This is a genomic window from Mesorhizobium sp. 131-3-5 (assembly GCF_016756575.1).
Lineage (GTDB): Bacteria > Pseudomonadota > Alphaproteobacteria > Rhizobiales > Rhizobiaceae > Mesorhizobium > Mesorhizobium jarvisii.
Genome location: NZ_AP023254.1, coordinates 5,880,427 through 5,938,097 on the forward strand (window position 1 = coordinate 5,880,427; position 57,671 = coordinate 5,938,097).

Here is a 57,671-nt window from a genome sequence, read left to right on the forward strand (position 1 = left end):
CAGCCATCTCTATCCTGATCCGGACTGGACGGAATTACGCAAGGCGATTGCGCAGGCCTATGGTGCCGAGCCGGATTTGACCTTGTGCGGTGCCGGTTCGATGGATCTGATAAGCTGCACCATCGCAGCCTTTTCGGGACCGGGTAGCCAGGTTCTGGGCACCTCTTACGCTTATAATTTCGTGGCCTCCGCCGTTGCGCGCGTCGATGCGATCTATCTTAAGGCCCCTGAACGGGATTTCGCCGTTTCGGTTGACAACATTCTCACGACCCTCACGCCGGCAACGCGGATCGTCTTCGTCTGCAATCCCGGAAATCCGACCGGCACTGTAATCCCGAACGCCGAACTGCTGCGCTTGCGCGCCGGCTTGCCAAGGGATGTACTGCTGGTTGTCGACCAAGCCTATGGCGAGTTCGACGATCAGGATCCAAAACCTGTCTTTGCGCTTGTCGCGCGTGGCGATACCGTCGTGTTGCGCACGCTTTCCAAGGCCTATGGCCTGGCTGGCGCGCGCGTCGGATGGGGATTGTTTCCGCCTGCGGTCGCGGCGCAAGTGCGCAAAATGCAGAATTCGAACCAGGTCACGACGTCAAGCCTCGCCATGGCCGTGGCGGCCATGGCGGATCAGGCCTATATGCGCGAAACGGTGGCCCGGACGGCTGGAATTCGCGATCAGTTTGCGCACGATCTGCGGTCCGCCGGCTACCATGTTCCCGAAAGCCGAACGAACTTCGTGCTGATTGGCTTCTCCAGCGCAGCCGCCGCGGAGGCAGCAGAGAAGACATTGCGCGGCGCCGGGATCATCGTCCGCAGCTTGGGCGGTTACGGCCTCAGGGACTGTCTGCGCGCGACGGTCGGTCCGCAAGAGATGATGGACCGGGCCCTGCACATACTCATCGACATGCGCGGTGAATAGATCCAGCGACTGCATGTCTTGCGACTGCATCCTGAGGAGATTTGAGAATGCCGTATTTGCCCGTCCGTGATTTCATCGGCTATGGCGACAAGCCTCCGGCCGCTGAGTGGCCGGGCGGCGCCAAGCTGGCACTCAACATCGTCGTCAACTATGAGGAAGGCGCCGAATACAGCATCGGCGAAGGCGACGGTGTCTCCGAGGCGATCCTGTCGGACCTTGCCGTGTCTCCGGCGGTGCCGGGCCTGCGCAACCGCAACATGGAATCGCTATACGAATACGGCTCACGCGTCGGCGTCTGGCGATTGGCCTCGCTGTTTCGGGAAAAGAACATCATTCCGACCTTCTACGTTGTCGGACGAGCGCTGCAACTCAATCCGGCGGCCGGCAAGGCAATCGCGACCCTTGGCAGCGACATCGTCTGCCATGGCTGGCGCTGGATCGATTACGCGCCGCTGAGCGAAGCCGAGGAGCGCAATCACATCGCGCTGACGGTGGACACCGTCCAGCGCCTGACCGGCATTCGCCCGCTCGGCTGGTACACCGGCCGGCCCAGTCTCAACACGCGGCGGCTGGTGGTGGAGCACGGCGGTTTCCTGTTCGACTGCGACGACTACAATGACGACCTGCCCTATTTTGTCGACGTCGATGCCAAGCGGCATCTGGTCGTGCCGCACAGCTTCGACAACAATGACAGCCGGTTCTCGCGCGGCTCCGGCCTGGAGACAGGCAGCCAGTTCTTCGAATATGTCAGCGATGGGGTGGACTGGCTGCTGGCCGAAGCCGGGCGCACGCCACGCATGATGACCGTCTCGCTGCACTGCAGGCTGGCGGCCCGGCCCGGCCGGATGATCGGGCTCGCCCGCTTCCTCGACAAAGTCAGGGCCAATCCCGACATCTGGATCTGCCGCCGCTCCGACCTTGCCCAACATTGGCTGGATCGATTCGGTGGCTGACACGATGTCCGGCTGCATTGTTTTGACGCAATTCCGGACGGAAAACCGCTTCACAATTTTCCTGGAATTGCTCTGGCCGCCGGCAACACGCTACTTGTTCGGAACCTCGTAGACCTTGCCGTGCCAGGGCGCTGCATCGATCTGGTCGAGCGCCATCACGTAGAGCACCTTCTCATCCGGTCCGAAGGCGAAGTTCGGCATGGATGGTGACGGCACCGAAAGCATGCGAAGCAGCTTCGCGTCCTTGTCGACAACGATGATCTTGCCTGGCGCGTCGAGCGAGCGCGGGCTCTGACCGATATACATCTCGCCGGCCTTGTCCATCTTGATACCGTCAGGCCAGATATGTGGCTGGTTCGGGAACAGATCGTCGAGGCGCAGGAAGACACGGCGGTGCAACAGGCTGTGGTCGGGCTGGACGTCGAACTCGATGATCCTGTTGTCCTCGGTCTCGACCAGGTACAGGGTTTTCCCGTCGCTCGACATGACCAGACCATTGGCATTGTGCAGGTCGCCGGCGACCTTCCTCACGCTGCCGTCCTTGCCGATATAGTAGGCCGAGGCGTCGATCAGCGGTCCGCCCTTGCCGGACCCAGTGAAGTAGATGCCGCCATCCTTGTCGGGCGCAAAGTCATTCGGTCCGCTGAACGGATTGCCGTCCGTGTCCTTGTCGTAGGCCGGCAGCGTCTTGCCGTCGGCGGAGATGCGGCCGATCGAGTTGCTGTCGTAGCAGGTGACAAGAAACTCGCCGGTGCTCGTCGGCAGTACCGCCGAAGGGCCACAACCGTCCATCTTCCAGAATATTTCGTTCTTCTTGCCGTCCCACACGGTCACAGTGCCGCGGCCATATTCGACGTAGAAGAGCTTGTCCTGATACCAGATCGGACCTTCGGCGAACCATGCGTCTTCATTGATGACCTTGACGTCTCCCGCATGCGCGGAGGATGTGAGGGCCAGGGCAAACATGGTGCCCAGCAGATGCCGTTTGATCATGCGATTCCCCTTTGTTGGCAGGCGGTCGAAATCTTCCTCGTTCAGCTTCGCCGGCGTTTCCGGCCGGCTAACGGTTTCCGCTGTTGGTTCACCGGGCGAACGGATAGCCGAGGCTCTACGAGCGCAGCCGCTTGCCTTCGGGGTCGAATGGCGGATGCGGCAGCAGGATCGCCTCATGCGGCCTTCCCAGTATAGCGACCGAGACCTTGTCGCCGGCCCTGGCGGAGCCTGCCTTGACATAGCCGAGCGCCAGCGACTGCTCGACGAAATAACCGTAGGCGCCTGAGGAGACCTGGCCAATCGGCGTGCCGTCGGCGAGGAAGATCGGCTCGCCTCCGGTCGCGTCGGCATCTCGGGCGTCGATCGACAGCATGATCAGTTCGTCGCGTGCCGGCTTTTCGGCAATGGCGGCATAGGCATCGCGATTGAGGAACGCGCCCTTGTCCATTTTGACAAGGCGATCGAACTTGACCTCCTGCGGCCAATATTCGGGCGAGTATTCGCGGCTCCAGCTGCCATAACCTTTTTCGACGCGCAGCGACATCAGCGCGCGCGATCCGACCGGTCCGGCCCCGACTTCGTTGCCGGCCTTGAGCAGCGCGTCGTAAAGCTCGACCTGGTCGGCGGCCTTGCAATGCAGTTCCCAGCCAAGGTCGCCGGTGAAGGAGACCCTGAGCGCCACCACATCGATGCCGGCGACGGTGATCCGGCGCGACTCCATGAAGGGGAATGCCTCGTTCGACAGATCCTCATTGGTCAAGCGCTGCAGCAGGTCACGCGAACTCGGTCCCGCCACGTTGAAGCCGCAAAGGTCCTCGGTGCGCGAGCGGAAGGTCGTGCCCTGCGGCAACGGGACGGCCTTGAAGAACCTTTGATGGAAGCGCTCGGCCATGCCGGAACCGATGACCATGAATTCGTCTTCCGCGAGCCTGGTCACGGTGAAGTCGCCGGCAATGCCGCCGCGCTTGCCGATCAGCGGTGTGAGGCAGGAACGGCCTAACCTTGTCGGCATGCGGTTGGCGAACAGCGCATTGAGCCAGGACTCGGAGCCGGGACCCTTGACCTCGTATTTGGCGAAATTGGAGATGTCGATGATGCCAGCGCGTTCGCGCAGCATGCGCGCCTCGCGACCCACCGGTCCCCACCAGTTCTGCCGGGTGAAGCCAATCGTCTCCTCGCGCGGCTCGCCCTCGGCGGCGAACCACAGCGGGTGCTCCCAGCCGAAATTGAGGCCGAAAACAGCGTTCATCGTTTTTTGCCTGTCGTAGGCAGGCCGGGTTCGCACGGGCCGTCCGGCGGTGCGTTCCTCGTTGGGGAAATGGATCTTGAAGCGATGGCTATACTGATCCTCGACGCGGGCCTTGGTGAAGGACTTCCCGGCCCACTGACCGAAGCGCGCCATGTCCCAGGCGAACATGTCGAGCGAAGGCTCACCCTCGATCATCCACTCGGCTGCCAGCTTGCCCATGCCGCCCGACTGCGAGAAGCCGGGAATGATGCCGTTGCAGCAGAAATAATTGTTGAGTTCGGGCACCGGTCCGAACAGGACAGCGCTGTCCGGCGACCAAATCATGGGTCCGTTGATCACCTTTTTGACGCCGGCAGTGCCGACCGCCGGGACGCGCGCGATCGCGCGCAGCATGTTCTCTTCGATACGGTCGAGATCGTCGGGAAACAGTTCGTGGCCGAAATCCAGTGGCGTTCCGTCCTCGGCCCAGAACTTCATCTTGCGCTCGTAGGCGCCGATGAGCAGTCCCAGCCCTTCCTGGCGCAGATAGTACTCGCCGTCGCGATCGGCGACCGAAGGCAAGCGGCGGCCCATGGCGGCGATTTCCGGGATGGTCTCGGTGACGAAATACTGGTGCTCTGTCGGGATCAGCGGCAGCTGCAGGCCAGCCATCGCGGCGACCTCCCTGCCCCACAGGCCGGCGGCATTGACCACCCATTGCGTGTGGATGTCGCCCTTCGGCGTGCGTACGATCCAGCTGCCGTCGGGTTGCGCCTCGGTGGCGGTGACCGGCGTGAAGCGATGGATCTCGGCGCCGCGCTGGCGCGCGCCGGCGGCGTATGCAGCGGTGACGCCGGACGGATCGACATTGCCGCCTTCCGGCTCGTACATGATGCAGCGTATGCCGTCGAAATCCACCAGCGGGTGCAGGCGCTCCGCCTCGTCACGCGCGACTTCGTAGAAATTCATCTTGTAGCGCCGCGCCTTGGCTTCCTGCAGCCTTAGCTGGTGCTCGCGCGCTTCGGTCTGGGCGAGATAGAGCGAGCCCGGCTGGAAGATGCCGCAGCCCTGGCCGGTCTCGGCTTCCAGTTCCTTGTAGAGCGCCATGGTGTAGTGCTGGAGGCGGCTGATGTTGGTGGAATCATGCAGGCCGTGAATGTTGGCCGCCGCATGCCAGGTCGAGCCGGAGGTCAGTTCGCTGCGCTCCAGAAGGACGACATCCGTCCAGCCGAACTTGGCAAGGTGATAGAGGATCGAGCAGCCGATCAGACCACCGCCGATGACGACGGCTTGTGCATGAGTACGCATGTTTCTTCCCTTTGTTCGGCGACTTTATCTTGGCGTTTGATTTAGCTGATGGGTCAATCGCAGTCGCCCGGCGAGGTCAGGGGCGCAACATGCGCCCCTGAGATATTTGCTGTGACGGCCCGGCCTAGGCCTTGTCGAGCCAGACCTTATCCAGCTGCAGTTCGAATGTCTGATGCATGCCGAGATTTTTCACATAGGTCGCATGGTGCCGGTAGAGCGAACGCCAGAACGCCTGGATGAGGATGCCGGAATCCTGCAGAATTAACTCGACGTCCTTCATCAGTTCCTTGCGCTTGTCGACATCCGCCACGGCGAGCGCCGCATTGAGCTTCTTGTCGAATTCCGGATTGGCGTAGCCCGACTCGTTCCAGGCCTCACCGCTGCGATAGGCGATCGCCAGCACCTGGACGCCGAGCGGCCGCATGCCCCAGTCGGTGGTCGACCACGGGTATTTCGTCCAGTCGTTCCAGAAGGAGGCTCCCGGAATGACGGTGCGCTTGACCTTGAAACCGGCCTCGCGCATCTGCGCGGCGACGACGTCGGCAGGGTCTTTGACATAGTCCGAATCGTAGGAGATGAGCTCGAATTCATGATCCATCTGACCGGCCTCGGTCATCAGCGCCTTGGCCTTGGCAATGTCGCGCGGCACTTTGGGCAATTCATAATATTCCGGATGGATCGGGCAGACATGGTGGTTTTCCGCGACCTGTCCGAGGCCGCTGTAGCCGAGCTTCAGCACGGTTTCGTTGTCGACCGCGAGCTGGATGGCGTTGCGCACGCGTTTGTCGTCATAGGGCTTGTTGGTCACGTTGGTGCGCAGCACGATGGTGCCGGCGGTGACGACCGCCTCCTTGACCAGGCCCATGCTGTCGTAGAGATCGACGGTGCCGCCGACGGTCTGGTAGTTGCAGTCGACCGGCCTCGAAGGCGCTAGCGATGGCGGGGTTGGAGGCGTCCGATCCGTAGTCGGTCCAATCGACGCCGTCGAGATAAGGTTCGCCGCCGAACCAGGTGAAGTCCTTGCGCCGCCGCACCGAGGCCGACTCGCCGACCTTGTACGAGATCAGCTCATAGGGACCGGTGCCGGGCGTCTTGAGCATGTCCGCGCCGTTCTTGTCGAAGTCGCGATGGACGATGACAGCCGGATAGTCGGAAAAGCCTGGAATGATGGTGACGTCGGACTGATGGCATTTCAGTTTCACCGTGTGGTCGTCGACCTTGGTGATGGCGCCCGCGGCGGCTTTCTTGGTGGCGGGATCGATCAGGGAGCCCATGCGGCCGGCCATCGAATTGCCTTCGGCCGCCTTGTCGCACCAGCGCTCGATGTTGTGGACGATGTCGTCGGCGTTGAAGTCGTCGCCGTTCGACCACTTCACGCCCTTGCGCAGATGCAGCGTGTATTCCGTGGCGTCGTCGCTCACCTCCCAGCTCTCGACCAGATGGCCCTCGAAGGTGAAGTCGGTGGTGTAGCGGATCATGTAGTCGTTGCACTGGCGCATGACGTTGGCGATCTCTGACCAGTCCCAGGAGCGCGGATCCTTCATGTCCTTGATGATCATCTGCATCTTGAGGATGCCGCCCTTCTTGCCGGGCACGATCGCCGCGGCCTTGGCCGGGGCGATGCCGGCCATCGAATAGGCGAATGCCGTGGAAGCGCCCATCGCGCTTGCCATGGCCAGGAATTCGCGGCGATCCATCCTGCCGCTTTTGACTTCGGCTGCGTAGCTTTCGATGACCGCCGGGACGCGATCACCGTTGCTCTTGAACATTGTCATCGTTGTTCTCCGGTTCAGGGCTTTCCGCCCGTTACATTCCCCTTGCGACAGCCATGTTAGGGGCGATGCAAAAATCCCGGAAGGGCTCAAGCCCCGAAGAACCGCCAAAACCCGGTTCTAAAGGCCTAAAAAAACGATGCCATTGGCGTGTCAATTTTTTGAGCGCGAGCTTGCCGGCCGCTCGCGGATGGCTTTCAGGCGCCGTCTTCGCGGGCTCGCGAGAGGATCCATTCGCGCACGATGCGCGCGATGTTGCCTTTCGAGAGCTGGCTCTCGGTGAGGTAGTAATTCCAGGGGCTCGGCGGCCGAACCGGAAAGGGTTCGACGAGCAGCCCGCGACGCAGATAGGCGTGGGCAAGCGACCGCTGGGTGGCCACCAGTCCGGCTCCCATGGCGGCGAGTTCGAGCGCGATGTTGGAGGCGTTCGTCGACAGGCCCTTGTCGTGGTCGTCCATGTCGAGGCCAAGCGCCGTGGTGACCACCTGCCAGTATTCCTGGCGGCCGTGCACGAAAATCCAGTCCACCTTGAGAATGTCGCGCGGCGTCTTCAGCGCGTCTTCGCCATCCAGCAGCGCCGGAGCGCACAGCAGCAACAGCTCGTCGTTCCAAAGCGGTATGCCCGCGGGCGGGCGGTCGTCGAAACGCCGCGTTGAAATCGTGATGTCGGCGATCTGTTCACTCATATCCTCCCAGATCGTACCGTGCAGCACGATCTCGATCTCGGGATGCTTCTTGCGAAACGCGGCCATGCAACCCGCCAGCCAGTTCTCCGCCAGGCTCATCGGGCAGGAGACGACCACGGTGCGGTTGCGCGAAGAGGTCACGATCGCCTCCGTCGCCTGATCGATCTGATCGAGGGCCTGGCGCAAGGTCGGCAGGAACGCCTCGCCCATTTCGGTGAGCTTGAGGCTGCGCGGATAGCGGATGAACAATTGCCGTCCGATGTAATGTTCGAGCGCGCGGACATGCGTGCTGACAGCGGCTTGCGTGTATCCGAGTTCGTTGGCGGCGGCGGTGAAGGAGAGATGCCGGGCCGAACTCTCAAAGGACCTGATATAGTTCAACGGGGGTGGCGGCTTCATCGCTAACTCCTGCAAGACGCAAGGGGATAGCTATCCCACAGACGGGCCGGCGTTCAATCGCGCCTGGCCGCAAGACGTGAATTTTTTTGGCCAATGCCGCCGAACTAATTGCGTGAAAGCACGATGAACCCAAATTAATGATGTCGTGACGCAGAGGGGAGTAATGCCAGTGGCTGTGCCGTCGCATCGGCGTGAAGGGCCTGACGCGTGTACCAGCGTTGCCGTTCGCCTGGCCGACTTCGTGTTGCGGCGGCCGGCAGATGTGTTCCCTGTCCTGGAACGGGCGCGATATCTTCTGCTCGACACGCTCGGAATCGCCATTGCGGCTGGTCCTATGGAAGCCGGGCGGATCGCGCGCGACACCGCCACCCTTCTCTACGGCTCGGCCGATCCGCTGCATTCGGCGCGCATGCTTTTCGACGGCCGCCGCGCCAGCATCGCCGGAGCCGCTTATGCGGCCGCAACGCAGATCGACAATCTCGACGGCCACGACGGCTACAGCCCGACCAAGGGCCATATCGGCGTCGCCGTCGTGCCGGCGCTGGCAGCGCTTGCCGAGGCGCTCCCCGACCTCAGCGGCCCGGAAGCGCTGGCCTCCCTGGTCGTCGGCTACGAAGTCGCCGGCCGGGCAGGTATCTCGCTGCATGCAACCGTGTCCGACTACCACACGTCGGGCGCCTGGAACGCGCTGGGCGTGGTTGCGATGGCGGCCAGGTTGCGGCGGCTCGGCGACGATCAGCTGCGCCAGGCGCTTGGCATCGCCGAATATCACGGCCCACGTAGCCAGATGATGCGCGAGATCGCGAACCCGACGATGCTGCATGACGGCTCGGGTGTCGGCACTTTGATCGGCCTGTCCGCGGCCGTGCTCGCCGAACGCGGCTTTACCGGCGCCCCGGCGATCACGATCGAGGAGCCCGAAGTCGCGACGCATTGGCAGGATCTCGGCGCCTTTTGGCAGGTGCTGCACCAGTATGTGAAGCCGTACCCGATCTGCCGTTGGGCGCATGCCGCAATCGACGCGACGCGCGGGCTCTGCCATGCGCATCATCTCGGGCCCTCCGACATCAGCCACGTCGAGGTGAACAGCTTCCACTACGCCGCAACACTGTTCGACGGCATGCCGGACACGACCTCCAAGGCGCAGTACAGCCTGCGCTTCGCCGTCGCGACCTTTATTGTCCATGGCCGCATCGGACTGGAACATATTTCAGGCAGCGGGCTTGAGGATGCCGCCGTCGCCGACATGCTGGATCGTATCAGCGTATCGGAATCTGCGCGCCACAGCGCCCGCTTTCCGGCAGGCCGCTGGGCCGATGTGACGATCACGACCCGCGATGCGCGCGTGCTCGCTTCCGGCGACGTTCACGCGCGCGGTGGACCAGAGGCGCCTCTGACAGAGGCTGAAATCGAGGCCAAGTACATGGACTACGCGACGCCGGTGCTGGGACAGGGCCGCGCCAGCGCGATCCGGGACGCAGTCCTGTCTCTTGCGGATCATGAAAGCCGTTTTTCCGATCTTTCGGTATTGATCTACGATCCGCCATTGATCAGTACGCTTCTCCAGCGGCCAGCGTGGTAGGCTAGATGCCGCTCAGACTTTTGAAATACGGTCTCAGCAGGACCTATCCGGTCAGCGGCGACATCCCCGCGACGCCGGACCTCAAGCCATCCTACGATGTCGTCATCGTCGGCGGCGGCGGCCACGGATTGTCGTGCGCGCATCACCTGTCGAAATATCACGGCATAAGCAGCGTCGCCGTAATCGAGAAGGGTTACCTCGCGGGCGGCAACACCGCGCGCAACACGACCACCATCCGCTCGAACTACATCACGCCCGAGGGCATCGCCTTCTACAAGGAAGCCGTCGAACTTTTCGAGAATCTCTCGCAGGAACTCGACTTCAACGTCATGTTCTCGCAGCGCGGCCAGCTAACCCTTGCGCACACGGAAGCAACTCTTCGCAGCTTCCACGCACGCGCCGAGATGGGCAAGCATCTGGGCACACGGACCGAAGTGATCGACCAGAAGGCGGTTGAGGAACTCGTGCCGTCTCTCAACATGGACTATGGCGGCGCGCTCGAGATCCTTGGCGGACTCTGGCATGCCGACGGCGGCACCGCGCGGCACGACGCGGTGGCATGGGGCTAGCGTGCGCACGGACGGCGTCAAGATCTTCGCTTTTGTGTTGTGCGGCATGACCGCATCCCTTGCGGGCCTGATGCTCGCGGCCCGCTCCACGGCTGGCAATCCCAGCCTGGGAGCGGGTCTCGAACTGGACGTGATCGCGGCCGTGATCATAGGCGGGACAAGTCTCTTTGGCGGCTATGGATCAATCGTCGGCTCCGTCGTCGGCGCAATCTTCATAGGCATTCTCGGGTTCGGTCTTCTCGTGCTCGGTCTTTCGACCAGCATCCAGGAGGTCATCAAGGGAGCCATCATCATCATTGCCGTCTCGTTGAACCGGCGTTGAGGAGCAGACCCAATGATCGGACCACATGCACGCATTCCAGAATTCGGCCTCCGCGGCGGTAGCCGCGGCGCAGGAAAGTTCAGTTTCAGTTTGAAAACCAGCGTCGCTGGAGAAAAAGGGAGGAAAGTGAAATGACCAGACGTATGACGCTTCTGATGTTGGGTGCTCTGGCCGCATCCACCGCAATGTTCACCAGTGCTTCTGCGCAAGACACCTACAAGCCCGGCTGCTATGCTCCTGCGCCAAACAGTGCCTCGGTGATCTCCTATCCGAAGAAGGCCGGACCCTACAAAATTGCCTTGGTCAACGGATATGTCGGCAACGATTGGCGTGCCAATTCCATTCAGACCGCCAAGGCCTGGGGCGCCCGTCCCGAAATCAAATCCAAGCTGTCCGAGCTGAAGATCGTTTCGGTTGGCAACGATTCCACCGCGCAGATCTCGGCGATCGACAACTTCATCGCCGCCGGCTACGACGCCGTGATCATCAATGCCGTCAATCCCACCGCCTTCGACGCAGTGGTCAGGCGCGCCAAGCAAGCCGGTGTGGTGCTGGTGACCTATGACAATGTGCTCGACTCCGACCAGGTCGTGCAGATCAACGAAGATCAGGTCGACCTTGGCCGGATCAAGGCGCAGGCCGTGGTTGATGGCATCAAGGCCAAGAAGGGCAATGTTTCGGGTCAGGTTCTCGAAATCGACGGCGTACCGGGCAACAGTGTCGACCGTGACAACCAAGCGGGATTCAGCGAGGTCTTCTCCAAATATCCCGAGCTAAAGGTGGTCAAGGTCGAGGGCGACTGGGATGTGGGCACGGCCTCGAAAGTGACATCCGACGCCATTGCGACCAACGGCAATTTTGATGGCATTGTTGTTCAAGAGGGCTCGGTTGGCGCACTCGAGGCGATGGCCGCCGCGAAGCACCCGGTTGTCCCGGTCGGGTTCGATGCCGGCAACGGCACGCGCATGCTGGTCAACAAGGGCAAGTATCCTGGCATCACGGCTGCCCAGGCGCCGGCGCTGGCCGCTATGGCACTGGAGGCCTCGGTCGTGTTGCTGGAGGGCAATGCGCTGCCGCAGAAGGTGTTCCTGCCAATCCCCCAGAAGAACAATGCGGATCTGGCGGAAGGCAAGGATTTTTTCCCCGATCTGCCAAAGACCTTCTACACGGCCACCGGCTTTCCGCAGTGTTTCCCTGTGTTCACGCCCGATGAGCTGAAAGGCCAGACGGCCGACAACGCCAATTGAGCCATGGCCCGAACCTGGCTGGCGTTTAGGCCGGCCAGGTCGGCAGCAACGGAGCAAGCATGGCCGATCGCTATGTTGAACTGAAATCGGTGTCAAAATCCTATGGCGGCGTTCCAGCGCTGACCGCAGTGGATTTCCGCTGCGAGCCGGGACGCGTGCACGCCATTCTCGGCGAGAATGGCGCAGGCAAATCGACTTTGATGAAGTTGTTGGCAGGTGTCATCCAGCCGGACGCGGGAACGATCTCCATCGGCGGGCAGACGGTGCGCTTCTCCTCCCCGCGGGAGGCGGCCGAACAGGGCACTGTCTGCATGTTCCAAGAGCTGTCGCTGATGCCGCATCTTTCGGTTGGCGACAATATCGTGCTTGCGGCCCCGCGCACCCGGATGGGGATGATAGAGCGCAGCGTTTATCGTGAAGCGCGCGAGGCCCTGGATCTTGTCGGGGCCAAGTCGATCCCGCTTGGCGCTCGCGTTTCGGGCCTGTCCCTGTCGGAACGACAGCTTGTGGAAATCGCCAAGGCCGTGTTCCGCAAACCTAAGCTTCTTATCCTTGACGAGGCGACGTCAGCGTTGACCAGCGAGCTCGTCGAAACGGTGTTCGGTGTCCTCAGAATGCTGAAGGAGCAAGGTGTCGCGATCCTCTTTATTTCGCATCGCATGCACGAGGTCGACGCCATCGCCGACCGCATATCCGTCTTCCGCAATGGCAGACATATCGAGACCTTCGACGTTGGCGCACGCACGACCGACGAGATCGTCGGCCTCATGATCGGGCGCTCGCTGGAAGAGCTCTTTCCACCGCGCCGCGCGCCTGTGCCTGACACGGCGCCGGTCGTTCTGAATGTGTCGAACGTGAGCTGGGCAAGCCAGCTTGTCGATGTATCCCTGGCTGCGCGCGCGGGCGAAATTGTCGGGCTCGGCGGTTTGGACGCACAGGGCCAGCAGCAGATCATGCATGCCGTCTTCGGTGTACTGCGCGGCGTGACGGGCCGCATCACGCTCAATGGCAAGCGATTGAATGGTCTCAAGCCGCCGAGGGTGAAACAATCCGATATCGGTCTGGCGCTCGTGCCTGAGGATCGCAAGACCGAGGGGCTGATCCCCAGCATGTCTGTTGCGCAAAACATGCGCTTGGCGGTTCTTGGGCGGGCCCCCTTCGGCCTGCTTGACCTGGACGGTAGCAGCGAGGCCCGGCTGCAGGAACTGATCGAACGCCTGGCCCTGACCTACGGTTCGCTGGACGATCCCATCGCGACGCTGTCGGGCGGCAACCAGCAGAAGGTGGTGCTGGCCAAATGGCTTGTGCTGTCGCCCAAATGTCTGCTGCTGATGGACCCTACCCGCGGCATTGACCTGCCGACCAAGGCGCAGATCTACAGGCTGCTCACGGACTTGGCGGCCGAAGGAATGGCCGTGATCTTGCAATCAACCGACTATGAAGAACTCATCCACTTGTGCGATCGGGTGTACGTCTTCTACCGGGGCAGTGTGGCCAAGGAACTGACGGGGGATCACCTGACCGCCGATGCGCTCATAGCCGCCTCGATGAACGTGCACCTTCACGCTGGAGCCCAAGCATGATGACCTGGCTTCGCCAAAATGCCAGGGAAACGATCGCCGCGCTCGCGCTGGTGATACTGTTCGCTGGCTATATCGCCATTCATCCGCGCGGCTTTTCGACCTATGTGGTTACCATCTGGTCGAACCAGGGAACGCTGCTTGGGCTCGCCGCGATCGCCCAGTTCTTTGTCGTTTTGGTCAAGGGCATAGACCTGTCGGTAGGGTCAATCATCGCGCTGACCAACGTGATGGGATCCTTCCTCCTCAACGGATCTCCCACGTCGATTGCCCTTGGTATGGCGGTGGTACTCACCGTCGGGGTGGCCTGCGGACTGGTCAACGGCATCGCGGTCGTCTACGGAGGGGTGCAGCCGATCGTCACGACCCTGGCGACGGGTGGCATATTCGGCGGCATCGCCCTGCTTCTGAGGCCAACGCCTGGAGGCAGCATTGATGAGACAATGTCGGACGCGCTCACCTATGCAGTGGCGGGCATCCCGGTCTCGGCGGTCATTCTTGTCATCGTTCTCGTCATATTGCTGGTGCTTCTGCGCCGCACGGCCGTCGGCCTCGGCCTTTATGCTATCGGGTCGTCCGAACAGTCGGCCTATATGACCGGCCTTCGCGTGAACCGGCTTAAGCTCGTCGCCTATGGCAGCAGCGGCTTTGTCGCGGCTCTCGCCGGCACCTATGTCAGTATGGTTACGCTGACTGGCGATCCCAATATTGCGCCGTCCTACACGCTGAACTCGATCGCCGCCGTCGTGTTGGGCGGTGTTGCGCTAAGCGGTGGTGTTGGCAGCCCCCTCGGCGCGGTGATCGGCGCTTTGATCCTGAAGACCATCTCGTCGCTGATGTTCTTCTCCGGCCTGCCACCATTGGCGCAACCGTTCTTCGAGGGATTGATCCTCGCAACTGCAATTGCACTCGGCGCGCTCGGCGTTTTCCAGGTGCGCAGCCGGCTTGAGTTGTACCGCTGATGACTGATGCAACCGAGCGAACCGTCACCTCCCGCTGGCTCAACCGGGACCGCGTATCGGTGCTGCTGATCGCGCTGGGCTGCGTCGCTCTGCTGTTGGGCGGCTCCCTCTTGTATCCCGGCTTCCTGAAACCTGGCTACATCCTACAACAGCTTCAGATCGCCGCCTTTCTTGGCATCATCGCCACCGGTGCCATGCTGGTGATCCTGCTCGGCGAGATCGACCTTTCGGTACCGTGGACCATTACCGGCACGGCGATCGTCGTCATCTCGGCCTCCGGCAGCTCCAATCCCCTGGTCGCCAGCCTGGCAATTCCCCTGGGCCTATGCCTTGGCATTGCAGTCGGGCTCTTGAACGCCATCGGTGTTGCTGTCTTTCGCGTGCCTGCGATGGTCTGGACGCTGGCCGTCAACGCCATGCTGCTTGGCGCTGCGGTTTTCTACACGGGCAACAGCCGTCCCAACGGCGAGGTCCCCTGGCTGGCGACGCAGGCGGCGACCGGCCGGACCTTCGGCATCCCCAATGCTTTTCTCGTTTGGCTGGTGGTCGCCGCGATCACCGTCTGGGTTCTCAAACGGACCGTTTATGGAAACTATCTCTACGCACTGGGCAATTCGCGACGTGCCGTGTTTCTTGCCGGGGCGCGGGTTCGTCTGGTGATGGTGGCGACTTTCGTCCTTGCCGGGGTGTTTTCCAGTTTCGGCGCCATCCTCCTGCTGGGCTACACCAATCAGGCCTATCAGGGCATGGGGGACCCCTATCTCATGCCGGTAATCTCGGCCGTGGTGATTGGGGGGACCTCGATTCAGGGCGGCCGAGGGAACTATATCGGCACATTCGCCGGCGCGATCTTCATCACGCTTCTGTCGTCGATCCTGTCGGTTATGCAAATGCCCCCTGCAGCGCGCGAGATGATCTTCGGCGCGATCATCCTGGTCATGCTGCTGGTCCACGGTCTCACCAACAAGAAGGAAGGCGTCTGAAAGCCAATGGCGGTCAGCGATGCGCAGCATTCTCGCGACATTGAAATGTTCCACCAGGCCGAGTGCAAGCCCAAACGGCCGGTCGGCTGGCAAGGCAAACCCTAGCAAGCAAGGCCTGTCAAAATGACATACTACGAGGTTCTTGATGATCGCTTCCAGGATTTCATTATCTCTCTGTGCAGGCTCGAAAAACTCCATACTGGAATGCGCTGGGCCGAAGGGCCAGTGTACTTCGCCGACGGCCGCTTTCTGCTCTTCAGCGACATTCCCAACAACAGGATGCTGAAGTGGGATGAAGTGACGGAGACTGTTTCCGTTTTCCGCCATCCTTCGAATTTCTCCAACGGCAATACGCGCGACCGGCAAGGACGCCTGGTCAGCTGCGAACATGGGCAGCGGCGCGTCACGCGCACCGAGTACGACGGCAGCATCACGATCCTTGCCGATCGGCTCGAGGGCAAACGTCTCAATTCTCCCAACGATGTCGTGGTCAAATCCGACGATACTGTCTGGTTCACCGATCCGCCCTACGGCATCCTGAGCAACTATGAGGGCTACAAAGCACCCAGCGAGATCGGAGCCTGCAACGTCTACTGCCTTGATCCCAAGTCAGGTGCGCTGACGGTGGCAGCTGGCGACTTCGACAAGCCGAACGGCCTCGCCTTCTCCCCGGACGAGGGACGTCTCTACATCGCCGACAGCGGCCGTTCCCACGGCCGGGATAAACCGCACCATATCCGTTGCTTTGACGTGGGCGAGGACGGTCGCCTTTCGAATGGTTGCATCTTTGCCGAGATCGATCCCGGCATCCCTGATGGTTTTCGGATCGATGTCGACGGCAACCTATGGGTGTCAGCTGGCGACGGCGTGCACTGCTTTGCGTCGGACGGCACGCTTCTTGGCAAGATTCTTGTCCCTGAGACTGTCGCCAATGTCTGCTTTGGCGGACCTCATCGAAATCGCCTGTTCATCGCCGCCAGCAGCTCGCTCTATGCCGTCTATCTCAACACAACAGGATTACAGTTCTGCTGAGCAAGGAAGATTCCATCCGCGCGGCGCCTGATCTCGTCAAGCAGCATGACCATCGGGCCTATCGCCACCTAAGGGATGGTGGACGTGTCATTACGATCGGCAGCAATGTCGCGATCCGTGCCGGTTCCGCCGGCGTCAGCGCCTACCAGATGAGCAAGGGTGCGGTCGCGGCTCTGGTTAAGGGCGTCGCGCATGATCTCGCGCCGCGCCGCGGTACGGTCAACAACATCCAGCCCGGCGCGATCGGGACGGACATGATCCCCGACCACGGGGCGGCTGCAGGTGGCACCATCCTCAAGCGCACCGGCACGCCCGAAGAGGTCGCCGGGCTCATCTCATACCTCGCCCGCGATGAAGCGGCCTTTGTAACCGGCACCGGCATCACGATGGACGGCAGTTACGTCCTTTGAACACTCGGGGCCGTGCTGGCGCGGCAGTTCCGAAACGCGTCAGCAGGGCTTCGATCAGATTACAGGAGCGCTGCATGGTCACTGTCACGCTAATCTTGCCGAGTGTGCCCAGCACGACGTAAATTTCGCGTTCTTCAGGTCCGTCACCTTCTTCTCACGTGTTGAGACGGAATTCTGATCCCTCTGGCCACGCAGGCTGAGCGACGTTTTTCGCGTTGGCTTGGCTGGTTTGCCGGTTGAAGAAAATGCCCGGCGAGCAGCATCTGGCCCACGTGTCCTAGCAGCGCGGGTGCGGCCAGGATTGTCCCGCGTATGTGGTTAGGCCTGGTGAATCGCTCCGGGCTGTTGCCGCTGGGTTACAGCCTACAACGGGAGGCGGTAGTAGGAGTATCCAGCGCTAGGTTCCTGGCTCTCTGGCGGGGGCATCTGGGAAACGGCGTAGTACGAGGAAATTGCCCGTCGACTTCGGTCGGCGGGCTTTTCATGTTCGATCAGTAGCGAAAATGAGCCGGAGCGTCTTCGTAGCGTCAGGGTGATATGGCCAGAAAAACTGACGCTTGTGTCTCGTATCACACCGGGTAGTCATGGCGACACGTAGGCCAGACCGGCGAGGATCAGTGGTAGTAGATGCCGCCGTCGACGTTGAGCGACTGGCCGGTGACGAAGGCCGACAGATCCGAGGCGAAGAACAGCACCGGCCCGACGACATCTTCCGGTGCGCCGAGGCGCTTCAGCGCCGCGACATCTTCCCAATGGCGGATCGCCGCCTCGCTGCCGAGGTTGTTCTTGCCCATCTCGGTCAGGATGATGCCGGGGCAGATGGCATTGACGGTGACTCCGTCCATGCCGACTTCCTGCGCCAGCACGCGGGTGAGCGTGATCACCACCGATTTGGTCGCCGCGTAATGACCTTGCGTCGGCACCCCCTGGCGGCCGGCGATCGATGCGATGTTGATCACCCTGCCCGATCTCCTGGCGCGCATATGCGGCAGCACGGCCTGGCACATCATCAGCACGCCTTTGGCATTGATGTCGAAATGCGCGTCCCAGCTGGTCTCGTCGAGGTCCTGGAGCAGGCTGGGCTTCAGGATGCCGGCATTGTTGACCAGCACGTCGATGCGGCCTGCCGCCGCAAGCAGCGCCTGCGCCATCGCCTCGATCTCGCGCTTCTTGCTGACATCCATCGTATAGACATAGGCCTTGCGGCCGGCGGCCTCGATCTCGGCCTTGGTCACGGCAAGCTCAGCCGCCTGCGACGGCAGGTCGGTGACGGCGACGTCGAAGCCCGCTTCAGCCAGCCCTTTCGCGAGAGCCCTGCCGATGCCCCGGCTGGCGCCGGTGACGAGAGCCGTCTTGCCCTTGGCTTCAGGAAGAATGGTCATGCTGCTTGCACCTTTGATGTCTTGACCGGCAGCGAGTTCATCGCCGAGACCGTGTCGTCGAATGAAACGAGTTTGCCGTCGGAGCCGAGGCCCATGGCCACCTTGGCGGCGACGGCGGTTGCGAAGCGCGCCGACTGTCTGAGGTCCCAGCCCTTGATGATGCCGACGATGATCCCAGCGGTGAAGGAGTCACCGCAGCCCGTGGTGTCGAAGACCTCGACGTCGAAGGCCGGCAGGTGGAAATCCTCACCATGCTGCGGCGAGACATGGACGCCGTCAGCGCCGAGCGTGATGATGCAGTTCTTCACGCCCCTTGCCTTGAAGAAGGCGGCAACGCGGGCCGGGTCGCGGTCATGCGCCATCTCGCCGGCCTCGTCGATGCTGGGCACGAAATAGTCGATGTAAGGCAGGCACGGCTCGACCAGCTTCCACGTCTCCGGCGTCGCCTGGATGAGATCGAAAGTGGTGATGCGGCCGAGTTCCTTGGCCCGCTTCAGAAGCTTGACCGTCGGCTCGCCATCAAAGCGCTTCAGCAGGCCTGTACCGCCGACATGGACGATGGTGGCGTCAAGCGCGGCATCGAGATCGGCATCGGCGACCTCGAACAAGGTCGCGGTGCCCGGCACATGCAAGGCCGGTCGCTCGCCGTTCGGCCGCACCGGCAGTATGGTGGAAGAGGTCTGAACGCGGCCGTCGCGCCGGACAAGGCTCGTCTCCAACCCGTACTTGCCGAGCTTGGCGAGGAACCAGTCGCCCATGTCGTCGGTGCCAAGCGTCGTGACGGCGCGTGTCTTCATCCCGAGGATGGCGCAGTCCATGCCGGTGGCCCCGGCGGTGCCGGCGACCGTCATGCGGATCTCTTCGATGAAGTCGGCACGCCCGCCTTCGGGGATGCGCGACACCGGCCGGCCGAGAATGTCGAGGACGTAGAAGCCGATCGAGCTGACGTCGAATTGTGGCATGGGAGACGACCCTTTCGAACTCAATGCGAGGCGCGGCGCAGGCCGAAGCTTGCGGCCAGCACCAGGAAGACGAGCACGCCGATGCCGACTTGCTGCCAGTAAAAATTCCAGCCGACCAGCAGCAGCCCGTTCTTGACGATGGCAAGCAGCAGCACGCCGAGCAGCGTGCCGATCACCGAGGGCTTGCGCTCGCGGCTGAGCGTCGTGCCGATGAAGGTGGCGCCGATGGCGTCGAGCAGGAAGGCGTTGCCGGACAGCGGCACGTAGGACTTCACCGTCGCCGACAGCAGGATGCCGGTCACGCCGGCAAGCAGCGCGCACAGCACATGAACCATGGAAAGCTCGCGCGGCACGCGAATGCCGGAATACCAGGCCACACCGGGCTGCGCGCCCATCGCCTGCACATAGCGGCCGAAGACCGAACGGTGTAGCAGAACATGGACCGTAACGGCCACGACGACAAGCACGATCACCGGCGTCGGCACGCCGAACAAATCGGTGCGGGCAATGGCGTTGAACTGGTCAGCGGCATAGCCGCTTGTGAGATAGATCGGCTGGCCGCCGCTGGTGGCAAGCTGCTGCGTGCTCTGACCGATGAACAGCACGCCGAGCGTTGCAAGGAACGGGCTGATGTTCAGCCTGGTGATGAGGATGGCGTTGAGGATGCCGACGATCAGCGCCGCGCCCAATCCACCGCCGACGCCGACCACGCCGCTAAAGCCGGTGGCAAGCAGCATCACGAAGACCATGCTGGCCATGTCTACGGAGACGCCGACGGAGAGATCGATGCCACCCGACGAGATGACGATGGTCAGCCCCAGCGCCACGATCGCCAGCATGACGACATTGTTGACCAGCACGTTGAAGAGGTTCGCCGGCGTCAAGAAGGTCGGGCTCGCCACGGCGAAGAAGATGACGATCGCCGCGAAGGCAACAAGCACGCTGTATTTGGCGAGGAAGGCGCGCAGGTTCGTCTTGGAGCTGTCATTGGCCGAGACGCTCATCGTGAACCCTCCGAACCGCGGGCAAAGGATGTGATGGCGACCACCAGCAGGATCAGCGCACCCTGCACGCCATTGACCCAGTAGCTGGAGACGTTGAGCAGCTGGAAGCCATTGGCGAGCAAGCCGATGAACAGCACGCTGAGCAGCGTGCCGCCCATGGTCGGCACGAAGCGGCGGGAAAAGACGGTGCCCAACAGTGCCGCCGCCAGCACCGACAGAAGCAGTTCGCCGGAACCGGGCGTGCTGGCTGACAGGCGCGAGACGGTGAGCACACTTGCCACCGCCGCGCAGAAGCCGCTCAGCACGTAGGTGAAGGAGACATAGAAGGGCACGCTGAGACCGGCCGCGCGCGCTGCTTCGGGATGGCCGCCGACCGCGTAGAGCCGCAGCCCAAACGCCGTGCCATGGATGATGGCGATGATGATCGCAGAGAACACGATCAACGCCCAGGCGAGTGCTGAGATGCCGAGGAAGCTGCCTGAGACCAGAAAGCCGAGCAGCGGGGAGGATGCGCCGACAACCGTGTTCTGGGTGAGCGTAAGTTCCATGCCGGCCGCGACGTTGAGCACGGCAAGCGTCGCCAGCAGCGGCAGGATGCCAAGACCGACAACGGCAAGGGCGTTCAGCGCGCCAACCGCCATGCCGACGGCGATGGCCGCGAGCACGGACAGGAAGTCGCCATAGCCCATCGACAACAGCGTCGCGTAGACAGCCGCGCATAGCCCCATATTGGCGGCGATCGACAGGTCTATGCCGCCTTCGGTGACATCGGAGCCGCCGCCAATGATGACGGACGTCATGCCATAGGCGAGCACGCCCAGGATCGCCGACTGCTCGACGACATTGATGAGGTTGAAGGTCGAGGTGAAGCCCGGCGCGAAGACGACGAAATAGGCCATGATCGCGGCGAAGGCGGCAATCGCGCCGAGCCGCACGACGAGGGTGGCGAAGCGCCGGCCGGCACTTTTGCCGGTGGTGCGGGTTTCATCGGACGCGCCGGCCTCAGTGTGGAGAGTTGTCGCGCTCATGCCGCCATTCCATCAGCGTTCGAGCGGGCGCCTGAAGAGGCCGCGAGCAACGCGTCGCTGTTCATCGACGGGCCGGAGAAGGTACCGGCAAGCCGGCCGCGATAAACAACCAGCACCCTGTCGCAGACGCCGACCAGTTCGAGCAGGTCGGACGACAGAAGCAGGATCGCCGCGCCCTCGCCCGACAGCCGGTTCAACAGATTGTAGATCTCGACCTTGGCGCCGACATCGACGGCCACCGTCGGCTCGTCCAGAACATAGACACGCGACTGGCAGCTCAGCCACTTGGCGATCGCCACCTTTTGCTGGTTGCCGCCGGAGAGTTCGCGCACCAGCGCGTCGCGATGCGGCGTCTTGATCGACAATTCCTTGATCAGTCCGTCGACCGCCTGGTTCTCGCTGTTGCGGCTGACCAGCCCGCTCTTCGAATAGCGGCGCAGGCTGGCCAGCGAAATATTCTCGCGTACCGACAGGCCAAGCGCCACGCCATGCGCGCGGCGGTCCTCCGGCAGCATGGCGATGCCGTCGCGTACCGCCTTGACCGGCGTCGACAGCGCGAGTTGCTTGCCCTCGACCGTGATCGAGCCGCCGTCGGCGGTCTTGAGGCCGAACAGGCATTGTACGATCTCCTTGGCACCGGATCCGAGCAGGCCGGTGAGGCCGACGATCTCGCCGGCGCGAACATTGAAGCCGATGTTTTCGAAACCGCCTCCGAGGCGCAGATTGGCGACTTCGAGCACCGGCGCGCCCAACGTGACAGAACGCTTGGGAAACATCTCGCCGACATCGCGGGCGATCATCATCGAGATGATCGCATCGATCGATGTCTCGCGCGGGTCGACTGTGCCTACATCGGTGCCGTTGCGCATCACCGTGACACGGTCGCAGAGCTTTTCGATCTCCTGCATGTAGTGGGAAATGAAGACCACGGCGATACCGTCGTCGCGCAGCCGGCGCAGCACGTCGAACAGGCGGTCGACCTCGCGCTTGACCAAGGCCGCCGTCGGCTCGTCGAGCACCAGCACCGAGGCTTTCTGCGCCAGCGCCCGGGTGATCTGCACGACTTTCTGCTGTGCCGTGGTCAGGTCCTTGACCAGGGTTCCCGCCGGCAATTCCATGCCGAAGAACCGCTTCAACAGATCGGCCGCCTTGCGCTCCATGGCGCGGCGGCTGACGAACGGCCCGAAGCCGATTTCGTGGCCGAGGAACACCGCCTCGCCGACCGTCGCGGTCGGCACCAGCAGCCTGTCCTGATGGATGAAATGCACGCCGAGCTTTTCGACCGATGCCGGCGACAGCGAGGTCACGGTCTCGCCATTGATGACGATGGTGCCGCTGTCCGGCTTGATGATGCCGGCCAGCACCTTGATGATCGTCGACTTGCCGGCGCCGTTCTGGCCGACAAGGCCGAGGATCGAGCCGCGCGCAATCTGAAGGTTTGCGTTCTCCAGCGCACGCACCGGGCCGAACCGCTTCGATATGTCCGTCATCGATACAGCAATTTCACGCTTTGCTGTCTGCATGGCCGTCAATCCTGGTTGATGATGGCGGGCAGCCACAAAGGCTTGGCTGCCCGCCGTTACGCTCAGCCTATTTAACGCCAGCCTTCTCGGCCGCGTCGAGGAAGGGTTTTCCCTTTTCGGCGGCATTTTCCTTGTTGATCAGCACCGCGGGCACGAAGGTGAAGGGCGCCACCTTCTGGCCGGCAAGATATCTGGCGGCATTGTCAACCGAAGTCTTGCCGATCTCATAGGGCTGCTGCGCTGCCACGGCACCGGCGGACGACTTCGAATCCATCACCATCTTGATGACTTCCGGGCTGCCGTCGATGCCGTAGGTCTTGACCTCGTTGCGGCCGGCCGCCTCGACCGCCTGCGTGGCGCCGATCTGCGGCACGTCCCAGCAGGCCCACACTGCGCCGATCGAACCCTTCTCGGGCGACTTGGTCAGCATGTCGGTGACGTTGGAATAGGCGCTCTGCACGGTGTTCGGGATGACGTCGCGTAGTTCCGGTTCGACGATCTTCACGTCGGGGAACGAGGTCAGCACATATTTCAGCTGGTCGTAGCGGATCTTGCAGACCGGCACGCTGTAGAAGCCGTTGAAGACCAGCACATTGCCCTTGCCGCCCATGTCGGCGACCATCTGTAGCGCGATCTCGGCGCCGATATTGTAGTTGTTGGAGGTGGTGTTGTTGATGGCGTGCGGTGTCGCGGTGTCGACGGTGAACAGCGGGATGCCGGCATCGCGGATCTTCTGCAGCCACGGGTTCAGCACTTCGAGATTGCCGAGCTGCTCGATGATGGCGTCTGGCTTCTGCGCGATCAACGTCTGCAGCTGCGCGATCTGCTGCTGGTCCTTGCGGCCGGCGTCGAGCGCGATCACTTCGCCGCCCAGCTCCTTCACCCGGTCCTGGATGCCGCGGAAGGCCATCAGGTCCCAATAGTGATCGGTGCCGATAGCGGAGACGCCGATACGCTTGCCCTTCAGCGACAGTTCCTCGGCACTCGCGCTCGATATGGCAGCCAGGCTGCAAGCCGCCGCCAACCCCAAAGCGAGCGCCTTGACGAGGCCTTTCATGGATCCGGTCATTTCATTCCTCCCTTGTTGATCGCTCCGGGCCTTCCCGGAGGATTCTGCCAGATGACTGCGGCTCAGGCAGCAGCCTCCTTGTCGCGCAGGCCATAGCTGGCCATGCGCTTGATGACGTTTTCGATCTCTTCCTCGGACAGGATCGGCGGCTCGCCGATCTGCAGGGCGCCGTGATACTGGCGCGCCAGCGTTTCCACCTCGACCGCCAGCCACATCGCCTGGCTGAGGCTGGAACCGACCGCGATCATGCCGTGCTGTGCGAGCAGGCAGGCCTTGCGGTCGCGCAGCGCCTCTACCGCATGCGCCGAGAGCTCCGCCGTGCCGAAGGTGGCGTAAGGAGCGCAGCGAATGTCACTGCCGCCGGCAACCGCCACCATGTAATGGATCGCCGGTATCTTCCTGCCCATGATGGCGATGGTCGTGCAGTAGGTCGGATGCGCGTGGACGACCGCGTTGACCTCGGGCCGCGCCTTCATGATGTCGAGATGGAAACGCCACTCGCTTGACGGCGGCAGGCGCCCGTCGACCTCACCGTCCCAGGCCATGAAGACGATGTCCTCGGGCACCAACGTCTCGTAAGGCGTGCTGGTCGGCGAGATCAGCATGCCTTCGCCATGGCGCCTGCTGACATTGCCTGACGTGCCCTGGTTGATGCCCAGCGCGTTCATCTCCAGGCAGGCGTCGATGATTGCCTGGCGTGCCTCTAGGTCCGAAACGGTCATGCGATATTCCAATCCTTGCTCGGCCCTCACCAGGCCGTGTAGCCGCCATCGATCGACAGGATCGCGCCGGTGACGTAGCTCGACGCCGGCGAGGCGAGAAACAGGATCGCCGAAGCGATCTCGTGCGGCTCGCCGAGCCGGCCCATCGGCGTCATGTCGATCCAGGTGTTGAAGAGTTCGGGCCGCTCGCGCATTTTCAACGTCATCTCGGTGCCGACATAGCCGGGCGCGAGCGCGTTGACGCGAACGCCTGACTTCGCCCATTCGACGGCGAGCGCCTTGGTCATCATGTGCACGGCGCCCTTGCTCACCATGTAGGACGGCGCGGTCTGCGGACGGTTGATGATCAGGCCCGACATCGAGCCGAGATTGACGATCGAGCCCTTCTTGCGGGCGACCATGGACCGGCCGAAAGCGCGCGAGGCCCAGTAGACGCCGTTGACGTTGACATCCATCACCAGGCGCCATTCCTCGTCTGATGTGTCGAGCGCGGTGTTTAGGCGAGCGATGCCGGCGCTGTTGACCAGTATGTCGACCTGGCCGAAATCGCTGACGATCTTGGCGGCCTTCGCCTCGACGGCACGCGGATCGGTGACGTCGAGCACGCGGCCATCGACGCTTCCAACACCGGCCTTCTTAAGCGCCTCGGCGGCTGCATCCAGGCCCTGCGTATTCACGTCGAGCAGGACGATGCGCGCACCGCAGGTGCCGAGCGCCTTGGCGGCCTCCAGACCGATGCCGCTGGCACCGCCGGTGACGACGGCAACCTCGTCCGTCAGGTCGAATTGCGACCGGTAGTCCATGCAAATCCTCCATCAGGATCAGGCTTGGCGCGGGCAAAATCTTCCCCTCGCCGCCGAAGCGGCGTCGCAAGCCAGCCGGTCCTGATAATGCCTGGGTCAGGCTCCTCCCGGCCCCATGACGAGGACGTTACAGAAGCTTCCCTGGTCCGTCAATCTGGTTATAACCAGAAAACGGAATCTTTTTTGTGCTGTGAAAACTCAGGTGCGATCGACACCGTTCACCGTCGCGGACGGTTGCTCGACCGCCATGTGGATGCGGGCGACGGAGGAGTTGTAGAAGGCCTCGTAATATTCGAGCGCCGCACCGTCCGCGTCATAGGCGATCGACTCGATTTCGATCAGCGGCGTGTTGGCGGCAACGCCCATCTGCTCGGCCTCTTCCTTGGTAGGCAACGCCGCGCGCAGCCAGCGATCGGCGCGCTTCACCGTCAGGCCGAACACCGCGCGGATGGTGCCGAAAATCGACTGGTTTTCCGACAGGATGTTTTCGAGACCGGGCACCCGGTGCCCTGGCAGGCTGATGCGCGTCATGGTAATCGGCGCGCCGTCGGTCATGTAGACGCGGCTGATGCGGACCACGCTGCCATTGGCAGGAATGCCGAAGACTTTGGACTCCTTCTCGTTCGGCGGGCAGCGGTAGATTTCGAGCGTGCGCGTCGAGACCTTGTGGCCTTTCGCCGTCAGGTCGTCGAACACGCCGAGATTGGCGGTCATGAAGTCGACATGCTCGCGCGGTGCCGCGACGAACATGCCCTTGCGGGGCATCTTGATGATGCGGCCTTCGCTGGACAGCGAGCCGATCGCGGCGCGCACGACCGGGCGCGAGACGCCAAAGAAGTCGCACAGCGCCTGCTCGGAAGGGATGCGCGAATTGGCCGCCAGCAGGCCGGTGTTGATGGCTTCCTCGACCTGGTTACGCAATTGCACCCACAGCGGTGCGGCCTCGTCGCGATTCAGTTCGACCTTGGAACCGATCGTGCGGAACGCCTCGGCGGCCCCGGCATCTTCCTGGTCGTAGCGAGGACGCCCACGCATTCTGGTCGTTTGTTCCATTCAACCCGCCGCAAATCATTTTGCCGCGACTCAGAGAGCGGCAGCGTCCTCCACTAGCGGAGGCCGCCGGCCATATTCACGCTCTCCGGCAAGTTTCGCAACCACAGCATGGCCGAAGCCCCGAGAAGCGGCCCGGGAACGAGCAGCAGGAAGGCCCAGCGCCAGCCGCCGATGAGGTCGGCGAAGCGCGGTGTCAGCCAGATGGCCAGCACCGTCAGCGCGAAACCGGCACCGAGCTGCACCGACAGCGCCGTGCCGACGAAGCGGCGGTCGGCGAGTTCGGTGACGGCAGCGGAAAACTGCGCGGAATCGCCGACCACCGAAATGCCCCAGACGATGGCGACCAGCATGAACAGCCAGAGCGGCCCCGTGAACAGGAAGCCCATCAGCAGTGCACAGCTTCCCGAGACGATCATCATGCCGGCGGTGGTCGCCGTTCGGCCGATGCGGTCCGAGAGATAGCCTCCGAGCAGGCAGCCGAGGATGCCGGAGGCCACGACGAAGAAGGTCGACAGCGAGGCGATAGCGGCCGTTCCAATCGCCTGCGCTTCGAAAGCGGCGCGCGTGTAGGCAAGCAGCCAGGCCCACATGGCGTAGAGTTCCCACATATGGCCGAGATAGCCGAGATTGGCGAGCAGCAGCGGCTTCTCGCGAAACACCTGGCCGATGCGCGACGGCTCGAACACCGCCTTGCCGAAAGGATAGGGCCCTTCCCTGGCAAACAGCAGGAACAGCAGCGCGCCGATCGTTGTCGCCAGGCTGGCGGCGGCAACCACCGGCTGCCAGTCGAGCGCGCTTGAGGCGGCGCGGAAGAGATGCGGCAGCGCCGAGCCGATGGTCAGCGCGCCAATGACCGCGCCGAGCGCCAGCCCCCTGTCGCGCGTGAACCAGGTCGCGACCAGCTTCAGGGCCGGCGGATAGACGCCGGCGAGTGCCGCTCCGGTCACGATGCGCGCGGCGATGGCGCCGCCCGGGCCGGGATGAAACAGCAGGCTTGCATTGGCGAACGCGGCGACCAATGCTGCCGCCGCCATCAGACGGCTGAGCCGCATCAGGTCGGGAAGGTTGACCAGGCTCGCCGCCAGCGCGCCGATCACGAAGCCGACCTGGACACCGTTGGTCAGCCACGCCTCCGCGCCGGCAGTGAGCGCAAGGTCCTGCTTCAGCTCAGGCAGGATGGCAGTTGCTGAGAACCAGGTGGTCAGCGACAGAACGACAGCCAGGCAAAGCAGTGACAGCACACGCCAGCGTTCGCTGTCGGCCGCCACGCCGGGACGGCTGTCTTCCATCGCGATCACGCGCCTTGCAGCGGAACGGTGAACACCGTGGCCGTGCCGGTGAGGCAAAGCTCGCCCTGGCCGTTGCGCACTGATGTCTCGATCTTGCAGATCGGCTTGTCGGGGCGCACCTCCCTGACCTCGACGCGTCCGGTGATCTCCTCGTCAACCCCGACCGCCTTGACGAACTTCCAGGCGACTTCGAGGAACACGGTGCCGGGTCCCGGCAGGTCTTCGGCGACCAGCGCGTTGAGGATGCCTGAGGTGACGCCGCCCTGGACGATCAGCTTGCCGAACACCGATCTCTCGGCGAGCGCGCGGTCATAGTGCAGCGGATTGCGGTCGCCGGTGATGTCGGTGAAGGCTTCGATGTCGCTGGCGCGCGTGCGCCGCGTGCGTTCGGCAAAGGCGCCGACTTGCGGGCGGCCTTTCACCACGCCTGCCCAGCCGTCTTTCGTCTCGGTGCTCATTGCGGCTTCCTCCTCTGTTGCGGTTTCGACTGGTTTGAAGGCTGGCAGGACGCGGCCGCCGATCGCCGTCGGCGCTAGCTGCAACGCGTCCCCTGCCCTGGGCGGCTGTGCGCCAGGCAGGATGAAGCTCAGCATGGTCGGACCCTCGGCCAGTTCGACCAGCCCGACCACGTAAGGTGCCGCCGGCAACCAGCCGGCATGGCCCGGCTTGTGCACTTGCGAAAAGGATTTCAGCCTGCCCTTGCCCGACACCTCTTTCCAGACAAGGCGCTTGCCCCAGCAATGCGGGCAGATCGGGCGTGGATAGAACACGGCCTTGCCGCAGTCCTCGCAGTGCTGGATTTTCAGCCGCCCTTGCGCCGCCGCATCCCAGAATGGCTGGGTCAGCGCGGTGCTCGTCGGGGCCGGGGTCTTCAAGGCGTTGAAATCGATGGGCATCAGCCGGCTCCCAGCACGAGCGCGGTCGCCTCGCTCATCGTCGCGCCATTGCCGGTGACAAGCGCGAGGCCGGCCTTGCCAATCTGGCGTTCGCCAGCATCGCCGCGCAGCTGCCGCACCGCTTCGACGACATGGGTCATGCCGCCGGCAAGATCCGGCTGGCCGAAGCCGAGCTGGCCGCCATGGGTGTTGAGCGGCTTGTCGCCCCGGTGAGAGAGATCGTGGTCACGCAGCCATGCGCCGAACGCGCCCGGCGCGCAGAGCCCGGCGTCCTCGATCGTCGTGGCGACCATGATCGTGTAGCAGTCGTAGAGCGAGAGTAGGTCCATCTCATTGGCCTGGGTTCCGGACTGCGCGAAGGCCCGGGCCATGGCGCTCTTCAGCGGACCGGAGGTCAGGCTGGGCGCCTGGCTGACCGCGCGATGCGTGACCTTCTCGCCGGCGCCGAGCAGATGCACAGGTCTTCTGGGCAGCGAGCGAGCACGTTCGGCCGAGGTGACGATCACCGCCTCGCCGCCGGCAACCGGCATGACGATTTCGTAGAGATGCAATGGCGAGGCGATCATCGGCGAAGCCAGCACGGCGTCCGCATCCGCCGGTTTGCCGAAGAAGATTGCGTCCGGGTTGAGCTGTGCGTTGGCCCGCGCCGCCGCGGCGATCAGCGCGAAATCCCTGGCTGTCGAGCCATGCTGCGCCATATGGGCCTGCATCAGCAGCGCGTAGGAGATGTTGGCGCCCGAGGCGCCGAACGGTACGTCGAACTCGCGGATCGGATTGCGGTTGGGCGAGCGCGGTGCTGCCTCCTCGCGATTGTTGGCGAGCACGCACAGCACCGTCTCGCACATGCCGGCCTCGATGGCCGCCGCCGCGCGCCAGACCATCCCCGCACCCGAAGCGCCGCCGAGGTCGACGACATTGGTCATGGTCGGCGCCAGACCGAGATACTCGGCAATCGTTGCCGGGACATGTTGCGGCGTCTCGCCGACCTGCGGCCCGACCAGAAGCCCGTCGATCGCGCTCGGCTCCAGCCCGGCATCGAACACCGCCAGGCGCGAGACCTCCGCGATCATCTCCAGCGTCGTCACGCCGCTGGTCAGGCGCTGCGGCTTCAATTCGCCGATGCCGACGATCGCTCCCCTGGCCCGGCTCATGCCGCCTTGCTCCTATCGAGCGCGCGGTATTCCTCGAGGCATGCAGGATTGGCAAGCGAAGCCATGTTCTTCACCGGCTTGCCCTCGAGCGTCGTTCGCGCCGCACCTTCCACCCTCTTGCCGTTGAGCGTGTAGGGCACGGCCCGCACCGCATGAATGCGATGCGGCACGTGGCGCGGCGATGCGCCTTCACGAATGGCGCGGCGGATCTGCGCGGCGAACTCAGGCGTCAGCTCAAAACCGTCGTTGAGCTTGACGCAAAGCACGATCTCCTCGTCGCCTTCGACCGGCGCGCCGAACACCAGGCAATCCTCGATCTCGGCAAAGTTTTCGCAGGCGGCGTAGATTTCGGCCGTGCCGATGCGCACGCCGCCGGGCTTCAACGTCGTGTCCGATCGACCATGGATGATCCCCGAGCCATGCGTGGTCATCTCCGCGACATCGCCATGCGTCCAGATTTCCCGGCGTGCCGCGAAATAGGTGGCGTGGTAGCGCGCGTCGCCGTCCTTTCCCCAGAATGTCAGCGGCATGGACGGGAACGGTTCGGTGCAGACCAGGTCGCCCTGCCTGCCTATGACCGGCGCATTGCGCTCGTCCATGACAACCACCGCGAGGCCCAGCCCCTTCACTGTCAGTTCGCCACGGCGAACCGGATGGATCGGCGAACCGAGCAGGAAACAGCCGATGATCTCGGTGCCGCCCGAGATCGAGGCAAAGATCATGTCCTGCTTCACATGCGCGTAGACCCAGTCGAACTGGCTGGGCGAGACCGGCGCACCGGCCGAGAGCAGGGAGCGCAGCGAGGACAGGTCGTGCAGACGTCCCGGCGCGTAGCCTTCGGCGGCCAGCGTCGCCAGATATTTCGGGCTGGTGCCGAAATGCGTGACGCTTGCACGCTGCGCCATTGTCCACAGCGGACTGGGGTCGAGGCCATCAGCGGTCTTCAGGATCGGCGCGCCGTCATAGAGCACAACAGCCGCGTCGCAGGCGAGGCCCGAGATCAGCCAATGATACATCATCCAGGCCGTGTTGGTGTACCAGCTCATGACGTCGCCGGGGCGGACATCGCCATGCAGCAGATGCTCCTTCAGATGCTGGAGCAGGACGCCGCCGGCGCGGTGGACGATCGCCTTGGGCGCACCCGTGGTACCCGAGGTGTAAAGCACATAGGCCGGATGATCGAAGGGCACGCGTTCGAAGGCCAACGGAGCGTGTGCGCCGAAATCCTCGAAAGCAACAGCCGCCGGCATGGCGGGCTTATCGTCGCCGGTCAGCACCAGCGTGGTCACCGTCGGCATCGCCGCGACGATCTCGGTTAGCCTGCCGGAGATGTCGTGCTCCTTGCCCGCATAGCGGTAGCGCGGTGCTGCGAACAACACCTTGACGCCGATCTGGCCGAGCCGGTCGACGATCGCCGCGGCGCCGAAATCGGGCGAGCAGGACGACCAGACAGCGCCGATCGAAAGCGTCGCCAGAAGCGCCACCAGGCCTTCGACCCGGTTGGGCAGGATGCCACCGACGCTGTCGCCGCTGACCACGCCGGCCACGCGCAGGCCTTGCGCGGTGCTGGCGACGAGCCTACGCAACTCGCCAAGGGTGAAGGTGCGGAAATGGCCGCTCTCGTCGGCCTCGATGACCGCGACCCGATCATCGTCGCCCCGCAGCAGGTTTTCCGCGAGATTGAGCGATGCGTCCGGGAAAAACCGGCTCTGCGTCATCGGCTGCTGATCATCCCGCAGGAAAGATCGTGCGCCGGGATTGCCGATCACGCCGGCAAAGTCCCACACCGCCCGCCAGAACGCACCGGGATCACTGACCGACCAGCGATGCAGCGTCTCGTAGTCGCGCGGGTTGAAGCCGTTGGCCAGGCAAAAGCGCGCAAGGTTGGACGATTCGAACGCGGCTGGCGCCGGCGCCCAAAGCACGGATGACATGGATTTCCTCCCGGAATGCAGGCCGGCACGAAGCCGTCATCTTGTCTGCATGTTGCTTTCAGATTATTGGTTATAACCAGAATGTCAAGCGGCGAGCACAGCCTGTGTGCCGCGGAGGTGGAGGACGGAAAATTGCAGGATGCGGTGTATATCGTCGCGGCCAAACGCACGCCGATCGGCAAGCTCAACGGCGCGCTCGCCAGCCTCTCGGCGGCGGAACTGGGCGGGCAGCTCATTCAAGCGATGCTCGCCGAAACCGGGGTTGCGACCGATGCCGTCAGCGAGGTGATCATGGGCCAGGTGCTGACCGGTGGCGCCGGGCAGAACCCGGCAAGGCAGGCATCGCTCAGGGGCGGCCTGCCGGTCAGCGTGCCGGCGATGACGGTCAACAAGGTGTGCGGCGCCGGACAGAAGTCGATCCATCTTGCCGCGCAGGCCATACGCTGCGGCGACGCCGATTGCGTGATCGCCGGCGGACAGGACTCGATGACGTCGGCGCCGCATTTCATGTCAGGCATTCGCGGCGGCGTGCGCATGGGCGACCGGGTCGTCAAGGATTCGATCATCACTGACGGGCTGTGGGACGCCTTCCATCAGGTCCATATGGGCGTCACGGTCGAGTCCCTGGCGCAGCGCTACCAGATCACACGCGACGAGCAGGACCGTTTCGCGTTGCGCTCGCAGGAGAAAGCCGACGCCGCCATCCGCTCGGGAAGGTTCGGTGACGAGATCGTCCCTGTCTCGATAAAGACCAGGCAGGGCGATGTCATCGTCGACCGCGACGAGCATCCAAGCCCCGCGACTACCCTCGAAGGACTTGGTCGACTAAAGCCGGTCTTCGATCGGGCGGGGACGATCACGGCCGGCAACGCCTCCGGCCTCAACGACGGTGCGGCAGCCGTACTTGTGATGTCGGAAACACGGATGAACGAACTCGGGCTAAAGCCCCTCGCCCGCATCGCGTCCTATGCTTCGGCGGGGGTCGAGCCGATGGACATGGGGTTGGGGCCGGTCGCGGCCTCACACCTTGCGCTGGAGAAGGCCGGCTGGCAACCATACGAGCTCGACGTCATGGAGATCAATGAGGCCTTTGCCGCGCAGGCCATCGCGGTCAACCGCGAGATGGGCTGGAACGAGGAGATCATCAACATCAGCGGCGGCGCCATCGCGCTCGGCCATCCGCTGGCCGGATCCGGCTGCCGCATCGTGGTGACGCTGCTCCACGAGATGACGAGGCGCAACGCCCGCAAAGGCCTGGCCTCACTCTGCATCGGCGGCGGCCAGGGCGTGGCGATCTGCCTCGAACGATGAAGCTGAACCTCTGCGCAGTTTTAGTCTGAGAAGAAACGGGCATGGTCTTGGCCACGCCGCCTATTAATTTCATGATCCGACGAACGGCAGCTTTGGTCAACGGCAAGGCTCAACTCTACGACCGACTTGCGGCGCAAAGTAGACCTGTCTTTGTGCACGCCGTTCTACGCTGTAGCCCTCTCCCCTTTCGAAGCGTCTTGATTCCATAGGGGATGTAGGCGCAGATCGAGTATGCTGTGCTCTCCAATGACACCGAGCTCGCCGACGGTCGTGTCGAAGGTACTAGCTACTCTGACCCGCCGCACCCACCGGTCGCTGAGATCGACGGAGATCTTGTTGACGTTGTCGTTCAATCCGGCGTCACGCGCGGTTCCGGTACGCCCAGCTATTGTCCCGACACGAGCGCCTCCGTCTCATCGGCGACGTTCGTGCCGGCCGAGCCAGATTTCCTTTTGAACAAAAGCTTAGACGTTCAAGCAACTGGATCGAAAGCCGCGGGAAAGGCAATTCTTTACGATACGTTAACCGCGTCGACACTTTGGCACGGATTTCCGTAACGGAAGCCAAAAATCAGGTGCATTGGTCGCCAATCCGTTTTAGTTTACATTCTATAAATGCGTTATTCGGCGAAGTTGAATTTGAATTAGCCACACTTTTTGTGGCCGATCCTCGCTGTAGCGACCCAATACAAAATTGAACTTGCAAAGATATTGCCTGTAAAGAGCGATGAGGCCGCCGCTCCGGTGGCCGGGGGGCTTTCGTGCATTTTCTTTTGCTCGTCTTGCTGAAGAAACACGTCTTCAATCCAGCGATCGCCCTGGCAGCGCTTCTTGTCTGCGGCGGAGGAACTAACCTTGCCGCAGCTCAGCAAATGTGCGGCCAGGCGCTGTCACAGTGCGACCTGCAGACCGACTCCGCATGCCTCGAACGCACTTATGCGTGCGGCGAATATGATACCGTTATCCAGTCGCTCTTCGTCGAGCGGTTCGAACCGACGCCCGACCAGAAATACTTCGTCGGTGCATCGTTTTACGGCCGCCACATCCGCGAGCGCGCCGCCGGCGTGCAGTGCGAGATGGTGAAGTTCGCGCGCGAATACCTGACCGACTACCTGTCCGGCGTTGAGGCCGAGTTCACCACCAGCGGCTCGTTCGGCACGATGCGCCAGATGGATCAAATCTATCATGCCGCGCAGATGCTGACCGACCTCGGCGACGTCACCGGCTGCCCGGAATCGGCGCTGACACGCGCCACGGTCGAGGACATCGCCCGTAGCGAGGCCGTACGCTATGCACGCTCGGTGTTCCTGCAGCCGCCGCCGGAAGCTCGTTCGTCGTTCGACACGCTGCAATTGGCGCTGAGAAGCTTCGTCAGTCGGGCGTCCGACCTCGAAACGGGGATCGCCCTGCGCCGCGTCGAAATCAAGTCGGCCGAAACGCATCTGAAGGCGATCCGCGCCATTTTCGCTGAGATCTTCGGACCGGTGACCGGGGCGGGCGCGACGCTGGTCGCCAACACCTCGATTCTCGACGGCCTGGCCGCGAATACGACGCAGATGCTGCGCTCGGTCGAAGTCTCGGAGGGAGAATTCAAGCGGGCGCTCGGCAACGTCACGCCAGAGCAATACGCCAATCTCAATCGCAACACGGTCGCCAGCGCGGAAGACTTTCTCAAGGTCTCCGCCTTCCACATCAACATGATCGGAGTGCTGCTGCCCACCGATCCGGCAAAGCCCTTCTGGCGGCTGGACGCCGAGGTTCATGCCGACAACGCGGCCCAAGGGGCATTCAACGATCTCGCCAAGATAAAGGCAGACTGGAAGGCGCACGGTGCCGCGACCGGGATCTGCGCCCAGGCTGGCGCGGCAGACAGGGTGTGGTACTGCCGATGACAAGCCTCCGAGACATCGCGTTGTCTCTGATCGTCAGTTGCGTCCTGGCCGACGCGGCCAGCGCCGCATCGATCCTGGAGCGCGCCTACACTTCCGAGAAACTCGACGGCTTCTGGAACGCGACGCTCTCGAACGCAACGCCCGAGACGAGCCGGTTCAACCTGCTCGCCCCCGGTCCCGCCGCCGTCGAACCGAGCCACGAGGCAACGCAGCCCGATTTCGGCCTGCCCTTCGCCGGCGAGGTGATCGGCGAGGCGTCGGGCTCCTCCGGCGGCAGCCGCAGCGTCGGCTTTCCGATCATCCCGCTTTCGGCCGACGACGCCTCGGTGCTGATGCGACGGCTCGCGTGGTCGGAGATCTACCTAAGCCGCTACCGCTTCTTCGCCCCAATCTCGACCGATAGCGCCGAAGAGCTCGCCGCGCTCGTTGGCCGACAATACGCCGCCGCCGTAGAGGCCTATCTGATTACCGGGCGGCTTTACTTCTCCGGGGCCGACCTGCCGGAGAAATGCCGACACCTGACGCGGATGAACGAGATCAATGCTGGACCTTTGTCGGGCGCCAGCATGGACGCGCTGCCCGCGGCATGGCGTCCGCTGTTCCCGATCGTCGAGGCAGTGCGTGCTCGGCTCGGCTCGGACGCGCTGGCGAAACTGGTCTGTTCGGTCAGGCCGGTACGCGGCCGGGCCGAAACGACCGACCTGATCGAGACGCGGGTGCGCGCGCAAATCGTCAAGGCGGTCAGGACGAAGGTCGACGACACGCTCAACCTGATGAACGCCGCTTCGACCGAATACCAGTCGCTGGTCAACGAGATGGACGTGTCGATCAAGTCGGCCGAGGTGATGGAGCTGGAGCGTGTGCTTGGCAACGCGCAGGCTAACATGGTCCTCGTCAAGGAGGATCAGCTGAAGGCAGCCGAGACGATCGCCGCGCTGCAGGCCGTCGACCTCTCCAGCCTCAACCAGCCGGAATCGCTGAAGGAGTTCGAAGACGGCAAGGCACGGATGACGCAGATCGTCGGGCAGATAGAAAGCGTCATGACGGCTCTGTCCGGGCTCGCGCATGTCGTCGACGATCCGGCGATCACCGCCGAGCTTTCTTCCTGCGCAGGACTGGCCGGAGCGTATTCGGGGCTGGATCTCACGCTCGACACCGGTGCTCTGACCGCGACGATCAACGGCCCCTACGAGGACTGCATCAACCATGCCCGGGCGGTGGTCGGGCGGTTCCAGAATCCATCGCTTTCCAAGGCGCAGATGGCCGAGCTTGCACGGCACGTGCGCCAGATTTCCGAGGTCTTTCTGTCGACGGGGCAACCATGAGACGGTTCTTCCTGCTTTGCGGACTGGTCGTCAGCATCGTTTTCGGCGCGGCGGGAATGGCGCGCGCGCAGGACTGCATGGCGCTCGATGTCGACGCGGCGGCCGGCCATGCCGGCGAGCTGACGACGCTGCTCAAGATCGCCAATTTCCGCGCCGACGTGAAATACATGGGTGAAGTCGCCACCGAGCTCGAACAGTTCCTGACGACCTGCGGCGACGAGGCGACCGGACGGCTGGCGATCGTGTGCGATTTCGACTGCCACCTGCAACTTGGACGCTATCGCCTGTTCCTCGCCGCCGACATGCCCTTCCTGTCGTCGGCAAGCGGCGTCAGCCGCAACGATACGCCCGTTTCGCCGCAATCGGCGCAGGAATTCGGCCGGCAAGGCATTGAGATCGTCGACCGAGGTCTTCGCATTCTCGCCCGACAACAGGGCGGTGACCAGGGCACCGCGGCGGGAGAAGATGCAAGTTACCGCACCTTCGTGCGGCAGCTGACGGCGCTGTCCTCACTGAAGATCCAGCTGCTGATGAACACCGGGGACGTCTGGTACCAGACCGTCTCGGAAGCACGCGTCAAGGCGCTCGACTTCCTGGTCAACGATACGCTTGGCGCCGTCGGAGGCGCTGGCCTCGACAGCCAACCCAACCTCTCCAAGGCCTACACCAACTACGAGGCCGCGATGTGGGTGCTGGTCGAGACGCAGATGGATATTCCGGGCGAGTCCACCTACGACGACCTGCGCGCCGACCTGCTGCTGCAGCAGAGCGACCTCGATGCGCGCATGGACAGCGTGCGCAAGGGCTTCCTGTTCCTCAACATCGACCCGATGCAGTTCACGACGATTCCGTTCGAGGAACTGCAGCAGGCCCTGGCCGAGAGCGAGCAGCGGTTGACCGAGGTCGAGCGCAATGTCGAGGCGCTGGTTGAGCGGTGGTACGCCAACAAGGAAGGCGAAGCGACCCGCGCGCTCGACGAGGAGCGGACGATCCGCAGCCAGGAAGTCAACCTTATCGCCCACAAGATCGGCAAGCTGGAGCACGAGGCACAGACCTTCGCCACCACCGTCCAGCAAGAGATCAACGCGGTCGACGCCGAGAAGGACACGTTCGGCTATCGCCAGCAGATCAGATCGCTGGAAATCGAGCTCGGCACCAAGATCGCCGAGTTCGAAAACCAGCGCCGCCAGATCAATGACAGGCAGGAACTCGACCTGATCGTCCTCTCCAAGGAGGCCGAAGTCGAACGGCGCAACGAACTGCGCTGGCTGCTGAACTGGGAAATGACGCAGATGAACCTCGATCTGCAGATTTCCTCGCTCGAAAGCCAGATCACCGAATATGCCCGCCAGACCGAGCGCAACGCCAACCAGCTCGAACAGGCGGTTCGCCAGCGGCAGATCCTTCAAACGCAGATCACCAACAACCAGGGCGCGATCGCCCGCGCCAACGACACAATCACCGAACTGCAACTGCGCCAGACCGACCTCTATCAGCGCCGCCGGGCCGTCGACCGAGAGCAGCTTTGCGGCATCGAGAATCAGCTCGCCCTGATCGGAGATACAGCCGACCATCCGTTCACGCCGCTGCTCGCGGGCGAACAGCCATGCCAGACCGTGACGCCGGCCTTCACGCGCAACCAATACGTTGCCCAGATGTGCGGCCCGGACGGTCAGTCGGGCCTCCGGGCCCAGCTCTTGAACTCGCAGACACAAGCGAAAGCGTTCCTGATGAAGTGCGTCATCGGCAGTGCCGACTTCGCCGATGTCGAGCCGCTGATCGCCGACCAGCAGATGATCACGTCGAACATCTCCCTGCCGCAGGAACTTGCAAACGTCGATTGCGGTTCTTTTTCCCAGACGGAAACGGACTTCGCCAAGAAACTCTACGAAGCCGAGCGGGACCTCTACGCGAAGAGGAAGGCGGACCTTGAGGAGGCGCGCGACCAGGTCGACGGCCAGTTGTCGGAAGTGATCGCCTGGTTCGTGGCGTTCAACGGCACCACACAGGCCGCGCAGGTCATCCTGACTTCGGTGCAAGGTGCATATTCGATCGGCGCCGCGGTACCCGAAATCATCACCTGCGCCTGCGGTTTGGGCAGCGGGGTCGCGACTGTGGTGGACGTCGCCAAACCGATCAGGGCGGCGTTGGAGGCGGCCCAATCCATCCTGTCGACGATCATTAACACCGGCCAGATCACTCAGGCGAACATAAATGAAATCAATGCGCTGAAGCAGCGTCTCACGCAGCTCCGCCAGGCGATCGGGCAACTCGATCTCGACAAGGCGCTCAAGGCAAGGGCGCTGGTCGACACGCACTTCCAACTGGCCGGCCGGTTGGCGCAAGGGGCACAGGACATCAAGGAATTGGCGCTACAGGGCTCGATGGCGGCGGTCGACTGCCAGAGCCAGGATCTCAGCATCGACGAGCAGGTGGCGCGGCTCAAGTCCGACCACGAACGCATCCTCGCCGGGCTCGATCTTCAGGCGCGCGAGAACGACTTGCTGAGTTTCCAGATTACCGACCAACAGCGCACGATCGACCGGCTGACCAACGAGATCGCGATCCTCAATCTCGAACTAGACAAGCTGTCCCTGTCGGAAGCCCAGCTCAACCAGGACAACGCACGTGTCGCCGAACTGGTCGCGGCAACCAACAGCCGCATCGACCGCGTCCGCGCCGCGCAGACGACCGTGACGGGCCTCGCCGAGGAATCAAACGCCTCGACCAACCTGATCAATGAACTGCGCGACCGGCAGAAGGACAAAATGCTGGCGCTGAACGATGCCGAACTCGCCTTCGTCGAGCAGCGCATCACGCAGTCGCGCGGCAACACCGAGGAACTCGTCGCGGGTCTGAACCAGGCAAAGGATCTCGGTCTCAAGAGCCGCGCGCTGCAGGACAGCATCCTGAAATTCCAGAGCAACGTTCAGGCCGAGGTTACAAAGCAGCAGGAGGACATGACGAAGCTCGTCACACAGATCGACGATCCGGCGACGCGCAAGAATCTGTTCATCGCGACCCAGGACACCGTCGCCGATCTGATGAAGGGCATTCCCGAATATCTGGTGACTAAGCGGCGCGTGCTCGAGACCGCCAACCGGCTGATGCACCTGATGAGGCGCCGCTTTGAAGTGGTGCAGGCCTTCACCGGCGAGGCGGCGACAGTGCCCATGGTCTATGTGCGCAACGCAACCCAGCTGCAGGCGATGATCGACGACATCGTTGCCAAGCGCTTCTTCGACGAGCGGCAGATCAATATCGATGTCGCCCAGATCGTCGTGCCCGCCAATTCAGGTTTCGCCCGCAAGCTGGCGCTCGACGAGAATGTCGAGTTCGAGGTTTCGCCGTTCGCGTCGACCGAAGCGCTGATGAAGGCAAACGGCTATTTCGCGCTGTGGGCGCCCAACAAATTCCGCGAGCGCAAGAACCTGACCCTGATCGATGTCTTCGCCGGCACAGACTACCAGTGCACGGGAGCACAGTGGAACCGCTTCGCCTTGCAACACCGCGGCAGCGGCTTGGTCTTCAAGCCGCTGACCAAGGGATCGAGCGAGGTCAGCGCAGACATTTCGGTTGGGCCGGAGCGGGTGGCGTTGCAGACCTTCTTCAACCAGGCCGACAGTGGCGACGAGATCAACCGGATCATCCGCTACTGGGTGCAGGATCGCTACCAAGCGCGCAAATTCCCGCGCGCGCCCGGACCGTCGAACGACACCAGCCTGATCCTGCCCTATCTCGGCGCGCCGCTGATCGGCTCGTACCGACTGTCGCTGCAGCCGAGCGATTGTCCGTTCGACGGCGCCGTGTTCACCCTCTATTTCATCTTCGCGAGCGCGCCATGAGAGCCGTTGGGGTCATAGCAGCGCTCGGCCTGGCGCTCAGCGCGACGGGAGCAGCCGCGCGCGACCTCTTCGTCGACAATCTCGCCGGCTATACGATCGAATCGCGCGTTCTCGACGCTCCCAACTGCGAGGGGCCGGCCATTCCGGACGGCATGCTGAAGACCTTCGAGCAAGGCCTCTGCGTCTTCCATCGCCCGGCCCGCAGTCCGGCCGACAGCCAACGTGCGGCCAACCTGATGCGGGAGGCGCAGACCCGCGGACTGCCGCCCGTCCACCAGCAACTTGCCGGGCTGATTTCAGGCTTGGCGAACTGTGCGGAGGCGACGCGCCATCTCGATGCCTACCGCGCCTCGGGCAACCAGAGCCGGATGGAGCAGACACTGTTCTGCCGCGACCGGCGCCACAGCCAGGCCGACCTGAACGCGATCGAATGGAACCATGCGCTGTTCGAATATGCCGACGGGCTCGCTTCGAACCGAACGCTCGATCAGAGGCTGGCCGAGATGAGCGTGTGCCAGGCCGGACCCTTGAGCGCCGATTTCGACGCCCAGTGCGGCCTGATCTCCAACCTGTCCGACACCGAGATCGATGCCTTCGCCGATGGGGCGGCCGGCAAGGTGATTGAGAGCTACTTCGCCAGCGTCGAGAGCCCGATCACGGCGATGTTCTCGCGCAAGCTGAAACGAGCCGAGGGCCTAGTGCAGAGTTCGCGCGCCGGCATCGATGACATCAAGGCGGGCGCCGACACGGTGAACAAGGAATACGCCGCTTTGAACCAGGTCTATGAGGCGGCGCGCGACACCAAGATGGGGCCGATCTACAACGCCTACCGAGAGGCGATCCTGAGGGCGACCTCGATCCTCGACGAGTTCGACCGGTGGAAGGGCGGGCTGTTCATAACCTCGGAAAACATCAACCTGATGCCGAAGATCACCGAACGATCGGGCGAGATCGCGGGCGAGAAGACGCGCGTCGACGGCCTCGCCTTCGAGGCCAAGGCGAGCGCACTGGTCGGAGACATCAAGCGCATCATCAATGCCGATGCCGAGAACCGCGCCGCGGTGGCCGCCTTCTGCCGCATCTATTTCTGCGAACTGACCAACCGCCGCGCGATGGCCGACGTCATCCGAACCTGCCGTCGGCCGGCGCTCGCCAACAATCCGCTGTGCGTCGGCCAGAACGGGCAGATCACCAATGGAACTCTTACTGTCGACTTCCAAGGGCCGCATTCGATCACCGTCAAGGCGCTGTGCCAGTCAGCCGGCCTCGATCCGCTGATGACCGAAGTCAACATGGACCCCGCGCGCGCCGCAAGCTGCTTGAGCGAGTTGAGATGAGACGGGCGGTCGTATTGCTCACCCTAATCCTCGCAGGCGCGTCAGTGGCCCGCGCCGAGCCGCAGCTTGCCGCTTTCGTCACCGACCAGAACAACGACGTCTATGTCGCGCTTTTCGACGGCAAGGCGGTGGAACTCGCCGGCTGCTCCAGCGCGGGTCAGGCGAAAAGGTTGCTGCACCTGCCCGACACCGCTCTCGTCGCGGAGGCGACGCTCGCCAAGCTTCAGGCTGAAAACAGCTTTGGGGCGCAGCCTCGGCTGCCATGTCCTGGGACGGCGTTCAATATCGACTGGCAGGCGACGACCGCTATCTGGGCCGATGTCGAGGCATCCGGCAACTACTATCTCCCTTCCCCCTCGGGCACCGGCTATTTCGCCGTGCCCACCGCCTGCGCAGAGATCAAAGCGGCACTTGCCATCCGCGAGCGGCTGCAACTGCCGGGCGTACTCCAGGGTTTTGCCGCGCCGCCCAATGTCGGGACACCGTTCGTACTCGATTGCGGACGCAGCGATCTCGGGGGCCTATCGGATATTGCGGCGGCGAGCGTGGCCCGCTGGAGCCTGCACCGGTTCGAAACCTTCCTAAGCGCTGAAAGCATCGGCGACACGATCTATGTCGTGCGCTACACGCCACCGGGCGAAGGCGCTCGGCCCTCCTACCTGCCGATTGCGCGCCTCGACGGCAAGGCTACGCGCGACATCATCGCCGATGCGGCCGCAGCCGAAGCGGCGGAGACGAAGCTGCGAGCGTTCTTCGGTATCGCCGAGGCCGAGGCGGTAACCCTGCTCGGCGCCGACGCGGTAGCGGCGCTTCGTTCGGCGCCCTTCGTGGACCTGTGTCTGTCGAACTGCGATGGCTATCAGCGCGAGCACGCGGCCTTCGCGCAGCCGGGCATCGACCTCGGCCTGTCGCCGCTGTCCGCAGGCCTCTCCATCACCTCGCTCGACCCCCTCGGCAATGCGCGACTGGACTGGACTTTCGCGGAAGGGCGGGCGCTATCCTTCACGGGTTGCCCGCTTCTAACATCGGCGCTCGGCCTCTCCGCCCCCGGCATTGGCGACTGGATGGGCGAGACGGATCGCGCGCTGACCGCCGCTCCGCCGCCGGGTACCAGCTTCGACTGTCGAGGGTCGGCCAGTGATACGTGCGTTCGCCGCATCAATGATGGCGGCACGCTGACGCTGGCGCAATTCTCCTCCGAGGGCGATTGCGCAGGGCGGGCGAATCTCAGGCTCGAACTGCCCGCATCGGTTAAGACGCCGCAGACACTGATCTTGAAGGGACTGCCGTTCAAGACGGTGCATATGGCGCCGGCCCCCGGCGTCGCCCGCACGCGGCTCGTCGGCACCGCCAACCGGGTGCCGGCCGGCACGTCGTCATGCATCCTGTCCGCCACCGGGGTGATCATCGTCGCGGACGGGTTGTCGCGGCTCGAACTCGAGCGGATCGACTTATCGCGGGCTGCCGATCAAACGACGGATGAGGTCGTTGCCGTGATCGCTCAAAACGGCGCGGTCGCGCTCGACGATGTGACCATCGGCACCGTGGCGGATGGACTGTCGCCGATGGCGCGCGGCGCGTCGCTGTGCCTGGCCGACCTTTATGCGCGCGGGCTCAGGGTTGAAGCAGACATGCTGGCGATCCAGGGCGTTCGGGCGCGACTGCTGATTTCGGCACAAGCGCCAGTCCGTTCCACCCTCGTCCGCGCGCGTTTCGGCGCGGTGCTCACCTCCGACAGCCTGATGCGGATGGACTTCACCGACATCGCCGCAGCCAATCCGCTGGTGCTGCGCGGGGCGGTCGTGGCGGGCCGCTCGGACGGGCTCGCGCCGACGGCGGCGGGCCTTGCGGTCGGCTCCGCTATCCAGCTCGAGCGCGGTTCGTCGGCGAATTTCACCACCTCTACGGTGTCCGGCTTCCGCTGCGCGGTCAGTTTCGCCGACAGCGCCTCCAGCGCCAGTTTCCTGCTGCCGGGCAACGACATCGCACACGACAACACCAGCCAAGCCTGCGGGCCAGGCCGCTTCAGCCTGGTCGAATAGAGCGGAAGGGGAAAACCAGATGACCCGAATCGCCCAATCGCTGCTCCTGTTGGTGGCGCTGCTTGCGGCGATCACCGCAGGTCCTGCCCGTGCCGAGGAACCGAAGGTCGTCCTGTTCGAGGATCCGACGCTGAATGCCACTCGCTTGCACTATCCCCTGCTCATCTCCGAAGGACGCGGCTACCGCATCCGTTGCAGCGACCAGGCGGACGAAGAGGCGGTAATCCACGGACTAGGCTTCGCCACCGTGCCATCGCAAGTGCTGAGCGCCGTCGACAATGCGGTCGTCGCCGCCGACCCCGCCGCCAATCCGCTGTTGTGTCCATCCGCCGAGAACTACCCGATCAAGGTCTTCGCGCACGACGGAGGCAGCGGTATCGTCTACTACCTGCAGTTCCCGACCGATTTCGGGTCAACATCCTTTTCCGACCAACTTTACATTCCTGGCTGCGCACCTTTGGTCGAGGGACTGGCGCTCAACCTCAACCAGGCGATCGACGCCGACCCCACCCCATTCTTCGCAGGAAAGGTCCATACCATCGCGTGCGTCGCGGGACCGCCGCTTGTCGGACGGCCGACGACCTTTGCCAGTTGGTGCATCAAGGATGACCTTGATCCGGCCCAGAAGACGACGGTCGAGGAACTGCTCGAGCTGACACCTGGCGGTGCCTCCGCTCTTGGCAATCCGGCGGCGTGCGCAAGCGCGCAGGACTTTCTCGCGTCGAGTACGACACTCGACCTGGCCGGGCGACGGCTGACAAACCTCGAACCGCTGGCGACGCTTACCCATCTGACGCGCCTGACCTTGTCGGGCAATGAAATTGCCGACACGCGGGATCTGGGAAAGCTGACCAAGCTCACCTTTCTCGATCTGTCGCGAAACAGGATCAGCAACATCAACGTGGCGGCCGTGATGAAGGATCTGGCCGACGCCGACCTCAGTTCCAACCAGATCGCCGACCTGCGGCCGCTCGCCTCGGCACGGGCGCTGACACGGCTGGTTCTGGCCGGCAACAAGATCGTCGACGTGTCGCCACTGCGGTTTCTGCAAGAGCTCACCGCGCTCGACCTGTCGAAGAACCGGATCACGGATGCGCGTCCCTTGATGAGCCTGACCAAACTCGCCGCTCCGAACCTGCGCGCAAACCGCCTGGCCACGGCGCAGTCCGTCAGCGCCATCCTACCGTTCAATCCTTCGCTGGACGGCAATCCGGTCTGCATCAGTCGACCCGAGCAATCGACCACGGCCACCAGCAAGATTTTTGAAGCCTGCATCACGACGATCAAGGAGGGAGACGTGGTGATGGCCAATATGCAGACCGGCAAATGCCTGGCTGTTTCCGAGGGGCGCCTCGACAACAACGCGCCAGCCGTCCAGTTCACCTGCGACGGCGACCAGTGGCGTCGCTGGAAACTGGTCGAGACAGATGACGGTTTTCAGCTGCAGAACGTGCGGACCGGAAAATGCCTGACGATTTCCGGTGGGGTCAGCACCGGCAACAACATCCCGGCCCTTCAATTTGACTGCGACCGGGATCCGTCGCGGCGCTGGAAGCTGACCGCGACCGGCGATGGCTTCCAGGCTGAAAACGTGCAAACGGCGAAATGCCTGACCATCGCCGGCGGGGTGAGCACCGATGACAACGTCCCTGCCCTCCAGTTCAACTGCGACCGGGATCCGTCGCGCTTCTGGAGCATCCGGGCGGCTGACCCCGAAGTCATGTTGGTGAACCGACAAACCGAAAGGTGCCTTTCGGTTGCGGAAGGACGAACCGACAACAACGCACCGACGGTGCAATTCGACTGCAACGGCAGCAGTCAATGGCAGCGCTGGAGGCTGGTCGAGACAGGCGACGGCTCCCAGGTGGCGAACGTCCAGACGGGCAAGTGCCTGACGATTGCCGGCGGGATCAGCACCGAAGACAACATCCCGGCCCTGCAGTTCAACTGTGACAGCGATCCTTCGCGCCGCTGGAACCTGGTCGAGACCCGCGACGGCGTTCAGGCGGAGAACGTCCAGACCGGCAAGTGCCTGACGATTGCCGGCGGGGTCAGCAACTTGAACAACATCCCGGCCCTTCAGTTCACCTGCGACCGCGATCCGTCGAGCTATTGGACCATCAAGGCGGCGGACGAGAGGTAGCGCGGCCAGCGGTTCGGGCTGATTGAGCCTTGTCGATCAGCCTGAGCCTCGAAAGGAGACACAAGATGAACCGCATCGCCCAATTGCTCCTAGTTCTGGTCGTGCTCGTGGCCGCCGGGACTGGCATGGCTCGCGCGGACGAGCCGAAGGTCGTGCTGTTCGAGGATCCGACACTGGAGGCGAACCGGCTGCATTATCCGTTGCTTATCTCCGAAGGGCGTGGCTATCGCATCCGCTGCAGGGACCAGGCGGACGAGGAAGCGGTGATCCGTGGACTTGGCTTCGCGACAGTTGCTTCGGAGGTGCTGACCGCCGTCGACAGCGCGATCGTCGCCGCTGATCCGGCCGCCAATCCGCTGCTGTGCCCTGCGGGCGAGACATATCCGATCAAGGTGTTCGCCAACGACAATGGCAGCGGCCTTGTCTACTACCTTCAATTCCCCTCCGACTTCGGCGCGACGACATTTTCCGACCGGCTCTACATTCCCGGCTGCGCGCCGCTGGTCACCGAGCTGAAGCTCAATCTCGATCAGGCTCTGAATGCCGACCCCACGCCATTCTTCGCTGGCAAGATCCACACCATCGCGTGCCTCTCCGGCGCGCCGCTGGTCGACAATCCGACGACCTTCGCCAAATGGTGTGTCAAGGGCGACCGCACGCCGGCTGAAACGGCGACCGTTATGGCGGTGCTCGATTCAACGCCCGGCGGGGTCTCGGCGCTCGGCAACCCCGCCGCCTGCGCCGCCGCACAGACCTTTCTGGAATCGATCACGACGCTGAACCTGAACGGCAAGGGCGTGCAGTCGCTCGAGCCGATTGCAGTGCTGAAGAACCTCACCAGCCTGTCGATCGCCAACAACTCGATCGCCGACCCCGGGCCGCTGGCCAAGCTCAAAACGCTGACCTTCCTCGACATTTCCGGCAATCACATCAGCAACATCAGCGCGCTGACGCCGCTGACCGCGCTGACACGGGCCGACGTCTCCGACAACGACATCACCGACATCCGCGCGCTGTCGGCGCTGGCGTTGCTGACGAACCTCACGCTCGACGACAACAAGATCGCCAGCCTTGAGCCGTTGCAATTCCTGCAGGCGCTCTCGATCCTGTCCATCGCCAACAATGGCCTCACGGGCGATATGCTCGATCCGCTCAGCGCGCTCGGCGGCCTGACCAGCCTCAACCTCGCCAACAACAAGATCGAGACCTTCGCCAATCTCGGCAGCTTCCCTTCGACGCTGGCCATCAACCTCAGCGGCAATCCCATCGTCGCGAATGGCGGGCAGAGCTTCGTCGACCTGTGCGTGCTGCACCGCGACGCGGCGACTCCGCTTGGGCAAACCATCCGGGCCATGGTCGAGCTGGAGGGTAGCGGGACCTGCCTGGCGGTCGGCAACAAGCTGCTGGCGACCACCGCGCTCGACCTGTCGTCGAAGATCGTCAGCGACCTACGTCCGCTCGCCACCTTGCCGCAGCTCACCTCGCTCAACCTCTCAAGCAATGCCATCACCGACGTTTCGCCCCTTGCCGGCCTGACCAATCTCGGCACGCTCAACCTGTCGAAGAATTCGATCGCCAATGTCAGGCCGCTGGCAGCGCTGTCGGGGCTGATCAGTCTCGATCTTTCAGACAATCCCGTGCAGGTGAACGACTTCCTGTCGGCGTGCCTGATGCGCAACCAGACCGACTTTCTGACGCCCGCGCAAACTGCGGAAGTGAACGCGCTGCTGTCGATCTCTGGCAAGACCGTCTGCGGCAAGGCCTATGACGATCTCAATTCACGCCAGTTCGCCGATGCCAGGAACCGCGGGTTGACCAGCGTCTCGCTCTTCCCGGTGATGGGAAATCTGACCTCCATCGACCTGTCCGACAACCAGCTGTCCGACGTCTCGGCGTTGTCGGCGGTGCCGGGGCTGACGAAGCTTTGGATCCGCAACAACCAGATCCCGTCGATCCAGGGCGTGTTGCAGTTGCGCCGCCTAGAACAATTGAACATCGAGGGCAATCCACTGTCGAACCTGATCGGCATCGGGGTGCTCAACAAGCTGACAAAGCTCTATTTCTCGAACACGCACGTGCAATCCGTGACGCCGCTGGCGGACCTGCCGCTGCTCGACGACGCCGGCATGCGCAATCTGCCGCTGCAATACGCCAGCTTCGCTGAGTACTGTATCGTCTACCGGTTCGATTCGATTGCGCTCGGCGACGTGCGCGGCTTCATGGCGGCACTCGACAGCCGCATGCAGGCCGACCACGTCGATAGCGCCGATTGCAGCGCTGCGAAAAACTGGGCGCAGTCACTGAGCAGCCTGACGCTGAACAAGAAGTCGATCATCGCCGTAAACCCCGTGGTCTATTTCCGGGCGCTGGGCGAACTCAACCTGTTCGACAATGTGATCACCGACGTGTCCCCGATCGCTTCGCTGACGGGACTTCAGAAACTGAACCTCGCCACCAACCGGCTGTCGGCAATCCCGCGATTCGGCTCGAGCGGGCTCAAATACATCTATCTGAACGACAACCAGATCACCGATGTCGGCAATCTGTCGAACATGCCAGCGTTGTCGAATGTCGATCTGCGCAACAACCGGGTCTTCAATGCGCTGCCGCTCGGCTCGCTTCCAGCGCTGTCGATCGTCGATCTGAGGGGCAACCGGATCGAGAACTTCGCCCACATCAATACGGTGATCGGAAAGTCCTATCTCGGCAACAATCCGATCTGCTCCTTCCCGCAACCGCTGGCGCCGCAAGTCGCCGAAGCCTGCAAACGCGAGCCGTTGCGCATCCTGGATGTCAACATTCATTTGCTCGACGAGATTGCCGTCCAGCCTTTGGTCGTCTGTCCGCGCCCCAACTGCCTGCAGCTTCAGCCGCACGTCATCGTGAGCCCGATCATTCATCAGTAATGCCTGCATACGGAGAGGTAGTCCCATGTTCGCAAAGACCCTTACCGCCCTCGCAGCCCTGACCGCCGCCACCGCAGTCCTTGGCTCCCCGGCCCGTGCAGAAGACAAATCCGCGACCTCGATCGTCCAGCTGCCCTCTGCGGGCGGCACAGTCACGCAGGAGGAAGGCAGCTTCGCGCTGAACAACAACACGGGATCGGCGAACTTCACCCTGCCGCTACCCACGCTGCCGACGCGCGGCCAGTTCGGGCCGCAAATGAGCCTCACCTACAGCCAGTTCGCGGGCGATACCGGCAACGGGCTAGGCATCGGCTGGCAGTTCAATACCCAGGCGATCGTCGTCAACGACGATCTCGGCACGGCCGTGCCCGGCACCAAACCGGGCGGCGATTTCTTCTCCCGCCTATCGTACATGGGCACGCGGCTCGTCTTCCTCGGCAACCAGAACGGCGTCTGGGAATACAAGCCCGAATACGCCGAGGATTTCGTCAAGATCCTCTACCACACCGGCGCGTTCGACGTCATTTCGCTCGACCTGTCAGGCGGCCTGCACACCGACACCATCCCCTCCGGATTCGAGGTGACCAACGCCGACGGAACGCGACTGATCTTCAGCGGCGACCCTTCGGTGGCTGAAGGTAATTTCGACATAGCCAAGCCCTACGTGACGAAATGGCCGCTGGTGCTGCAGCTCAACGCCAACCGCGAAGCCGTCCGCTACGACTACCAGCGTTTCGGCGGACGCAGCTATCTGACGAAGACCAGCTTCGCTGGCGGCCAGAGCAGCTACCAGTTCGACCTGATCGAGACGCAGTCGACGCTCGTCAGCCACACCAATGGCAGCAAACAGGAGAACGCGCGACTCTACGGCAAGGTGACGGCCAAGTTCAAGGACACTGTCTACGCCCAATGGTGCATGGGGTATGTCGGCCGTGACACCAGTGACACCTCGAAGTTCGTCGTCCGGGCGCATCCGGACTGCCTAGCGAAGGCGCAGGCCGACCTGACGCCGCTCATCGACACGCAGTCGGTCAATGTGCTCGACCAATTGCGCGTGCTCTACCGCTATGGCGACACCAGCGGCGAGGCGCTGGCTCAATCGACGCTGAAGTTCCCGGACATCCATTTCGGCTATTCGTCGTGGACAAGCGCCGAACTGGCGTCGCGCCCCGTGGTGTTCGAAGCGCCGAAGATGGCGTTCGCCGGCGACATCCCTCCGCAGAATTTCGAATTGGCCGACCTCAACATGGATGCCCTGGTCGACATCGTGCAGACCAAGGATGACGGCGCGACCGTGCATCTCGGCAGCGGCGACCTGAACAGCGCCTTCGGCGACACAACCCAGCTCGTGCTGTCGCGTCCGACCGAGGCTGGACTGATGCGCCAGATCGCGCCCCGGCTCACCGACAATCGCTTCGCTTTTGCCGACATCCTTGGCGACAGCTTCGTCGACATCGTCGAAATCGAAGACGGGCTGATGCACGTCTATGACGGCAAGGCCGACGGGACCTTCCCCTATCTCGGCCGCTCGATCCCGCTGCCCGGCGTCTCGCCGACGACATTCGCGGGCGGCAACGGCCGCTTCGCCGACGTCAATATGGACAGCCTGTCCGACATCGTCACGACGCGACTCAACGCTGATGGCCGCACCGAATGGCGAATATTCCTCAATCTCACCCGGCGCCAGGCCGATGGCGGCTACAACGTCAATTTCGGCGCGCTGACCAAGGCGTTCCCATTCAACAGCCAGGACGGCCAGATCCTCGGCCGCAACAATGTGCGGATGGTCGACATCAACGGCGACCGGCTGCCCGACCTCGTCGTCATCCGTCCAGCCGACCAGGGCTTCTGCCTCTACGAAAACCAGGGCAACATCTTCTCGACGGACCCGAATGCGCTGCTGTTTGGCGACGCCGCGATCAACGATCCGGTCTGCGGTCACGGCACCTTCTCGAAGATTGGCGGCATGCAGCCCGGCGATAACCTCGCCACGATGTGGTACATCGACGCCAATGGCGACGGCATCATCGATTTCGCGTCGATGGGCGAGCGCACCGACCAGATGCGCATCTGGCTCGGCTTCGGCGACGGGACTTACCTGAAGGATCCGCTCAGCATCGCGCTCAATCTGCGGGTTCAACTCGGCACGTCGACGCAGACCTTCGCCTCGCGCGTCGCTGACATCGATGGCGACGGCGAGAGCGAAATAATCGTATTCCAGAAACCGTCCGGCGACGAGGTGAAGCCCGTCGTCATCATCGACTTCAACCGAACCGCGACCATGCAACTCGTCAAGGCGAACCTGCTCACGGTCGTCGACTTCGATTCCGGCCGCCGGCACGACATCCGCTATGCGACCTCGATCGACGAGATGCTGCGCGACCGCGCCAATGGCCAGCCGACGCGCAACCTGCATTTCCCCGTTGTCGTCGCCAAGCAACTCGTCACGTCGCAGGGCATACCCGGCCAGGTTCGCGCCCAGGTGCAGACGGACGAATATTTCTACCACAATCCATTCTACGACGTGATCAATCGCCGCTTTATCGGCTTCTCGGAGGTCGAGAAGGTCTCTTACGGCGACGAGAACGCGGCCGGCCAGCGCGTCACGCAGCGTTCAAGCCTCGATAGAGAACAGTATTACACCTTCGCCGAAGCGGCAGCCGACCTGAACCTCGCCGGCAAACTGAAGATCCGCAAGACCTATGAGGTGAAGCCCGAGGCGACGCTCGTTGCGAGCGCGGAGACAACCGAAACGCTCGATCCGGCGTCGGCGGCGCTGCATTCGCTGTCGACCGCCACGCGCAGCCAGAAGCTACCGACGACCGGAATGATGCTGAAATGCGAATCGTCGGTGTGGGAGGCATTTCCGCGTGGCGACGGCTCGTCCTATCTGAGGAAGGTGAAGGAGACGCTGACCGAGTCCGCCGGCGAGGCCGAACAGCAGGACGTGGCCGATCCCGAATGCAAGGATCCGGTCAAGACCCAGACCTATGCGGGTTTTGACGAATTCAACATGCCTGCGTCGGAGACGGTCAGAGTGCGCGACATTCCGGGACCGGAGAACCTGACGGTTCCTGGCTTCAGCCGGACGACCCAGACCGACTACACCCAGTCGCGCGCCGATCTGGCGGCGCTCGGCATCGTCAACGCGGCGTCCGAGCAGCGCATCCTGGCCGGGACCCGGCTGCTCAGCCGCGAGAGTTTCACCTACCTGCCAAATTCCGGCGGTCGGATGGGGTCGCGAACCCTGGAAGTGCTGTCGGGACTTGGCGCTCTGCCGCCCGCGCTCGAACAGTTCCGCAACGCCAGCCGCAAGCTGGCGAAGACCATGGGTTACGATGTCTTCGGCAACAGTATTTCGATCGCCGACGAACTCGGCATCACCGAGTCGGCGATCTACGACCCAACCGGTACCTTGACGCTCAGCTACACCAAGCCGTCAGGCGGTGCGGCCGAACTCGATCAGACGACGAAAATGACCTATGACGGGCCGCGCCAGGGCGCGGTGGCAACGACGACCACGCCCTTGGGCATGGTCGTGACGAACAGCTACGATGCCCTCGGCCGCAAAACCCGGGAAACCGCCACGGACGGCGCCGAACGCTTCTACACCTACAAGATCGGCGAGCATGGGCTGCCGTCGCTCATCCTGACGGCGCGCCGCCGCTATGCGAGCGCCGCCGAGACGCCGGAAGGCGAGAGCGAGTTCATCGCGGACCTCGCCGCCTATGACGCGCGTAGCGAAAAGGTCGCCGACCTGGAGAACGTCGCCGAAGGCGGGGTCCGGGTCAATAATTTCTCGCTCTACAACCGCAATGAGAAGCAGATCTTCCGCTGGACGCCCTTTGTGGTGACCAGCTTCGGCGGCGTTGATGATCTCAACCTGCAGAAGGTGTTCGATCTTGGCGACGTTCCGCGCCCCGATCACGAAGTCGGCAATGCCTACACCTATGACCCAGCCGGCCGGATGGTCCGCGAAACCCATCCGTCGGGCAAGACGTCCGACATGACCTTCCGACCCTGGGGTACGCTCACGGTCACGACCTACAACGACCAGTTCGACGGCGCCGTTCAAAGCAGCGAGTATTCGCTGAGGAACGAGAACGGCGTGACCGCGACCATCGCCAGCAATGGCGGCGGCACGGTTCATATTTCCCGCTTCGTGCGCGATTCTTTCGGCTACCTGAGCGAAATCTGGCTGCCGGGCGAGACGACGCCGCGGCGGCTGATCTACAACTCCGTCGGCGACATCGAATTCCAGTCGATCCCGGGAATGGGCGACCGCTACGCTTTCTACGATGCGCGCGGTCGCCAATCGGTGATCGGGCGGGTCGGCAGCAATGGCGAAACGTCGGTCCAGACCTTCACCTACGACTTCCTCAACCGCAAGCTGACCGAGGTGAACGATGGCGTGGTGCACCTAGAATACCGCTATGACCGCGCCGTTCAGGTCGCCTCAGCGGCCGGCTTCGAAACGCCGATAGCGCTGCCTCTCGACAAGACGACCGAGGTGATCATTCACGATCCCAATGGCGCGTTCGACGCCGTCCAGCGCTACGCCTACAATGCCAACGGCCGGATGGTCACCAACGAGGTCGAGATCGGTGGCGCGAAATACGCCGATCATTTCCATCACACGCTGGATGGCCGCATCGATTCGTCCGAAGGTCCGCGCGGCCTGGCGTCGAAATTCGCGCTGGGGCCCGACAAGAACCTGCGGTCGGTGACGGTCACGCATCCCGATTTTTCGGGACCGGAGAAGATCATCGAGAATATCACCTACAATCCCGAATCGCGGATCGAGCGGGTCGATTATCGTCTGGGCGCATTCACCCGGATGACCTACGACCCAGCGACCCTGTTCCTCACCCACATCGTTACGCAGGCCGGCGGCAAACCGCTGCAGGATTTGAGCATGACCTTTAACGGCAACGGCTCGATCACCCAGATCGTCGACGCGTTGGCGCAAGGCGCGGGCAGCGACGGACATGTCGACCGGTCGGGAACGTTCCACTACAATTTCAAGAACGAACTCGTGCGGATCGACCGTTACGGCCAGCAGGCGGAATTCGCCTATTCGGCGGCGGGAACGTTTGCCCGCAACGACGAGCTCGAGCCCGGCGCGCCGATAGCGCCGTCGACCGGCGCCGCGACCAACCTCATCCCGGCCGGCAGCGCATCGAAGCCCTACTCCTTTGACGGATTCGCCCAACTTGCGAAATCGCCGACCTTGACCGGAACGGTGTTCGACATCAACGGACGGTTGATCCGAGCCCAGACGGCGACCCACGAAGTGCTCTACGGCTACGATCAGACGGGGCGCCGCCTCTATAAGAAGGTCATCCCGACCGACGGATCAGGGCCCGAGCAGCTTTACCTCTACCCGGTTGAAACGTTCGAGATCGGTCCAAAAGGCGAGGAGAGCTACGTCAACATCGCATCCAGCAAGCTCGTTCGTCTCGAACACGGCACCGGCAAATGGTTCTACTATCTGAAGGATCATATCGAGAGCAGCGACTATGTCATCGCCTCCGACGGCGTTCCCGTCGAGCAGATGCTCTACAGGGCGTACGGCACTGAACACAAGCCGGAGACGCTGGCCTCTGCCTGGGCCAGCCACCTGGCAGATGTGGCAGCGGAGTTGCCGCGCGAAAAGACCCACCATCGTTTCACCGGCAAGTATCTCGATGACGATACCGGGCTCTACTACTACGGCGCCCGCTACTACGATCCGGCGCTGGGGCGGTTCATTTCACCCGATCCGCTTTATGTCGGCGATCCGGAGAAGTGTACCGGCAATTCCACGTCCTGCAATCTCTTTGCCTACGCCAACAACAACCCGATGGCGTTCATCGACCCGACCGGCCTGAAGGAGATCGTCGCCGGCGACGCGGCCTACCGGAGGCAGGTCGAAGAGGACATCCAGCGAATCGATCCGACTGCACGCGTCGACAGCAAGACTGGCGAGGTATCTCAAAGCTGGCTGCACGGCGCGTGGCTGGACGTGAAGAACTTCTTTGTCGGATCCAACTCCTTCGACAGCGGCCGCGACCTGATGCACCGGGTCATCGCCGACCCGCAAACCACGACGATCCAGAACGAGCCGGGCGTCACCGCGGCCCGCAACAAGGATCCGTTGGTGAACCCGGAAACGACAAAGGGCGACGTGATCATCGGCTATGACCCGGCTACGTCACGCACGCGCACGTCTGTCGAGTTCGACAAGGCCTCCGGAACGACTGCCTCCAATCCGGCGGATCCTGGCATCGTGCTCGGCCATGAGCAAATCCACGCAACGCACCGCATGGCCGGCCAGCATTCGGGGTTCAGCGATGCGCCCTACATAGGCCTCGATGGCAAGCCATATGCTTATCGCAACGAGGAAGCACGTACCATCGGTGTCGGCGGCACACGTCGACCCGACGACATAACGGAGAACCAGCTGCGCGACATGCTCGGCATTAAGCCGCGCGTCCATTGGTAACCGAACCAAGGATGGAGACTTTGACATGCGACGACTCCCGAAGCTCCCGGCGATCCTTGCCGGTTTCGTGCTCCTGTTTGCGGCAGCGGCGGCGGCCCAATCCATGAGTAAGCAACTCAAGGAACCGCAGGCCGTGCCGCTCGATTTCCTGACATGGATCAACCGCGATCCGGCTTGGCTGCAGCAACAGATGGCCACACTCGGCGCCACCGGCGGGGTGAAAATCGGCAATGACATGCTCGAAACAACAGACGTGGAAGCGTTGAAGGCGGTTAACCGCATCCGCGGCTTCGCCTACCTCGCGGCGAAGGGATTGAATCCGCCCTATTTCGACCTGTCTGTCGCCGGCCCGGACGCGACCGTCCGATGCGTGACCTCTAATCCCAGGGGCATCGCGCCCGGCATCGGGCCGATGGACTTCGCCAGGGCGTCGTTTCCGGCGGAGGCCGCCGACCAAACCGAACTGAAATCCTGCACGGTCGCAGGCAAGGGCGGAGACTATGCCGAGCTTGATCGGGCGGCCTTTCGCGATCGTTACTTCAACGCGTCAGGCACATTGAAGCCGGAATTCCGGGACCTGGGCAACGATTCTGCCTTCAAGGCCAAGGCGATCGACGAGGGCTTCTTCCTGACGACGGAGGACTATAGCGGCCTGCTGCAGCTGGATCTGCGGTAGGCGGCTGAGACGTAGTAGGCACAATGGCCGTGCCGGTGAAGGCAAGCTGGACGGTCGCTCTGTTTCGCGGCCTGGCCGCTGAGCAGCCAGGCATCACATCGCGAAAGCTGGGGCTCCGTCACGACTTGCCCGGGTGCGAGTGTCGAGCGCGAGCTGCCCGCTGGGTGCGCCACCGCGGCGGTTGTCTGATGCCTGAAGGAGACTTGGTTAAGGCGACTTGGCGTAAGAGTGTCTACTCCACGCCTGTGGCCGGCATTCCGAAGACGCACCATACCCCGGCCTTGTTGGTCGCTTCAAGCGGATGCACCACAGTCGTGCGTGCGCTGAACGTGACGACCGCGAAGGAGCCTGCCGCCCCAGGCCATTCAGTGCGGGTCCAGTAATCGGTTTCGCTGCGGGCGAGCGGTGGCAGCTTGTACTGCGCGAACGCATCATGCTGTCTTGGCCAGTCCGCCGAATCGAGACTGGTCAGTTCCGCCATCGTCGGAAGCTGCCAGCCCATGTCGCCGTTCGGACCGCCTTGTCCGAGGGTGGCGCAGTGCCCCATCGCATCGCTCAGCGTGAGCGGCTGATCAACCCTGTCCAGCCTGGCGACAAGGCATGTGCGCTGGTCGACGAAGGCCTTGCCGTCATGTTCAGCAAGCAGCCAGAAATTCTGGTCATTCAGCGGCTGGCGGGTCAGTTTGTGGACTGTGCCACATGGTTCGGCTTGGGATGGCGGCACTGACAACATTGCAAAAAGCGCAAGTGCCGTGTTGAAAGTCGCAAGAGACGCGATCCGAAACATGCCTTCCTCCTCGCTGGTTTGGCATCATGACGGGCGTTCGACGTGGCAACCAAACAAGTATACTTGAAGCGGCGAACAATTGAAAGTCCTGTCACTTCCCGATACTTAACGTCATTGCCCCGGAATCAGTTGGAGCTCCGCAGGTCTCCTCTGCAAATTGGCGCCGGGCGGCAACTTGGAGGCCACCGCTCGACTTGGCCGCGACGCGTTGCAGGCCGCGGTGCCCCCCCGGTTGAGACCGCAGGCAACCAGCCGGTAGGCAGCTGGGTTCCGGCAACTCATACCTATTGGCTTTGCTTAACCTAGGGGCATCTCAAAATGGCCTGCCCTCCACTTGCTGTAGCGAATTTTTCTACCTCGACGAGAGCAGACTGAGCCGAGGGACCCTGGCCGAGGAACATGCTAAAGCATCGTTAGCGAGAAAACGTCACGCGAAAGGCATTTTCCATATATATTTCAAAGCGTTGACCTACAGAAAAGTACCGTCAGGAGCGGAAACCGGCGACGGTACTTTTTCTCGGACATCAAGCAGCACATGAAAAGTACCGTCAGAAGTACCGTCAAATTGATCTAGTAGCCTTCACTTTCAGCGCAATCCTGGTTCGCACTAGCCATAAAAATCAGCGGCTTAGGTAGTCGATGACTTCAATTGACAACATAGGTCCGATGGTGAATGAAATGAGCCGCAAAACATTGTTTTTTCTGCGAAAAACTACGTCGCAGTACTCCAAACTGCGCTAAACCCCTACTCCCACTCGATCGTACCAGGCGGCTTCGACGTCACGTCGTAGACGACGCGGTTGATGCCGCGGACCTCGTTGATGATGCGGGTGGCGGCGGCGCCCAGGAAGGCCATGTCGTAGTGGTAGAAGTCCGCCGTCATGCCGTCGACCGAGGTGACGGCGCGCAGCGCGCAGACGAATTCGTAGGTGCGGCCATCGCCCATCACACCGACGGTCTGCACCGGCAAGAGCACGGCGAAGGCCTGCCAGATGGCGTCGTAGAGCCCGGCCTTGCGGATCTCGTCGAGATAGATGGCGTCGGCCTCGCGCAGGATCTCCAGCTTCTCGCGGGTGATGCCGCCCGGGCAGCGTATGGCAAGGCCAGGACCTGGGAACGGATGGCGGCCGATGAAGCTTTCGGGCAGGCCGAGCTCCTTGCCCAGC

Annotated in this window: 39 protein-coding genes and 1 pseudogene (2 of these 40 only partly in view); 21 read left to right on the forward strand and 19 right to left on the reverse strand. The window is 63.0% G+C overall.

Features of this window, described 5'->3' with window-relative positions:
• Together JG747_RS28830 and JG747_RS28835 are read left to right on the forward strand one after the other, a co-directional pair.
• Positions 1-916, forward strand: partial view of a pyridoxal phosphate-dependent aminotransferase gene (locus JG747_RS28830; protein WP_202360533.1) — the 3' portion only. The gene continues 152 nt to the left of window position 1, outside the view; 916 of the gene's 1,068 nt are visible here — the last part of the coding sequence; the start codon falls outside the window, past its left edge; the stop codon is at positions 914-916.
• A 47-nt stretch (positions 917-963) separates the two neighbouring features.
• Complete coding sequence (locus tag JG747_RS28835; protein WP_019856653.1) at positions 964-1,869, forward strand: allantoinase PuuE; 906 nt, start codon at positions 964-966, stop codon at positions 1,867-1,869.
• Positions 1,870-1,959: 90 nt separating this feature from the next.
• Here the strand turns inward: JG747_RS28835 and JG747_RS28840 are convergent, their stop codons facing one another.
• The 4 genes and pseudogenes from JG747_RS28840 to JG747_RS28855 form a co-directional block, all read right to left on the reverse strand.
• Positions 1,960-2,862, reverse strand: coding sequence for an SMP-30/gluconolactonase/LRE family protein (locus tag JG747_RS28840; protein ID WP_064983414.1), 903 nt, complete (start codon positions 2,860-2,862; stop codon positions 1,960-1,962).
• 115 nt (positions 2,863-2,977) lie between these two features.
• Entirely contained in the window at positions 2,978-5,398 is a 2,421-nt protein-coding gene (locus JG747_RS28845) for a GcvT family protein (RefSeq protein ID WP_038645039.1), read from the reverse strand.
• A 124-nt stretch (positions 5,399-5,522) separates the two neighbouring features.
• Positions 5,523-7,173: pseudogene (locus JG747_RS28850) on the reverse strand (ABC transporter substrate-binding protein).
• A 194-nt stretch (positions 7,174-7,367) separates the two neighbouring features.
• Positions 7,368-8,255: a LysR substrate-binding domain-containing protein gene (locus JG747_RS28855; protein ID WP_019856649.1), complete on the reverse strand. Its 888-nt coding sequence runs from the start codon at positions 8,253-8,255 to the stop codon at positions 7,368-7,370.
• A 169-nt stretch (positions 8,256-8,424) separates the two neighbouring features.
• Between JG747_RS28855 and JG747_RS28860 the strand changes: the two genes are divergently transcribed.
• From JG747_RS28860 to JG747_RS37175, 9 genes are all read left to right on the forward strand, one after another.
• Positions 8,425-9,837 (forward strand): MmgE/PrpD family protein, encoded by a 1,413-nt coding sequence (locus JG747_RS28860; RefSeq protein ID WP_236952126.1) that lies wholly within the window; start codon positions 8,425-8,427, stop codon positions 9,835-9,837.
• 5 nt (positions 9,838-9,842) lie between these two features.
• Positions 9,843-10,406, forward strand: a complete 564-nt coding sequence (locus tag JG747_RS28865; protein WP_202360534.1) for an FAD-dependent oxidoreductase — start codon at positions 9,843-9,845, stop codon at positions 10,404-10,406.
• A complete protein-coding gene (locus tag JG747_RS28870) occupies positions 10,360-10,728 on the forward strand; it encodes an ABC transporter permease (RefSeq protein ID WP_202360535.1) in 369 nt (122 codons plus the stop codon). The genes JG747_RS28865 and JG747_RS28870 overlap by 47 nt, the downstream gene beginning before the upstream one ends.
• A gap of 131 nt (positions 10,729-10,859) precedes the next feature.
• Positions 10,860-11,975: a sugar ABC transporter substrate-binding protein gene (locus JG747_RS28875; protein WP_027046546.1), complete on the forward strand. Its 1,116-nt coding sequence runs from the start codon at positions 10,860-10,862 to the stop codon at positions 11,973-11,975.
• Positions 11,976-12,034: 59 nt separating this feature from the next.
• Complete coding sequence (locus JG747_RS28880; RefSeq protein ID WP_064983476.1) at positions 12,035-13,558, forward strand: sugar ABC transporter ATP-binding protein; 1,524 nt, start codon at positions 12,035-12,037, stop codon at positions 13,556-13,558.
• Positions 13,555-14,517, forward strand: a complete 963-nt coding sequence (locus JG747_RS28885; RefSeq protein WP_202360536.1) for an ABC transporter permease — start codon at positions 13,555-13,557, stop codon at positions 14,515-14,517. The genes JG747_RS28880 and JG747_RS28885 overlap by 4 nt, the downstream gene beginning before the upstream one ends.
• The gene (locus JG747_RS28890) at positions 14,517-15,500 is read left to right on the forward strand and encodes an ABC transporter permease (RefSeq protein ID WP_019856587.1); all 984 of its coding nucleotides are present in this window, start codon (positions 14,517-14,519) and stop codon (positions 15,498-15,500) included. The genes JG747_RS28885 and JG747_RS28890 overlap by 1 nt, the downstream gene beginning before the upstream one ends.
• Positions 15,501-15,623: 123 nt before the next feature.
• Positions 15,624-16,532 carry an SMP-30/gluconolactonase/LRE family protein gene (locus tag JG747_RS28895; RefSeq protein ID WP_202360537.1) on the forward strand — a complete coding sequence of 303 codons (909 nt, stop codon included), beginning with the start codon at positions 15,624-15,626 and terminating at the stop codon, positions 16,530-16,532.
• Between the two features lie 113 nt (positions 16,533-16,645).
• Positions 16,646-16,942, forward strand: coding sequence for an SDR family oxidoreductase (locus JG747_RS37175; RefSeq protein ID WP_240564764.1), 297 nt, complete (start codon positions 16,646-16,648; stop codon positions 16,940-16,942).
• Positions 16,943-17,556: 614 nt separating this feature from the next.
• Here JG747_RS37175 and JG747_RS28905 read toward each other — a convergent pair.
• From JG747_RS28905 to JG747_RS28970, 13 genes are all read right to left on the reverse strand, one after another.
• On the reverse strand, positions 17,557-18,324 hold the full coding sequence (locus tag JG747_RS28905; protein WP_038644973.1) for an SDR family NAD(P)-dependent oxidoreductase: 768 nt from the start codon (positions 18,322-18,324) through the stop codon (positions 17,557-17,559).
• Positions 18,321-19,286, reverse strand: a complete 966-nt coding sequence (locus JG747_RS28910) for a carbohydrate kinase family protein (protein WP_019856583.1) — start codon at positions 19,284-19,286, stop codon at positions 18,321-18,323. The genes JG747_RS28905 and JG747_RS28910 overlap by 4 nt, the downstream gene beginning before the upstream one ends.
• A 20-nt stretch (positions 19,287-19,306) precedes the next feature.
• Positions 19,307-20,290 (reverse strand): ABC transporter permease, encoded by a 984-nt coding sequence (locus tag JG747_RS28915; protein WP_202360538.1) that lies wholly within the window; start codon positions 20,288-20,290, stop codon positions 19,307-19,309.
• Positions 20,287-21,318, reverse strand: coding sequence for an ABC transporter permease (locus tag JG747_RS28920; RefSeq protein WP_019856581.1), 1,032 nt, complete (start codon positions 21,316-21,318; stop codon positions 20,287-20,289). Before JG747_RS28920 ends, JG747_RS28915 begins: the two co-directional genes overlap by 4 nt.
• Positions 21,315-22,841 (reverse strand): sugar ABC transporter ATP-binding protein, encoded by a 1,527-nt coding sequence (locus tag JG747_RS28925; RefSeq protein WP_244748256.1) that lies wholly within the window; start codon positions 22,839-22,841, stop codon positions 21,315-21,317. The genes JG747_RS28920 and JG747_RS28925 overlap by 4 nt, the downstream gene beginning before the upstream one ends.
• A 67-nt stretch (positions 22,842-22,908) precedes the next feature.
• Positions 22,909-23,910 (reverse strand): sugar ABC transporter substrate-binding protein, encoded by a 1,002-nt coding sequence (locus JG747_RS28930; protein ID WP_081296047.1) that lies wholly within the window; start codon positions 23,908-23,910, stop codon positions 22,909-22,911.
• A 62-nt stretch (positions 23,911-23,972) separates the two neighbouring features.
• Positions 23,973-24,632: an L-fuculose-phosphate aldolase gene (locus JG747_RS28935; protein ID WP_064983486.1), complete on the reverse strand. Its 660-nt coding sequence runs from the start codon at positions 24,630-24,632 to the stop codon at positions 23,973-23,975.
• A 26-nt stretch (positions 24,633-24,658) separates the two neighbouring features.
• Entirely contained in the window at positions 24,659-25,435 is a 777-nt protein-coding gene (locus JG747_RS28940; RefSeq protein WP_019856577.1) for an SDR family NAD(P)-dependent oxidoreductase, read from the reverse strand.
• Positions 25,436-25,633: 198 nt separating this feature from the next.
• The gene (locus tag JG747_RS28945; protein ID WP_019856576.1) at positions 25,634-26,470 is read right to left on the reverse strand and encodes a GntR family transcriptional regulator; all 837 of its coding nucleotides are present in this window, start codon (positions 26,468-26,470) and stop codon (positions 25,634-25,636) included.
• Between the two features lie 71 nt (positions 26,471-26,541).
• Positions 26,542-27,777 carry an MFS transporter gene (locus JG747_RS28950; RefSeq protein ID WP_202360539.1) on the reverse strand — a complete coding sequence of 412 codons (1,236 nt, stop codon included), beginning with the start codon at positions 27,775-27,777 and terminating at the stop codon, positions 26,542-26,544.
• A 5-nt stretch (positions 27,778-27,782) separates the two neighbouring features.
• The gene (locus JG747_RS37180; RefSeq protein ID WP_244748258.1) at positions 27,783-28,673 is read right to left on the reverse strand and encodes a MaoC/PaaZ C-terminal domain-containing protein; all 891 of its coding nucleotides are present in this window, start codon (positions 28,671-28,673) and stop codon (positions 27,783-27,785) included.
• A complete protein-coding gene (locus JG747_RS28965) occupies positions 28,673-29,824 on the reverse strand; it encodes a thiolase family protein (RefSeq protein ID WP_202360540.1) in 1,152 nt (383 codons plus the stop codon). Before JG747_RS28965 ends, JG747_RS37180 begins: the two co-directional genes overlap by 1 nt.
• Positions 29,821-31,758, reverse strand: coding sequence for an acetoacetate--CoA ligase (locus JG747_RS28970; RefSeq protein ID WP_202360541.1), 1,938 nt, complete (start codon positions 31,756-31,758; stop codon positions 29,821-29,823). Before JG747_RS28970 ends, JG747_RS28965 begins: the two co-directional genes overlap by 4 nt.
• A gap of 132 nt (positions 31,759-31,890) precedes the next feature.
• On the opposite strand from JG747_RS28970, the gene JG747_RS28975 reads away from it, so the two are divergent.
• The 10 genes from JG747_RS28975 to JG747_RS29020 all read left to right on the forward strand — a co-directional run bounded on the left by JG747_RS28975 (position 31,891) and on the right by JG747_RS29020 (position 55,718).
• Positions 31,891-33,069 (forward strand): acetyl-CoA C-acetyltransferase, encoded by a 1,179-nt coding sequence (locus tag JG747_RS28975; RefSeq protein ID WP_202360542.1) that lies wholly within the window; start codon positions 31,891-31,893, stop codon positions 33,067-33,069.
• Positions 33,070-33,841: 772 nt separating this feature from the next.
• Positions 33,842-34,960 (forward strand): hypothetical protein, encoded by a 1,119-nt coding sequence (locus tag JG747_RS28980; RefSeq protein WP_069093333.1) that lies wholly within the window; start codon positions 33,842-33,844, stop codon positions 34,958-34,960.
• A complete protein-coding gene (locus tag JG747_RS28985; protein WP_202360543.1) occupies positions 34,957-36,285 on the forward strand; it encodes a hypothetical protein in 1,329 nt (442 codons plus the stop codon). Before JG747_RS28980 ends, JG747_RS28985 begins: the two co-directional genes overlap by 4 nt.
• A complete protein-coding gene (locus JG747_RS28990; protein WP_064983500.1) occupies positions 36,282-40,130 on the forward strand; it encodes a hypothetical protein in 3,849 nt (1,282 codons plus the stop codon). Before JG747_RS28985 ends, JG747_RS28990 begins: the two co-directional genes overlap by 4 nt.
• Positions 40,127-41,467, forward strand: coding sequence for a hypothetical protein (locus tag JG747_RS28995; RefSeq protein WP_038644950.1), 1,341 nt, complete (start codon positions 40,127-40,129; stop codon positions 41,465-41,467). Before JG747_RS28990 ends, JG747_RS28995 begins: the two co-directional genes overlap by 4 nt.
• A 14-nt stretch (positions 41,468-41,481) precedes the next feature.
• Positions 41,482-43,509: a hypothetical protein gene (locus JG747_RS29000; protein WP_141700913.1), complete on the forward strand. Its 2,028-nt coding sequence runs from the start codon at positions 41,482-41,484 to the stop codon at positions 43,507-43,509.
• A 19-nt stretch (positions 43,510-43,528) separates the two neighbouring features.
• Positions 43,529-45,652: an RICIN domain-containing protein gene (locus JG747_RS29005; RefSeq protein ID WP_202360544.1), complete on the forward strand. Its 2,124-nt coding sequence runs from the start codon at positions 43,529-43,531 to the stop codon at positions 45,650-45,652.
• 65 nt (positions 45,653-45,717) lie between these two features.
• Positions 45,718-48,558, forward strand: a complete 2,841-nt coding sequence (locus JG747_RS29010) for a leucine-rich repeat domain-containing protein (protein WP_202360545.1) — start codon at positions 45,718-45,720, stop codon at positions 48,556-48,558.
• Positions 48,559-48,583: 25 nt separating this feature from the next.
• On the forward strand, positions 48,584-55,042 hold the full coding sequence (locus JG747_RS29015; protein WP_202360546.1) for an RHS repeat-associated core domain-containing protein: 6,459 nt from the start codon (positions 48,584-48,586) through the stop codon (positions 55,040-55,042).
• Positions 55,043-55,109: 67 nt separating this feature from the next.
• Positions 55,110-55,718, forward strand: coding sequence for a hypothetical protein (locus JG747_RS29020; RefSeq protein ID WP_202360547.1), 609 nt, complete (start codon positions 55,110-55,112; stop codon positions 55,716-55,718).
• Between the two features lie 232 nt (positions 55,719-55,950).
• On the opposite strand, the gene JG747_RS29025 is transcribed toward JG747_RS29020, so the two are convergent.
• Both JG747_RS29025 and guaA read right to left on the reverse strand, forming a co-directional pair.
• Positions 55,951-56,505, reverse strand: coding sequence for an Lcl domain-containing protein (locus JG747_RS29025; protein WP_069091483.1), 555 nt, complete (start codon positions 56,503-56,505; stop codon positions 55,951-55,953).
• 745 nt (positions 56,506-57,250) lie between these two features.
• A protein-coding gene (guaA, locus tag JG747_RS29030; protein ID WP_010914447.1) for a glutamine-hydrolyzing GMP synthase crosses the window boundary here: on the reverse strand, positions 57,251-57,671 show its end. It continues 1,142 nt past the right edge of the window; the window shows 421 of its 1,563 coding nt (coding positions 1,143-1,563); the start codon falls outside the window, past its right edge; its stop codon occupies positions 57,251-57,253.

Coding starts and splice junctions, on each gene's coding strand:
- JG747_RS28835 (WP_019856653.1), top strand. CDS start 964: ATGCCGTATTTGCCCGTCCGTGATTTCATCGGCTATGGCGACAAGCCT.
- JG747_RS28840 (WP_064983414.1), bottom strand. CDS start 2,862: ATGATCAAACGGCATCTGCTGGGCACCATGTTTGCCCTGGCCCTCACA.
- JG747_RS28845 (WP_038645039.1), bottom strand. CDS start 5,398: ATGCGTACTCATGCACAAGCCGTCGTCATCGGCGGTGGTCTGATCGGC.
- JG747_RS28855 (WP_019856649.1), bottom strand. CDS start 8,255: ATGAAGCCGCCACCCCCGTTGAACTATATCAGGTCCTTTGAGAGTTCG.
- JG747_RS28865 (WP_202360534.1), top strand. CDS start 9,843: ATGCCGCTCAGACTTTTGAAATACGGTCTCAGCAGGACCTATCCGGTC.
- JG747_RS28870 (WP_202360535.1), top strand. CDS start 10,360: ATGCCGACGGCGGCACCGCGCGGCACGACGCGGTGGCATGGGGCTAGC.
- JG747_RS28875 (WP_027046546.1), top strand. CDS start 10,860: ATGACCAGACGTATGACGCTTCTGATGTTGGGTGCTCTGGCCGCATCC.
- JG747_RS28880 (WP_064983476.1), top strand. CDS start 12,035: ATGGCCGATCGCTATGTTGAACTGAAATCGGTGTCAAAATCCTATGGC.
- JG747_RS28885 (WP_202360536.1), top strand. CDS start 13,555: ATGATGACCTGGCTTCGCCAAAATGCCAGGGAAACGATCGCCGCGCTC.
- JG747_RS28890 (WP_019856587.1), top strand. CDS start 14,517: ATGACTGATGCAACCGAGCGAACCGTCACCTCCCGCTGGCTCAACCGG.
- JG747_RS28895 (WP_202360537.1), top strand. CDS start 15,624: ATGACATACTACGAGGTTCTTGATGATCGCTTCCAGGATTTCATTATC.
- JG747_RS28905 (WP_038644973.1), bottom strand. CDS start 18,324: ATGACCATTCTTCCTGAAGCCAAGGGCAAGACGGCTCTCGTCACCGGC.
- JG747_RS28910 (WP_019856583.1), bottom strand. CDS start 19,286: ATGCCACAATTCGACGTCAGCTCGATCGGCTTCTACGTCCTCGACATT.
- JG747_RS28915 (WP_202360538.1), bottom strand. CDS start 20,290: ATGAGCGTCTCGGCCAATGACAGCTCCAAGACGAACCTGCGCGCCTTC.
- JG747_RS28920 (WP_019856581.1), bottom strand. CDS start 21,318: ATGAGCGCGACAACTCTCCACACTGAGGCCGGCGCGTCCGATGAAACC.
- JG747_RS28925 (WP_244748256.1), bottom strand. CDS start 22,841: ATGCAGACAGCAAAGCGTGAAATTGCTGTATCGATGACGGACATATCG.
- JG747_RS28930 (WP_081296047.1), bottom strand. CDS start 23,910: ATGACCGGATCCATGAAAGGCCTCGTCAAGGCGCTCGCTTTGGGGTTG.
- JG747_RS28935 (WP_064983486.1), bottom strand. CDS start 24,632: ATGACCGTTTCGGACCTAGAGGCACGCCAGGCAATCATCGACGCCTGC.
- JG747_RS28940 (WP_019856577.1), bottom strand. CDS start 25,435: ATGGACTACCGGTCGCAATTCGACCTGACGGACGAGGTTGCCGTCGTC.
- JG747_RS28945 (WP_019856576.1), bottom strand. CDS start 26,470: ATGCGTGGGCGTCCTCGCTACGACCAGGAAGATGCCGGGGCCGCCGAG.
- JG747_RS28950 (WP_202360539.1), bottom strand. CDS start 27,777: ATGGAAGACAGCCGTCCCGGCGTGGCGGCCGACAGCGAACGCTGGCGT.
- JG747_RS37180 (WP_244748258.1), bottom strand. CDS start 28,673: ATGCCCATCGATTTCAACGCCTTGAAGACCCCGGCCCCGACGAGCACC.
- JG747_RS28965 (WP_202360540.1), bottom strand. CDS start 29,824: ATGAGCCGGGCCAGGGGAGCGATCGTCGGCATCGGCGAATTGAAGCCG.
- JG747_RS28970 (WP_202360541.1), bottom strand. CDS start 31,758: ATGTCATCCGTGCTTTGGGCGCCGGCGCCAGCCGCGTTCGAATCGTCC.
- JG747_RS28985 (WP_202360543.1), top strand. CDS start 34,957: ATGACAAGCCTCCGAGACATCGCGTTGTCTCTGATCGTCAGTTGCGTC.
- JG747_RS28990 (WP_064983500.1), top strand. CDS start 36,282: ATGAGACGGTTCTTCCTGCTTTGCGGACTGGTCGTCAGCATCGTTTTC.
- JG747_RS28995 (WP_038644950.1), top strand. CDS start 40,127: ATGAGAGCCGTTGGGGTCATAGCAGCGCTCGGCCTGGCGCTCAGCGCG.
- JG747_RS29005 (WP_202360544.1), top strand. CDS start 43,529: ATGACCCGAATCGCCCAATCGCTGCTCCTGTTGGTGGCGCTGCTTGCG.
- JG747_RS29010 (WP_202360545.1), top strand. CDS start 45,718: ATGAACCGCATCGCCCAATTGCTCCTAGTTCTGGTCGTGCTCGTGGCC.
- JG747_RS29015 (WP_202360546.1), top strand. CDS start 48,584: ATGTTCGCAAAGACCCTTACCGCCCTCGCAGCCCTGACCGCCGCCACC.
- JG747_RS29025 (WP_069091483.1), bottom strand. CDS start 56,505: ATGTTTCGGATCGCGTCTCTTGCGACTTTCAACACGGCACTTGCGCTT.